The sequence below is a fragment of the Variovorax sp. CCNWLW186 genome (genome assembly GCF_037203865.1).
In the GTDB taxonomy this organism is placed as follows: domain Bacteria; phylum Pseudomonadota; class Gammaproteobacteria; order Burkholderiales; family Burkholderiaceae_C; genus Variovorax.
The window spans coordinates 1-54,484 of record NZ_JBBCBO010000007.1 but is presented as its reverse complement, the minus strand read 5'-3'; the positions used below and the strand labels follow the sequence as shown (position 1 = coordinate 54,484).

Here is a 54,484-nt window from a genome sequence, read left to right as displayed (position 1 = left end):
TCGGCGAAGACGTGCTCGTCACGCGCAAGGGCGCGGTGAGCGCGAAGGCGGGCGAGCTCGGGATCATTCCAGGCAGCATGGGGGCCAAGAGCTACATCGTGCGCGGAAAGGGCAACCCCGAGAGCTTCATGAGCTGCAGCCACGGCGCCGGTCGAAAGATGAGCCGCACCAAGGCGAAGAAGCTCTTCACCATTGCCGACCAGATCGCCGCGACGGAGGGCGTTGAATGCCGCAAGGACGCCGACGTGATCGACGAGATCCCGATGGCCTACAAGGACATCGACGCGGTGATGGAAGCGCAGAAGGACCTGGTGGAGGTGGTCTACACGCTCAAGCAGGTGGTTTGCGTGAAGGGTTAGAAGCCCGCGCTGGTCCGAGGACGAGGGGCGCGGGCGTGTGCAACGGCAATCGAGTAAACAACAATGAAAAGCAACAAGCAACGCCGCGCCGAAATCAAGGCGCACCGCCTCGAACGCGCAGCCGCGCTGAAGGCGCAGCTGCGCACGCAGGACGCCCGTCAGCTCTCGGCGGGCGGACTCGTGCCTGGCATGGTCATGGCCGACAAGTCGCGGCTTGCGCACTACAACACCACCTTCGGCGAGGTGCCGGATTTCTACCTCGACCAGGCTTTCACTTGTCGCGATTGCCACGCCCAGGAGGTGTGGACGGCGAAGCAGCAGAAGTGGTGGCATGAGGTTGCGCAAGGCTCGGTGTACAGCCACGCCGTGCGATGCCGTGCATGCCGGCAGGCCCGCCGGGCGCTGCGCGATGCGGCGCTTCGGAACGAAGGTGCCAACCTGCTGGGCGAGGAGGTAGGCCGGCTGCGTGCGCTCGCCATGCAAGAGCCCGGCGCCGACGCGCTCGCGCAGGCGGAGGCTGCATTGCAAAGCAAGTGGCGCAGCCTGCGCGTGGTCGCCATCGAAGTCATGGGCCAGTGGGGCGGGCCCGAGCAGATCGAGCGGCTGCAGGCATTTGCAGCGAACCGGACAAGCAGCTACGGAACGTGGGAACGCGAAGCAGCGGATGCCGCAACGAAGGCACTGGCGCGCCGGGCCGAGGAGGAGAGCGGGGAATGTTGAAGCTCACCTTCCTGGGCACGTCCTCAGGAGTCCCCACGCGCCAGCGCAACGTCTCCGGCCTTGCGGTGCAGACCGTGCTCGGCGCCGACTGGTTCCTTGTCGATTGCGGCGAAGGCACGCAGCACCGGCTGCAGCAGACGCGGCTGTCCTTGCATGACATGGCGGCGGTCTGCATCACGCACGTGCACGGCGACCATTGCTACGGCTTGCCGGGCCTGCTCGCCAGCGCGGGCATGGGCAAGCGCACCAAGCCGCTGAAGCTGATCGCGCCGCTGCCGGTGTGGCGGTGGTTCGAAGCCACGCGCCGGCTGACGGACCTGCATCTGCCGTACGAAGTGGAGCATGTCGATCTGGAAACCGACGCGCTGGTGTACGAAGCCCCGGGCTTGCACATCGAACGCCACGTACTCCGGCATCGGGTACCCAGCCACGCCTACCGCGTGCAGGTCGAAACCCGGCGCGTGCGGCTGAAGGCCGATGCGCTGCGTGCCGCCGGCCTGCCGCCCGGCCCCGCATGGCGCGCGCTGCAGAACGGCGAAGACGTACCTTTCAACGGCGCGGTGCTGCGCAGTGCCGACTTTGCCGAGACGCAAATCGACACGGCAAGCGCCGTGCTGGGAGGCGACAACGCCGAGCCCGCGCTGCTGCGCGCGGCCTGCGAAGGTGCGCAACTGCTGGTGCACGAGGCCACCTACACGCAGGAAGCGCTCGACAAGGTCGGGCCCGGCCCCATGCACAGCTCCGCGCGCCTGCTGGCGGAGTTTGCGCAGTCCGCCAAAGTGCCCAACCTGGTGCTGACGCACGTGAGTCCGCGCCACCAGAACGAAGAGGGAATGGCGGCGCTGATGGCGGAAACCCAGGCCCACTACAGCGGCCACGCGTTCCTGGCCAACGACCTGGACGTTTTTGAACTCGACAGCGCCGGCAACGTGGCTGTCACCCGTGGCCGATCGGATGAATGAAAAAATCCGCCGGCAAGAAGAAGTTTTATTCATGAGCAACAAAGAACAAGAATTCCTGCGCTCGGCGCACCCCATCGATCCCGCCATGCGCGTGCAGATCATGGATGCCCTGCGCGACATCGAAACGCGCCACGACGTCACGGTGCTGTTCGCCTGCGAATCCGGCAGCCGCGGCTGGGGCTTTGCCTCGCCCGACAGCGACTACGACGTGCGCTTCATCTACGTGAGCCGTCTGCCGTGGTACCTCACGGTCACCCCGCGGCGTGACGTGATCGAGCTGCCGATCAGTGGCGACCTGGACGTGAACGGCTGGGACCTGCGCAAGGCGCTGGGCCTCATGCGCGAGTCGAACCCCACGCTGCTCGAATGGCTGCGCTCGCCGGTCGTGTACCGCGAAGACGAGGCGGCCATGCCGCGTTTTCGTGCGCTCTCCGAAGCGGTGTTCTCCAACGCGCGCGGCTGGCATCACTACGCGTCGATGGCAAAGAAGAACTTCCGCGAGCACCTGCAGGCCGACGAGGTGCGCTACAAGAAATACCTGTACGTGCTGCGCCCGCTGCTGGCCGCGCGGTGGATCCGCACGCAGCCCGGGGTGCCGCCGATGCGCTTTGCCGACCTGGCGCAGAAAACGCTCGACCCCGTGCGCGACGCCGCGTTGATCGAAGAAATCAACGCGCTGCTCGAAGTGAAGATGCGCGCCGGCGAAGCCGCGACCAGCCCGCGCTGGCCGGGCATTCATGCGTTCATCGAAAGCGAACTGGCGGCCAACGCGGCCGAACCCGTCACGCCGCTGCCGCAGGCCGATGGCACCGGGCTCGATGCGTTTCTTTGCGAGACGGTGCTGCGCTTCGACGCGGCCGCGTCCGCACTGAAGAAAGGAGGTCGCGCATGATTGAACTCGACGGCTCTCAAGGCGAGGGCGGAGGCCAGATCCTGCGCACCAGCCTCGCGCTGTCGGTGGTAACGGGCCAGCCCGTCGCCATCGAGAAGATTCGCGCGGGCCGCGCCAAGCCGGGCCTGATGCGCCAGCATCTCGCGTGCGTCAACGCCGCGGCGGAAATCAGTGGCGCGCAGGTCGAAGGGGCCGAGCTCGGATCGCAATCGCTGCGGTTCGTGCCCGGCCCGGTGCGCGCGGGCGACTACAGCTTCACGATTGCGAGCGCGGGCAGCTGCATGCTGGTGCTTCAAACGGTACTGCCACCGCTGCTGCTGGCCGGCACGCCGAGCCGAGTGCAGCTGCGCGGCGGCACGCACAACCCAATGGCGCCGCCGTTCCACTTTCTGGAGCGCGCCTTTGCGCCGCTGGTGCGCCGCCTGGGCGCGGACCTGCAACTGGTGTTGCGCCGCTGCGGCTTCTATCCCGCCGGCGGCGGCGAGGTGGATGCGACCATCGTCCCGTCGGCTGACGGGCTGAAGCCCTTCGACCTCGTCGAACGCGGCGCGCTGCTGTCGGGCCACGCCGAGTGCCTGGCGCCGGGGCTCGCACGGCACATTGCCGCGCGCGAGCTGGAAACGCTGGGCAGGGCGATGGGCTGGTCGGGCGAGCAACTGCGCGTCGGCACGGCGCGGCAGAACGAAGGGCCGGGCAACGCGCTGCTCGCCACGCTGGCCTACGAGCACGCGACCGAGGTTTTCACGGCCTTCGGCGAAAAGACGCTCAGCGCAGAGCAGGTGGCGCATGCGCTGGTGAGGGAGCTGCGCGACTTCCAGAAGAGCCAGGCGGCCGTGGGGCCGCACCTGGCCGACCAACTGGCGCTGCTGCTGGGCCTGGCGGCATGGCAAAGCGGCGGTGCGGCCGCCTTCACCTGCAGCGAGGTAACGGAGCACACGCGAACCAACTGCGCGGTGATCGAGCGCTTTCTGCCGGTGCGCTATGCCATCGAAGAAGCCGCTGGCGCGGCCACCGTGAAGGTGGCGCGGGCCTGAGCGGTTGCCTTACAGGCCGGCTTGCTGCGTGAACGAAACGGCGGGCTTGCTGTAGGCCGATGGCACCTGGTCGCGATAGAAGGCGCGGCGGTCCAGGCTTTGCAGCGGATCGTGCGCGGCGGCCACGGCCTGGGCGCGCACCGCATTGCGGTCGAGCGAGGATTGGACGGCCACCACGCCTTCGGCGGCGCTGTCCGAATACGTGTTGCTGCCGCGTGCGGCGGCCACGGCTTCGGCCTGCACGTCCGCACGGTTGGCGTACGACGTGAGGGCCTGCACGCCTTCGTAGGTTTCGGCATGTGCACCCGCGGCGCCCAGCATGGCGAGTGCGGCGGCGGAAACGGCGATGAGTTGCTTCGTGTTCATGGTGAGAGTCCCCTTGACTGAAAGTGGTGTGGTCGGCGGACATTCGTCGTTGCCACAGATGCAGTGTGAAACCGCGCCGCAGCCTGCGCTGTGCGTTTGCGCACCGCTTTTGGCAACTGCTACAGGGGCGCTGCCAAGGGGGCGTGCTGCGAACAGATCACCGCAAGTGGTTCGGAGCGCCCGCGCACCACCAGCGTATCGACCTGCTCCGCGGCATGCGCCAGGCCGGCCTGCTGCGCCGCGAACAGCGAAACCACGAGCCGCGATGCGGCGGCCTTGGAATGGTCCTGCAGCCGGCTTGCCGTGTTGACCACTTCGCCGATGGCGGTGAAAGTGGTCGTGTCCAGGTAGCCCACCTCACCCACGGCCGCACGGCCGGCGTGCAGGCCCATGCCAAAGTCCAGCCGCTGGCCGAATTGCGCCTCGAAGCCTTCGCTCCAGGCGTCCATGCGCTCGCCGATGAGCTCGGTCGCGCGCAGTGCCTGGCGGCATGCGGTGGGCAGGTCGGTCTCGAGCCCGAAGATCGCCATTACGCTGTCGCCGATAAACTGGTTGGGCACGCCGCCGCTTTCGCGCACGGCCGCACCCACCGTCGCAAAGTAGCGGTCGAGCACATAGGCCAGGTCGAACGGCCATTGCCGCTCCGACAGGCCCGACCAGCGCCGCAGGTCCACGAACAGAATGGCCACGTCGTGCTCGCGGCCGAAGCTGCTGACCGGCGCGGGCCGGCCGCCGTTGGGCGGCGGCGCAAACAGCGGAGTGACCTCGATGTCGCCGCGGGGCCGCAGCTGGCAGGCCAGCCGCACGTCGCCGGGCGCACGCACGCGCTCCAGCGTTCGCTGCTCGTCACGGCCCGGCTCGCCGATGTGTTCGGCAGGGCCGAGCACGCGCACGCGGCAGGTCGAGCAGCGCGCCCGCCCGCCGCACACCGAAAGATGGGCGATGCCGTGCGAGCGGCTCGCTTCCAGCACGCTCCAGCCGCGCGGCACTTGTACCGTGCGGCCCGGATAGCGCAGCGAAACCGAAAGCCCGCGCGGCCGGCGCGCCAGCCAGTGGCGTGCTCCAAAGGCCGCCAGCAGGGCGGCCAGGCCAAGTGCGTAGAAGACCTCGATGCCGGTTTCCACGGCGTCGAGCGTGCGGCCCTGCGCCGCGTTCGGCACCACCGCGGGCGGCACGCCGGTCCACTGGAACTCGCGTCCCATGGAGACGAAACCCATCGCCGCGGCAAGGGGCAGCACGACTGCCAAGGCAAGCAGCAGATGGGAGAAGCGGCGGTAGCCCGGCCGTGCCCGCAGCGCAAAGTGCATGCCGATGCAGCCGTGGATCCAGGCCGCGAACATCATGGTGAACTGCGCCGTGGCGCCCGGCAGGTTCCACCGGCCCCAAACCACGCGCGCATAGGAACCTTCGATGCCGTAAGCCTGGTAGGCGCCGCGCATGGCCGTCACGTGGGCGATCAGCAGCAGCGGCAGCGCGAAGCCCAGCAATATGCGCAGGCCTTCGAGCGGCGGCATGCGCAGCGTGCGGCGCTCCCACAGCGCGGCCACGGCAAGCGCCAGGTGAACGGTGGCGGCACCGTACAGCAGCAGCGTGCCCGGCAGGCTGTGCCAGAAGTGCTGCACGCCGCGCAGCACCGTCTCGGCCGCGGCAAAGGAGACGATGCCCAGCGAATGGTTGAGCAAATGCGCCGTCACATAGGCCATCAGCACCAGCCCGCTCGCCCAGCGGAGATTGCGCCGGGTCGGCAGTCTCGGCAAAAAAAGGGCTTGGGGGGAACGTCTGTCCATGAACGGGTTCGAAGGGGCACCCGAGCATAATGCGCGCGCCCCTCTCACCCGGCATGGCCCCAACCACTCCTTCGACCACTCTCCGTTCCAGCCTTGCGCTGCGCCGCATCGCGCTGCTCGAGGGGCTTTCCGACCAGCGCCTGGACCTGCTCGCGCAGCAGTGCCTGTGGCACAGCGTGGAGGCCGGCAAGCCGCTGCTGCTGCGCGCCGAGCAGCAAGGCGATGTGTTCCTGCTGGTCTCGGGGCGGGTGCGGGTGACCACCTATTCGGCCAACGGCCGACAGGTCACCTTCAGGGATTCGGAAGCGGGCGAGCACTTCGGCGACATTGCCGCCCTTGACGGCGGGCCGCGCTCCGCCGACGTGGTCACCCTCGAACCCAGCGTCCTCGCCAGCCTCGACCGGCTTTCCTTCATGGCGCTGCTGCGCGACGAGCCGGTGGTGGCCGAGCGCGTGATGCAGCGGCTCGCTTCACTGGTGCGGCAGCTGTCGGAACGCGTGATCGACCTGAGCACGCTGGGTGTGCAGAACCGCCTGCATGCCGAGCTGCTGCGGCTCGCGCGAATCGCGGGCGTGGAACGCAACCAGTCGAGGCTCGACCCGGCGCCCAAGCACGCGGCCCTGGCCAGCCAGATCAGCACCAACCGCGAGCAGGTGACGCGCGAACTCAATGTGCTGGTGCGCAGCGGCGTGCTGCGCAAGGACGGCAAGGCCCTGCTGGTGGCCGACGCCGCGCGGCTCGAGCGCATGGTGTCGCAAGTGCGCGGCGACGCGGGTTGAGCCAGCGGCCTGGCCGGATCAGTTCCAGCGGCCGCGCAAACCGCCCAGGCTGAAGCGGCCCGCACCCAGCAGCACCACGGCCAGCGCGCCGAACAGGTACAGGCCCTGCAGTTCCAGCGCCCAGCCGCCCTGCTTGGTCAGGGCGAACAGGTCGGCCATGTGCACCAGGCCAAAGGCCGCGAGCATGTTGATGACGACCACGCCGGCGGCGGCGCGGGTCCAGAAGCCGGCAATCATGAGCAGCGGCGCCACGATCTCGCCCACGTACACCAGGTAGGCCAGCCCGCCCGGCAGGCCGGCCTTCACCAGCATGGCGCTGACGAAGCCCACGCCGGCCGAAATCTTGAAAATACCGTGCAGCAGCACCAGCACGCCGATGGCCACGCGCAGCAGCAGCTTGCCGGAATCGTCCAGCGTGGCGGGCGAGGGAGAAGCGAACGAAGATGCGATCGGCGCACGCGCGGAGTCGGCGGCTACGGCCTGGGTGTTCATGGCAGATCCTTGAGGAAAGTTGAAAGCCCGCCTCGGAGTGCGGCGGTTGCGGTTCCAGTGTGCGCAGCCGCGGCCGGCGCGGCTGTGCGTTTACGCACACGTTTGCACAGGTGCCCGAAGAATCCTGCAGGCCCGGCGCCGTCCTGCTACGCTTGCACCGCCCGCCACACGGCGGGCTTTTTTCTGCGCCGCCACACGGCGGGCTTTTTCTGCGCAGCCTTCCATGCTCTTTCCTGTCATCACCGATCCGCACTTCTATGCGGTTGCCGTTCCGGCCGTGCTGTTGCTCGGCATCAGCAAGAGCGGGTTCGGCGCCGGCTTCGGTTCGCTCGCGGTGCCGCTGATGGCGCTCGCGGTCACGGTGCCGCAGGCCGCGGCCATCCTGATGCCGCTGCTGCTGTTGATGGACTTGCTCGGGATTGCCGCCTTCCGGCGCGACTTCGACCGGGCGCTGCTCAAGTTCCTGGTTCCGTTCGGGCTGCTCGGCACGGTCATCGGCACGCTCTTGTTCCGAACGCTTTCGGCGCCCACCGTGGCGGGCATCGTGGGGGTGTTCACGCTGCTGTTTCTTGCGCAGCGGCTGGTGTTTCCGCCCAAGCCGGACGACCCGCTGCCTTCGCGCGCCGTGGGCGCGGCGCTCACCGCGGTCTCGGGTTTCACGAGCTTCATTGCCCACGCCGGCGGGCCGCCCATCAACGCCTATGTAATCCCGCTGCGGCTCAAGCCGGTGGTGTTCACGGCGACGATGGCCTACTTCTTCTTCGTGGTGAACCTGAGCAAGTGGATTCCGTACGCATGGCTCGGCCTCATCGACCTGCGCACCCTGGCCACGTCGGCGGTGCTGATGCCTCTTGCGCCGCTCGGCGTGTGGGTCGGCATTCGCATTGCGCGGCGCATCAGCGCCACATGGTTCTACCGCTTCCTGTACCTCGGCATGCTGCTGACCGGGCTCAAGCTCGTCTACGACGGGTTTCTTGCCTGAGCCCGGCGCGCCTGGTCAGAACACCACGATCGACTTGAACCCGCCGAAGATCATCCGTTTCGCATCGAAGGGCATGGTCTTCGGGTCCATCGCGGCAATGCGCGGGTCGGCCATGACCTTGGCGTTGACCGTGTCGCGGTGCTTGCGCGACTTGTAGACGATCCACGAGAAGGCCACCGTTTCGTCCGCCTTCTGCTTCACGCTCTGCGGAAACGAAGTGAACTTGCCGGGCTTCACATCGTCGGCAATGCACTCCACGTATTCGAGCGCGCCGTATTCCATCCAGATCTTGCCGGCCTTGCGCGCCAGCTTGCGATACGCCTCGACGTTGTTCGAGGGAACGGGAACCAGAAAGCCATCGACATAGCGAGCCATTGGAAGTCTCCTTGAAAGAAACGGAAAGTAGAAAAGAAAAGCGGGCCGCCGAACGGGCGAGCCCTCAAGATGCCGCTGCACGGTTTGCCGTGCTTGCGGATGCCGCGGCCTCTTCGTTGTTGTTTCTGTTGTTGCTGTTGTTCTTGTCGTTCTGAGTGGAGCCCGGAGATGCGGTGCGAAGCAGCAATGCCCCGAGCAATCCCGCCACCGCCGCAAACACGGCGCCGACAAGAAACGCAAGGTTGTAGCCGCCGGTGAGGGCAAGAGGCAACTGCGCCCCGGCTGCCTGCATGGAGCCGGTGCGCGCCGCTGCGGCACTGGCCAGAACGGCAAGGCCGAGTGCGCCGCCCATCATGAAGGCGGTGTTGACCACGCCCGAGGCAAGTCCCGAATCGGCCGGGTCGACCTCGCTCATGGCCGCGAGCAACACCGGGTTGAACGCCATGCCCGCGCCCAGGCCGAGCAGCATCATCCCGGGCAGCACGTCCACGACGAAGCTGCCGTTGACCGGCGCACGCGCGAAGAGCGCAAGGCCGATGGCCGCGAGCCAGAGTCCGGCCGCAAGCGGCTTGCGGATGCCGAAGCGCATCACCAGCCTGGCGGAGAGGCCGAGCGAGAACACCGCCATGATGATGTTGGCCGGCAGGAAGGCGAGGCCGATCTGCATCGGCGTGTAGTTCAGCACCAGCTGCATGTAGAGCGCGGAAATGAAGAACCACGCGAACATTGCCGCCGCCCACAGCACGCCCACCACGTTGGCGACCGACACGCTGCGCAGGCGAAAGAGGCCCAGCGGCATCAGCGGATGCTGCACGCGCGCCTCGATGGTGATGAAGATCGCGAGCAGCACCACCGCAGCGCCGAGCAGGCCCAGCGTTTGCGTGGAGCCCCAGCCGGCTTCGTTGCCGTTGACCACGCCGTAGACCGCGAGCATGAGCGACAGCGTGACGGTGACGGCGCCGGCCACGTCGAGCTTTTCGCCGTGCGCCTGGCCGCGCGCGTTGGGCAGCAGCGCCACGCACAGCGCATACACCGCCACGCCGATCGGCAGGTTCACCAGAAAGATCCAGTGCCAGCTCAGCGAACTCGTGAGCAGCCCGCCCAGCAGCACGCCGATGCTGCCGCCGCCCGCGCAAACGAAGCCGTACACGCCCATCGCCTTCGCGCGGTCGGCCGGTTCGGTGAACAGGTTCATGATGAGCGAAAGCGAGACGGCCGAGACCACCGCGCCGCCCAGCCCCTGCACCGCGCGCGCCGCAATCAGCACGCCTTGCGAATTGGCAATGCCGCAGGCCAGCGACGCAAGCGTGAAGAGCACAAGGCCGATGAGGAAGAGCCTGCGGTGCCCATACAGGTCGCCGAGCCGCCCGCCCAGCAGCAGGAAGCCGCCGAAGGTCAGCATGTAGGCGTTCACCACCCAGACCAGCGAGGTCTCGGTAAAGCCCAGGTCGGTGCGGATCGAAGGCAGCGCCACGTTCACGATCGTGGTGTCGAGCACGATCATCAGCACGCCAAGGCACAGCACCATCAATGCGAGCCAGCGCTTGCGGTTGTTGTCGAGTGTGTCGGTCATGAAGAGTGATTCCCTGCAGCAGATTGCGAGTGACGCGGACTCAGATCAGCGGCTTGCCGCCGTTGATGAGCCACGGCGTGCCGAAGCGGTCGGTCACCATGCCGAAGCCTTCGACCCAGAAGGTTTTCTCGAAAGGCATGGAGACGGTGCCACCTTCGGCGAAGGCGTCGAACACGCGGCGCGCTTCGGCAACGGTCTCGAGCGTCAGCGCAACGCCGAAGCCCTTCATGCCTTCGTAGGTCTGTCCGGGCATGGTGTCGGAGGCCATGAGCATGCCATCGCCGTAGGCAAGGGAGGCATGCATGATGCGCTTCTTGACGTCGTCCGGCATCTGCCCGGTATCGGGCGCTTCGCCGATGGTCATCATCATCTGCATGGTGCCGCCGAGCGTCTTCTCGTAGAAGCGCATGGCTTCGGCTGCATTGCCGTCGAACGTGAGGTAAGCGTGGATGGGAGACATGGTGTTTCCTTTCGGCGGTTACTTTTGTGAGTCCACCACCAGCATCCAGCCGATGCCGAAGCGGTCGGTGAGCATGCCGAAGCTGGAGCTGAAAAACGTCGGCGTCAGTGGCTGCATCACCTGGCCGCCATCGGCCAGCGCGTCGAACCATTGGCGCGCCTCGGCGTCTGTGCTGGCGCTGAGGGCGAGCATGATGCCCTTGAATTCCGCCTGACCGGAACACCGTCCGTCGGAAGCCATCAGCTCGGTTTCGCCGATGCGCAAGACGGAATGCATCACCTTGTCGGCGGCGGGCATGCCGCCGGCGCAACCTGCTTCGGCTTCGCCCGCCGGCATTTCGGGCGCATCGCTGTAGCGCATGAGCTGCACGACTTCGGCGCCGAGCGCCTTCTTGTAGAACGCGATGGCTTCGTCGCAGCGGCCTTCGAACGACAGATAAGACTGGACTTTCATGGCAGATCCTTTGGACTGAGGAGGAAAGGGTGCGCAGAAGACCTGCGCGAATACGGAATACCTAGTTTGTGTACACCGTCCACAAAGAATAGCAGACATAATGGACACTGTCCACATGGAGATTCCGATGAGCCCCCCCGTCGTTCCGCCCGCCCCCGTTCCGCCTGCCGCCCGAAGTACCTACCGGCATGGCGACTTGCGACGGGCGCTGCTCGAAGCGGGCGTGGAGCTGGCGCGCGACGGCGGCCCCGATGCGGTGGCGCTGCGCGAGGTGACGCGGCGCGCGGGCGTGGTGCCCAACGCGGCGTACCGGCATTTCGCGAGCCGGCGCGAGTTGCTGCTGGCGGTGCGGGCGGCCGCGCTCTCTGCGGCTGCCGTCTCCATGGAAAAGGAACTGGCGGTGCTGCCTCGCGAGCAGCCGCCCCTGGACTTCGCGCGGGCGCAGGTGCGGGCCATCGGCACGGCCTACCTGCGTTTCGCGCAGGCCGAGCCGGGGCTTTTTCGCACGGCTTTCGTGGTCTCGTCCGAAGATGCCGAAGGCGAGGTGGGCCCGGCGAGCGTGGGCGCCAGCGGGATGGGGCCCTTTCAGTTGCTGGGCGCGGCAATCGACCGGCTCGTGGAGGCGGGCGCGCTCGAGGCTTCGCGCCGGCCTGATGCCGAGTACCTGGCCTGGTCGGCCGTGCACGGGCTGGCACTGCTGATCATCGACGGGCCGCTGAAAGGCATTGGCGCCGAAGCGGCCCACGCGCTCGGGCAGCGCCTGATCGACATGGTGGAGCGCGGCCTCTAGCTGGAACCTCCCGGAGGCAGAGGGCTACAGGTAGATCTTCTGCAGCAGCCGGATCAGCGTTTCGCGCTCGCGCGCTGTGAGCCGTGCGCTGGCATCGGCCTCGAGCTGCATCACCGTCTGCTCGGCCTCGCGGATCAGCTTGTCGCCCGCTTCGGTGAGATGCAGGCCGACGGCGCGGCCGTCGTGCGGATGCGGCTTGCGCTCGATGAGTCCGCGGCTGTCCAGCGTGGCCACCAGGCTCACCAGGTTGGGCGGCAGTATGTCGAGCGTGTTGCACAGCTGGCGCGACGTGGCGCCCGGGTTGTGCGCCAGCAGCGAGAGCACCGAAAAGTCGATCTGCTTGAGCCCGTAAGGCGCCATGCGTTCGGCGAATACGCCGCTGATGATCAGCCAGGCGCGGCGCGCGTTGTAGCCGACCAGGGCTTCGAGCATGCGGGCGTCGAGCCGGTCGGACTTGCCGTTGCCGGGCGCAGCCGGCTCTGCCTTGGCGGAACTGTTCTTGGATGGACGAGGCATGGCCCGAGCGTAACCCGCGGCCGGCCCAGCCGGGGTTCCGTCAGCTTTAAGTACCGGAGGTTTTGGCAGCGTCGTGCGACATGGCAACGCCTTCGCAGGCGCGCTTGACGATGCCCAGCCGCATTTCGAACTCGGGCAGCACCCAGCGCCGGAATGCCGCGGCGGGGCCGGCCCTGGCGGCGCGTTCCGCATCGGGTGCCTCGGCCGCATCGATGCGCGCCCAGGCCCAGGCCATCAAGGTGAGCATCACCACGCGCAGGTAGTCGTCGGCCACTTCATAGGGCAGCACGGGGTTGGCATGCGCGGCCATGGCAATGGTGGTGCCCAGGTAGCGCAGCTGCGCGAGCCGCCGCTGCACGTCGGCATCGGCCTCGCGCGAAGCATCGAGCGTGTCGCGCAGTTCGAGCAGCACGGCCGACATGGCGGCGCCGGCGTCGGGCAGCACCTTGCGCACCAGCAGGTCGATCGCCTGGATCTCGTTGGTGCCCTCGTAGATCATGGTCACGCGCGCGTCGCGCACGATCTGCTCGATGCCCCATTCGCGCACGTAGCCATGGCCCCCAAACACCTGCAGGCATTCGCTCGCGCCATGGAATGCCTGCTGCGTGCAGGCGGCCTTCAGAACCGGTGTGACCAGCGAACACCAGCGCTGCGCGCGATCGCGCGCCTTGGCGTCGGCGTCGTGCGTGGCCACGTCGAGCATCAGCGCGGTGCGGTAGGCGAGCGTGCGCCCGGCCTCGACCCAGGCGCGCTGCGTGTCCAGAATGCGGCGGACCGCCGGGTGTTCGGCAATCAGGTCGGCGGCTTCGGTGCCGCGGCTTGCGGGCACCGCGCCGGGGGCGCGCATCTGGCGGCGCTCCGCGGCGTAGGCGTCGGCCTTCTGCCAGGCGGCGTCGAGCAGGCCGACGCCCTGCAGCGCCACATGCAGGCGCGCCGCATTCATCATCACGAACATCGCGGCCAGGCCGCGGCCCGCCTCGCCGACCAGCCAGCCCGTGGCTTCGTCGAAACGCATGACGCAGGTCGGGCTGCCGTGCAGACCCATTTTTTCTTCGATGCGTTCGCAGTGCACCGCGTTGCGCGCGCCGTCTTCCAACTGCTTGGGCACCAACACCAGCGACAGGCCCTTGGGCCCGGCGGGCGCATCGGGCAATCGGCAGAGCACCAGGTGCACGATGTTCGGCGTGAGGTCGTGCTCGCCGCCTGAAATGAAGATCTTGCCGCCGCTCACGCGAAAGCTGCCGTCGGCCTGCGGCACGGCGCGCGTGCGCACTTGTCCCAGGTCGCTGCCCGCGTGGGCTTCGGTCAGGCACATGGTGGCGAGCCATTCGCCGGTTGCGATCTTCGAAAGGTAGCGGGCCTTCAGTTCGTCGCTGCCGTGGTGCTTGAGGCAGGCATAGGCGCCGTGCAGCAGGCCGGGCGCCATGGTGAACCCGTGGTTTGCTGCGCTCAGCCATTCGTAGAGAACGGCTTCGAGCACGGTCGGCAAGCCCTGGCCGCCGTCTTCGGGTGCCGCCGAAAGGCTGGGCCAGCCGCCGTCGACCAGTGCCTGGTAGGCCTGGCGAAAGCCGGGCGGCGTGGTGACTTCGCCGGCGGCGAAGCGGCAGCCGATCTCGTCTCCACCCCGGTTCGATAGCGCGACCGCCTCGGCCACGAAGCGTGCCGCTTCCTCCAGCACCTGCGCCTGCAGCGCCTCGTCGGCTTCGGCAAAGGGCGCGAGCGCGCCGAGCCGCACAGGCGCGTCGAGCACCGCGTTCAGGATGAATCGGCTGTCTTCGGGGCGGGGGCGGTAATCCATCGAGATATCGGTATCAGGATTCGGCGGTGAAGCCGATCTTCTTGACCAGCGGGCCCCAGCGTTCGTATTCGGACTGGAGCGATTTCTTCATGTCCTCGGGCGAGGAGCCATGGGCGATCAGGCCGACCGACAGCAGGCCCTCGGCCACGGTCTTGTCCTTGAGGGCAGCCTGGATCGCGGTGCTGGCCGCAGCGACGACGCTGGCCGGCGTCTTTGCGGGCGCGAAAAAACCGAACCATTCATCGGCCACGATCTCCGGAAAGCCCTGCTCGATGAAGGTGGGCACGTCGGGCAGGTAGGCCACGCGCTGCGCACCCGAGGTGGCGAGCACGCGCAGCTTGCCGGCCTTGGCGAAGGGCAGGTAGTCGCCCACCGGCGTCATGCTCGATGCGATCTGCCCGCCCACCACGTCGTTGATGGCGGGCAGTGAGCCGCGGTAGGGAATGTGGCGCAGGTCGGTGCCGCTGTTCAGGCCGAGCAGCGCGCCGAGAAAGTGAGGCGTGGAGCCCGCACCCGGCGAGCCGTAGCTGGCCTGGCCGGGATTGGCCTTGGCCCAGGCGATGTAGTCCTTCAGCGTCTTCACAGTGGCCGGCACCATCGGTCCGACCGCCAGGCCGTGCGTCATGACGGCGCCGATGGAAACGGGCGCGAAATCGGCAAGGCCGTAGCTCAGCTTGGTATAGATGTGCGGGTAGGTCGACAGCGCGGAGGCCTGCGCGAGGCACAGCACCGAGCCGTCGGCTACCGAAGTCTTGAGCGTTTCGAGCGCAATGCGACCGCCGGCGCCGGGCTTGTTCTCGACCACAGCGTTGGTCTTCGAGAACGGCGTATCGCCGAGCTTCTCGGCCACGCGCCGGGCCACGCTGTCGCCCGCGCTGCCGGCCGGAAAGCCGTAGTAGATCTTTGCCTGCTGCACGGCTTGGGCGAGTGCGGCAAGCGGATGCAGGGCGCCGAATGCGGCTGCGCCGCCGAGTGCTGTCACGAACTGACGTCGATTGGTCATGGTCTTGTCTCCTGTATTTTTTTCGAGGGGCTGGAATCAGCGCGGCGCCATGCGCAAGGCGCCGTCGAGGCGAATCACTTCGCCGTTCAAATGCCCGTTGGTCACGATGTGGCAGGCCAGTTCGGCAAATTCCGAAGGCTTGCCCAGGCGCGGCGGAAACGGAATCGACGCGGCCAGCGATTGCTGCACGGCCTCGGGCAGCTCCATCAGGAGCGGCGTGGCAAAGAGGCCCGGCGCCACGGTGCACACGCGAATGGCGTGCTGCGCCAGGTCGCGCGCCATCGGCAGCGTCATGCCGACCAGGCCTCCCTTCGATGCGCTGTAGGCCTGCTGGCCCACCTGGCCGTCGAAGGCCGCCACCGACGCGGTAAAGAGCATCACACCCTTTTCGCCGTTGTCGAGCGCATCGAGCTTGGCGCAGCGCGCTGCGAACAGGCGCGCCATGTTGTAGCCGCCGATCAAGTTGATATTGACCACGCGCACGAAGTCTTCGAGCGGCGCCGGGTTGCCGTCCTTGCCGACGATGCGCTTCGCGCTGCCGATGCCGGCCACGTTCATGAGAATGCGCGCGGGGCCGTGCGCCGCCGCGGCCTTGTCGAGCGCGGCATTGACGCTCTCGGTGTCGGTGATGTCGCAGACACACGCCACGCCACCGATCTCCGAAGCCACCTTTTCGGCGAGCTCCGCATTGCGGTCGAGCACGGCCACCTTGGCGCCCAGCCGCGAGAGTTCGCGCGCGGTGGCTTCACCGAGGCCCGATGCGCCGCCGGTGACGAGTGCTGCTTGTCCTTCGATCTTCATAGTGTGTGTCTCCTGGACGTGGGTCAGCGGGGCTTCAGGGTGAAGGGCAGGGTGTCGGCATGCAGCGCCTCGACCAGGTGGGCGCGGTGCTTGAGTACGGCACGCTGGTTGATGGAGCCCTTGTCGGTCACTTCGCCCTTGTCGATGGAAGGCGGCTCGGCCATCAGGTGCAGCCGCGCGACGCGGTTGGCGCTGCCGGTGCCCATGGCGGCCAGTTCGTTGGCCACCTGCTGGAAGTGCGCCTGCACCGGCGCGCTTTCGAGCACCTGCTGCATCGTCGCGTCTGCCGGCACGCCGGCGAGTTCGCGCACCTTCTGCGTGGGGAAAATCAGCGCGCCCACTTCCTTGAGGTTGATGCCGGTCAGCACCGCGTCTTGTACGTAAGGCGCGCCGGCCGCGATGATCTTTGCGCGCAGCGGGCCTACGCTCACGAAGGTGCCGGTGGCCAGCTTGAAGTCCTCGGCAATTCGGCCGTCGAAGCGCAGGCCGCGGTGGATGTTGTTCTCGTCGATCCACTTCACCGCGTCGCCGGTGCAGAAGAAGCCCTCTTCGTCCAGCGCCTCGGCTGTGGCTTCGGGCGCACGCCAGTAGCCGGGCGTGATGTTGGGGCCGCGGTAGCGCACCTCGGTCTTGCCATCGACCTGGATCAGCTTGAGTTCGATGCCCGCCGCGGGCAGGCCGATGTCGCCCGACTTGACCTCGGGGCCGGTGACATACAGCGCGAACGGGCCCGACTCGGTCATGCCCAGGCCCGTGCCCATGACGATGCGCTCGCCCACTTCGGCTTCTTGCGTGCGGTGCAGGCTGTCCCAGATGGGCTGCGCGAGCGCCGCGCCGGAATAGAAGAACATCTTCACGCGCGACAGCAGGTTGCGGCGCAGCACCGCATCGGTTTCCATCGCGTGCGCAATGGCCTCGAAGCCGGTCGGCACGTTGAAGTAGATGGTGGGCGCGATCTCGCGCAGGTTGCGCAGCGTCTCGGCCATGCCGCCGGGAGTGGGCTTGCCGTCGTCGATGTAGAGCGTGCCGCCGTTGTCCAGCACGATGCCCACGTTGTGGTTGCCGCCGAAGGTGTGGTTCCACGGCAGCCAGTCGACCAGCACCGGCGGCTCCTCGCCGAGCGCGGGAATCGATTGCCGCAGCTGCTGCTGGTTGGCGCACCACATGCGATGCGTGTTGATCACCGCCTTGGGCATCTTGGTCGAGCCCGAGGTGAACAGAAACTTGGTGATGGTGTCCGGGCCGGTGGCACGCATCGCGGTGTCGATGGCCGGCGTTGCGGGCGTGGCGGCGAGCGCGTCCAGGCTGGTGGTGGTGCGGCCTTCGAGCCGGCCTTCGGCGAGGACGACTTCGGTGTCGGCCGGTACGACGGCCTGGATGGCGCGGGCATAGCGCGCGGCGTCGGCGGCGAACACGAGGCCGGGCGTGAGCGTCTCCAGCACGTGGCGCAGCTTCTCGAAGTCCTGGCTCACCAGCGAGTAGGGCGGGGACACAGGGCAATACGGCACGCCGGCATAGAGGCAGCCCAGGGCCAGCAGCGCGTGTTCGATGCTGTTCTCGCTGAGGATCGCGACCGGGCGGTCCGGGCCCAGGCCGCGATCGAGCAGGGCCTGGCCGATGCTGCGTGCCTTCTGCAGCGCCTCGGCGTAGCTCACACGCTGCCAGTCGCCGGTGCTGCCGTCGGCCAGCCGTTCGCGGCGGGCGATGAAGGTGCGCTCGGGCGCCGCTTCGGCCCAGTGCGCCAGGCGGTCGGTCATGCGGTCGCGATAAGGGCCGAGCTCTGTTTCGGCGCGCAGGTACTGCGTGCCCGGCGCGCCCTCGCGCAGCACTGCGCGCGTGACGCCGAACGCCAGCGGACGGTATCGGATCGTGGTCATCCCTTGCTCACCTTGGCGCCGCGGCCTTCGAGGAAATCGCGCACGCGTTCCTTGGCCTCCGGTGCGTTCTGCACGATGCCGGACATCAGTGCCTCGGTAAAGAAGCCGTGGTCGGCCGACTGCTCGGCGATGCGCGGCAGCGCATGCATGAGCGCGTAGTTGGTGAGCGGCGCGTTGGTGGCAATGCGCTTGGCGAGTTCGAAGGCCTTGTCGAAGGCTGCGCCTTCGTCGACCAGGTATTGCGCAAAGTTGGCGCGCTCGCCGTCTTCCGCGTTGTAGACGCGGCCGGTCATCATCATGTCGGTCATGCGGGCCACGCCGATCAGCTTGGGGATGCGCACCGAGCCGCCGCCGCCCACGAAGATGCCGCGCGAACCTTCGGGCAGCGCGTAGAAGGTGGAGCGGTCGGCCACGCGGATGTGGCAGGCGCTGGCCAGCTCCAGGCCGCCGCCCACCACCGCGCCGTGCAGCGCGGCAACCACCGGCACTGGGCCGTGCTGGATGAGGTCGAGCGCGGCATGCCACAGGCGCGAATGCTGCATGCCCTGACCCGCATCGCGCTCTTTCAGTTCGCTCAGGTCGAGGCCGGCGCAGAAGTGCGGGCCTTCGCCGTCGAGCACTGCCGCGCGCACCGTGGAGGGCAGGGTCTCGAAGGTATTGCGCAACGCGAGGATCAACCCGTCCGAAAGGGCATTGCGTTTGGCGCCGCGCGTCAGGCGAACGATGGCGACTTCGTCGCGAATGTCGAGTTGGAGGTCGGGATTGGTCATGATTGCATTCGTGTGTGAGTTGGATTATGGTTATGATAAATAATCAATTCAAGGCACTTGAGCGCCCCAAATCCTAGGGACTTACCCGTACTGGAGACAACGAGATGGACCACAAGAACCTCATCGCGATCGACATCCACACCCACGCCGAAGTGAGCTGCTGGAACCCGTTCGACAACTACGGCGAGGAATACGACCGCGCAGCGGACAAATACTTCGGCTCGAGCGGCCGGCCGACCATTGCCGAGAGCGTGGCGTACTACCGTGAAAGAAAGATCGGCCTGGTGATGTTCATGGTCGACGCCGAGTCGAACATGGGCCGCCGGCGCATTCCGAACGAGGAAATTGCCGAGGCCGCGCAGAAGAACAGCGACATCATGATTGCCTTTGCCAGCATCGATCCGCACAAGGGAAAGATGGGTGCGCGCGAGGCGCGGCGGCTCATCGAGGAGCACGGTGTGAAGGGCTTCAAGTTCCACCCCACGGTGCAGGGCTACCACCCCTACGACAAGATGGCCTGGCCGATCTACGAGGTGATTGCCGAGTACAACCTGCCGGCCATCTTCCACACGGGACACAGCGGTATCGGCTCGGGCATGCGCTGCGGCGGCGGCCTCAGGCTGGAGTACAGCAACCCGATGCACCTGGACGACGTGGCCATCGACTTTCCGGACATGCAGATCGTGATGGCGCACCCCAGCTTTCCGTGGCAGGACGAAGCGCTGAGCGTGGCCACGCACAAGCCCAACGTGTGGATCGACCTGTCGGGCTGGAGCCCCAAGTATTTTCCCAAGCAGCTGGTGCAGTACGCCAACACGCTGCTGAAGGACCGCATCCTGTTCGGCAGCGACTACCCGCTGATCACGCCCGACCGCTGGATGAAGGACTTCGAGGCGGCCGGCTTCAAGCCCGAGGTGATGCCGGGCATCTTGAAGGGCAACGCGGTGCGGCTGCTCAAGCTGGAAGGCTGACCTCAGGGTCAGCCGAAGGGCGGGCTCAGCCGTCCGCCTCTTCCTTCTCGTCGAACCGGTCCCAGTCGCGGCCCGAGCGGCGCTGCCGCTCCTCGCGCTCGCGTGCCATCTGCTCCTCGAACTGCTGGCGGCCTGCCTTGTTGGCCGCAATGAGCTTGGCGCGGTCCTTGTAGTGCGGGTAGATCTCGTCGCTCAGCAGGATGTTCCGGCGGCGGAACCGCATGGCCGTTTCGCGCGCCTCGTGCGCGGGCCAGCCCAGTGCCTCGAGCGTGGTGCGGGCGCTGCGCAGCGACGATTCGAACACCTCGCGTTCCACATCGGTCACGCCGCGGTCGCGCAGCTGGAAAAGGTGCGTCACGTTGCGGGCCCGCGCAATGATGCGTGCCTGCGGAAAGTGCTCTCTCACCAGGTCGACGATATTGAGCGACTGCTCGATGTCGTCCACCGCCACCACAATGGCCTTGGCCGTGCCGGCGCCCGCGGTGCGCAGCAGATCGAGCCGCGTCGCATCGCCATAGAACACGCGAAAGCCGAACTGCCGCAGGCCTTCGACGGTGTCGGCGTCATGGTCGAGCACCGTCACGCGCAGGCCTTGCGACATCAGCATGCGGCCGACGATCTGGCCGTAGCGGCCGAAGCCGCAGATCAGCACCTTGGCGTCCTGCTGCTCCGAAATTTCTTCGAGCTGCGCGCCGTTGTTGCGGCTGTAGCGCGGCAGCACGAACTTGTCGAGCAGCACCAGCAAGAGCGGCGACAGCAGCATCGACAGCGCCACGGCACCGATCAGGAGCGAGGTGATCTCGGGCGGCAGCACGTCCGGCCCCGCGGCCTGGAACACCACAAAGGCGAACTCGCCGCCCTGCGCCAGCAGCAGCGTGAACACGGGGCGCTCCTGGTAGGCCAGGCCCATGGCCTTGGCCAGCGCATAGATCACCACCAGCTTGATGGCCATGAAGCCGACCACCAGCGCGGCCATGAGCCAGGGGCTTGCGATCAGCACGCCGAAGTTGATCGACATGCCCACGGCGATGAAGAACAGGCCCAGCAGAAGGCCCTTGAAGGGCTCGATGTCGGTTTCGAGCTCGCGCCGGTATTCGCTTTCCGCCAGCAGCACGCCGGCAAGAAAGGCGCCCAGCGCCATCGAAAGGCCCACGAACTGCATCAGCGCCGCGATGGCCACCACCAGCAGCAGCGCCGCGGCGGTGAAGATCTCGGGCGTGTCGCTGCGCGCGATCCAGCGCAGCAGCGGGCGCAAGGCAAGACGGCCGCCGAGGATGATGCCGGCGATCACGCCGACGATCTTCAGACCCTCGAGCGTGCGGTCGAGCCCGCTGAGCGACTGTTCGGCCGCCGTGGCGCCCGCCAGCAGGGGCAGCAGCGCGAGGATGGGAATGGCCGCCACGTCCTGGAACAGCAGGATCGAAAAGCCGGCCTGGCCGCTCGGCGTCTTGAGCAGGTTGCGTTCGCCGAACACCTGCAGCGCAATGGCCGTGGACGAGAGCGCCAAGCCGAGCGCCGCCACCAGCGCCACGCGCCATTCGGCACCGGCCGCCCAACCCGCGGCAAACAGCACCGCCGCGCAGCTCAGCACCTGCGCGGCGCCCCATCCGAAGATGGGGCGGCGCAGGTTCCACAGGCGCTTGGGTTCAAGCTCCAGGCCCACGAGAAACAGCATCAGCACCACGCCGAATTCGGCGAAATGCAGCACGTCTTCCACGCTGGAGACGAGCCCCAGCCCCCAGGGGCCGATGGCGATGCCGGCCACGAGGTAGCCGATGATCGAGCCGAGGCCCAGGGCCTTGGAAAGCGGCACCACCAGCACGGCGGCGCTCAGGTAAATAAGGCTGCTGGTCAGCCAGGCGGGTGCGTGTTCCATGCTCAGGCCGAGCCTTTCTCGCCGCTGTTTTCTTCTTCGTTGGCGGCGGACATGAAAGCCAGGCCGTGGGTCATTGCGGATTGGAAGGCGCCGGAGGCCGCCGCGCCCGGTTCGTCATGCTCGGCGGGGCGATCGGTCTCGGGCACGGGGCAGGCCACGCACACATCCAGCTCTTCCAGTTCGGGCCAGTCGGGGTAGCTGCCGAGCCGCTGGGCGAACACGTCGACATGGGCTGCCACCTCGGCCTCGCTGGCGCTGCGCGCGCCGTGAAAGACCAGCGGCGGCAAGAAGCGCATGCCGCACAGCGCCGCGGTCTGCTCATAGGGCGGCAAGAAGGCGTCGAAGAAATAGCGGTGATAGCTCTGCGGGTGGTAGCTCTGCTCGGGGCTGCCCGTGGTGACGGCCAGCCACAAGTCCTTGCCTTGCAAGGCGGTGCCGCCAGGGCCGTAGGCCCAGCCGTAGCCGAGCACGTCGTCGAGCCAGAGTTTTTGCAGCGCGGGCATCGAATACCACTGGATCGGGTGCAGCAGCACCACCAGGCTGGCCCTGGCAAGCCGCGCCTGCTCGGTCTCGATGTCGATGGAGAAGTCGGGGTAGCTGCCGTAGAGGTCGTTCACCTCCACGCCGGGCACCGAACGCGCGGCAGCCAGGAGCCGCCGGTTGACGCGGGAATCGCGCCAGTGCGGATGGGCCGCAAGCACATAGATGCCGCCGGATTCGGCGCCGGCGGCGGCCGCGGATGTTGTTGTCGTCATGCCGCGAACATAGCTCAAGATCGGCTCCTGCCGGCCGGGCGCGCCTCGTGTCGCTACGATGCGGGCTGTTCCAGCTCTGGAGGAGATGCTCATGCCGGTGGTTCTGGTCGCCAACCCCAAGGGTGGCGTAGGCAAGTCGACGCTCGCGACGAACATCGCAGGCTATTTTGCGAGCCGCGGCCATGCCGTGATGCTCGGCGACGTGGACCGCCAGCAATCGTCGCGCCTCTGGCTCGGCCTGCGGCCGCCGCAGGCGCGGCCCATCGCCACCTGGGAGGCCACGGGCGACAGCGCCGTGGTGCGGCCGCCGCGCGGAACCACGCATGCCGTGCTCGACACGCCGGCGGGCCTGCACGGATGGCGCTTCAAGGAAGTGCTTGCCCTGGCCGACCGCGTGATCGTGCCGCTGCAGCCGAGCATCTTCGACATCTACGCCACGCGCGATTTCCTCGACCGGCTGATGGAGCAGCGCCGCGCCGAAAAAACGAAGATCAGCCTCGTGGGCATGCGCGTGAACGCCCGCACCCTGGCCGCCGACCGGCTGAACGAGTTCATCGCAAGCCTGGGCGTGCCGGTGCTGGGCGAGCTGCGCGACACGCAGAACTACGTTCAGCTTGCGGCGCGCGGGCTCACGCTGTTCGACATTGCGCCCGGGCGTGTGCAGCGCGACCTGGAGCAGTGGCAGCCGATCTGCGAGTGGCTGGAGGGCTGAGGCTTTCGGCTGTCGCGGTGCCGACACCTGCCCCTGCACCCTTGGCGCCAGAATGCCGCGCATGACCAAAAAGACATTCCAGACCCTTCAGGATCTTGCCGCCTGCGTTGGCCAGGAAGTCGCCGTGAGCGACTGGATCACCATCACGCAGGAGCAGGTGAACCAGTTCGCCGAAGCCACGGGCGACCACCAGTGGATTCATGTCGATATCGAGCGGGCCAAGGCGGGCCCCTTCGGTGGGCCGATTGCCCATGGCTTCCTGACGCTGTCGCTGCTGCCGCGCTTCTACGAGACGGCGCTGGACGTGGTCGAGTCGCGCATGGGCGTGAACTACGGGCTGAACCGGGTGCGCTTCATGTCGCCGGTGCCGGTCGGCAAGCGACTGCGGGCGCGCATGAAGCTGCTGACCGCCGAGCTGATTGCGGACGACGGCATCCAGATGACCTGGGAAACCACGATCGAGCTCGAAGGCGCGGCCAAGCCGGCCTGCGTGGCGGAGTCGGTGGTGCGCCGCTACCGCTGAGTTCGCCTCGGCCGGCGGCAGGAACACCCGCTCAGCTGAATCCGTTCTGCCGCCAGGCCTCGAACACGGTCACTGCCACCGCGTTCGAAAGATTGAGGCTGCGCTGCCCCTCGCGCATCGGCAGGCGCAGGCGCTGGGGCTCGGCAAAACCCTCTCGCACCGCCGGCGGCAGCCCGCTCGTCTCTGATCCGAACACCAGCCAGTCGCCGGGTTGGAAGCGAACGTCGTGCACGGCGCGGGTGCCGCGGGTGGTGAGCGCAAACATGCGCTCGGCCGCGGGCTTTTCGGTGTCGAGCAGGGCCTGCCAGCTGGCATGGCGCTTGACCTCGGCGTACTCGTGGTAGTCGAGCCCGGCGCGGCGCAGCAGCCGGTCGTCCATCGAAAAGCCGAGCGGCTCGACCAGATGCAGCGCGCAGCCTGTGTTGGCCGCCAGGCGGATCACGTTGCCTGTATTCGGCGGGATTTCGGGTTGGACCAGGACGATATGGAACATGCGCCGATTGTCGCGGCGGCGCGCCTGCTCAGTGCGGCGCAGCGGTCCGCGCCAGCACCACGGCCGTGATGTGCGCTGCGCCGGCCAGCCGCAGCGCCGCGGCCGCCGAAAAGAGCGAGGCACCCGTCGTCATCACATCGTCGACCAGCACCACGCGCCGGCCCTGCAGCTGGCTCGCGCGCAGGGGCTCCACCGCGAAGGCGCCGCGCAGGTTGCGAAGGCGCTCGGCGCGCGCAAGGCCGATCTGCGCCGGCGTGTCGCGGGTGCGCAGCAGCAGCGTGGCGTCGGTCTTGGCGGGCGCCAGCCGGCGCGCCAGTTCGAGCGCCTGGTTGAAGCCGCGCTCGCGCAGCCGGGCGAGGGCCATGGGCATCGGCAGCACGGTGTCGCAGTTTTCCAGCGCCGGTTCCACCCAGGGCACGCTGCGCATCAGCGTCGACAAGGGCCCGGCCCAGCCCGCCTCGCCGCGGAACTTGAACTGGGCGATGCATTCGGGCCACGGCCACGCATAGTCGCAGGCCGCAAGGCAGGCATCGAGCGGTGGCGGATCGCCCATGCATTCGCCGCACCGGACCACGCCCTGCGGCACGGCCAGCGCGCAGCTGCCGCATCGGTCGGCCGGCGGCGCAAAGCGCGCCACGCAGGCATCGCAAACGCGCCGGGAAGGCCAGGCGCGGCACACCTCGCACTGGCTGGGCAGCCGTGCAAGCAGAGAGGTCAAAGGCCGACGGGCCCAACGGCTGAACATGGGCTCAATATACTCACGGCCCCATGGCCACCGACCCCGCAAGAAGACCGCCGACCATCGATCCCACGGCGGCCGCACGCTGGAGGCGGCTCGCGCCTGCCGACGGTTCGCCGTGGCTGCACGAGGAAATCGGGCGCCGCATGGAAGACCGGCTGCAATGGATCAAGGCGCAGCCGCGCACCTGGGCCGACTGGTCGCCCCTTCGCGGCGGCCTTGAGGCGCACGAACTCGTCGCCCGGCGCTACCGCGAAGCCGCATGCTTCGTGATCGAAACCGAACCGGCCCTTGCCGCCGCAACCAGCCAGGTGCTGGCAGCGCCCTGGTGGAGCGCGCGCCGCTGGCAGGGCGGCAAGGCGCGCTTCGATGCGCCGCCCGAGGACGGCGTCGACCTGCTCTGGGCCAACATGTCGCTGCACATGGCCGCCGACCCCGAAGCGCTCATCGCACAGTGGCACCGGCTGGTGGCGACCGACGGCTTCCTGATGTTCTCGTGCCTTGGCCCCGACACGGTCCGCGAGCTGCGGGCCCTGCATGCGCGGCTTGGCTGGCCGGCGGCGGGCCACGAATACACCGACATGCACGACTGGGGCGACATGCTGGTGCATGCCGGCTTTGCCGAGCCGGTGATGGACATGGAACGCATCGTGCTTACCTGGGCCACGCCCGAGGCGGCGCTTGCCGAGCTGCGCACGCTCGGGCGCAACCTGCACCCGGCGCGCTTTCCGGCGCTGCGCGGCAAGGCATGGCACCGGTCGCTGAAACAGGCGCTGCCCGAACTGGCGCCGGCGGAAGAGGGCGGCGGGCGCATTGCGCTGACCTTCGAAGTCATCTATGGCCACGCCTTCAAGCCGGCGCCGCGCGTGGCGCTTTCGGCCGAGAGCGCGGTGTCGCTGCGCGAGATGCGCTCGATGCTGCAGCGCGGCCGGCCGGGGGGCTGAGCCGCAGGGCCGTTCCCAAGGCGAAGACCGTAGCGCGCAGCGCGCGGGCTATCGATGAGCGGCGGGCCCGTCAAGCTGCGCATCTTGCGGGCGGGCACCTGTGTCTACCCGCTACAATCCGCCGTTGCGTGAAACTCGCGGGTGTTGTTCCGCGAACGAGGTCTGTCCGATCCTGTGGAGACAAGGGGTTGGCCGGCGTCGACGCACCGATTTGCTGAACTCGCCCGTGTCGAATTCCGTGTTTCGTTTTGCCACCGTTTCAGGCCAGAACATCCACTGGTTCCTGAAGCGCAATTGCTCGGTGACGCCGAGCCAGCTGGGCTGGCTCTACGCCTCGCTGTGCGTGGTGTCGCTCGGTATCGGTACGGTGTTCTGGCTGCTCGGTGCGCCGCTGGTGCTGCCTTTTGCCTGGCTGGAACTGGCGGCGGTGGGATTTGTATTCATGCTGTACGCGCGGCACGCGACCGATGGAGAAAAGATCGCGTTGCAGGGCGGACGGCTGGTGGTGGAGCTCGAGAACGGTGGAGACTACGAGCGCACGGAATTTCTGCCGCACCAGGTGCGGATCGAACCGCAGGCCGGCGATCGCTCGCTGATCGAGGTCTCGGGTCAGGGTCGATCGGTCAGGGTGGGGCGCTATGTACGCCCGGAGTTGCGAGCCGCACTGGCGCGCGAGATTCGCATGGCGTTGCGTGGCGCCTGAACGGCTCGCGCGGCACTGCACGGTTGGGTTTGTTGAAAAAATTGAGAAACGTGAACACGATGAAGAGCATTTGGCGCAACAAGTACAGGCCGGCGAATCTGTTGCTGGCGGCCGGCGCGGCTTTCAGCGGCGCGGCGCACGCAGTCAACGATCTGCCCGGCGGCCCTTCGGTGCGCCAGCTGAATCTTCCGCTTGGCGTTACCAAGATTGCGCAGGAACAGCACTTCCTGCACACGGTGATGATGATCCTGTGCACGGTCATCTTCGTCGCCGTGTTCGCGGTCATGTTCTATTCGATCTGGAAGCACCGCAAGTCGGTCGGCCACAAGGCGGCCAACTTCCATGAATCGGTGGTGGTCGAGGTCATCTGGACCATCGTGCCGTTCATCATCGTGATCGTGATGGCGCTGCCCGCCACCAAGGTGCTGGTGGCCCAGAAGGACACCACCAACGCCGACCTCACTATCAAGACCACCGGCTACCAGTGGAAGTGGGGCTATGACTACCTCACGGGCGAAGGCGAGGGCCTGGCCTTCATCTCCACGCTCGACAGCTCGCACCGCGCCATGTCGGATGCCGGCGCCAAGGGCGAAATGCCCGCCGACTACCTCTTCAAGGTCGACAACCCGATGGTCGTGCCGGTGCAGAAGAAGGTCCGCATCATCACCACCGCCAACGACGTGATCCACGCATTTGCCGTGCCCCAGCTCGGCATCAAGCAGGACGCGATTCCCGGCTTCGTGCGCGACACCTGGTTCCGCGCCGAAACCGTGGGCGACTACTACGGCCAGTGCCAGGAACTCTGCGGCAAGGAACACGCCTACATGCCCATCCACGTGAAGGTGGTTTCGGCCGCCGACTACACGGCGTGGGTCGACACCAAGCGCAAGGAAGCCGCCGCCAAGCTCGACGATCCGAGCAAGGTCTGGACGCTGCCCGACCTGATGGCTCGCGGCGAGAAGGTCTACGCCGCCAACTGCGCGGCCTGCCACCAGGCCAACGGCAAGGGCGCGGGCCCGATCAAGGCGCTCGACGCCAGCCCCAAGGTGGTCGACGCCGACCACAAGGTGCAGCTGCTGGTGCTGCTCAACGGCCAGAACAACGGCGCGATGCCGTCCTGGAAGCAACTGAGCGACACCGACCTGGCCGCCGTTGCCACCTATACCAAGAACAGCTGGTCGAACAAGACGGGCCAGCTGGTGCAGCCGGCCGAAGTTCTGGCCCTGCGCGGCAAGTGATCGCGAAGATCGAGCCCAAGCGCCCCGCGACGAAGAAATTGCAAGGAACAATGAAATGAGTGCAGTCCTCGACCCCCACGGTCACGCCCACGACGGCCACGCACACGATCACGACGAGCACCACGCAGCGCCCACCGGCTGGCGCCGCTGGGTGTTCGCCACCAACCACAAGGACATCGGCACGCTCTACCTGCTGTTCAGCTTCACGATGCTGATGGTGGGCGGTGTGCTCGCACTCCTGATCCGCGCCGAGCTGTTCCAGCCCGGCCTGCAACTGGTGAACCCCGAGCTGTTCAACCAGTTCACCACCATGCACGGGCTGATCATGGTGTTCGGCGCCATCATGCCGGCCTTCGTGGGCTTTGCGAACTGGATGATCCCGCTGCAGATCGGCGCATCCGACATGGCTTTCGCGCGCATGAACAACTTCAGCTTCTGGCTGCTGATTCCCGCGGCGCTGATGCTCGTGGGTTCGTTCTTCATGCCCGGCGGCGCACCCGCTGCCGGCTGGACGCTCTACGCCCCGCTCACGCTGCAGATGGGCCCCTCGATGGACGCCGGCATCTTCGCGATGCACATCATGGGCGCCTCGTCGATCATGGGCTCGATCAACATCATCGTCACCATCCTGAACATGCGCGCGCCCGGCATGACGCTGATGAAGATGCCGATGTTCTGCTGGACCTGGCTCATCACCGCCTACCTGCTGATTGCCGTGATGCCCGTGCTCGCAGGCGCCATCACCATGACGCTGACCGACCGCCACTTCGGCACCAGCTTCTTCAACCCCGCCGGCGGCGGCGACCCGGTGATGTACCAGCACATCTTCTGGTTCTTCGGCCACCCCGAGGTCTACATCATGATCTTGCCGGCCTTCGGCATCATCAGCCAGATCGTGCCGGCGTTCTCGCGCAAGAAGCTGTTCGGCTACGCCTCCATGGTGTACGCCACCTCGTCGATCGCGATCCTGTCGTTCATCGTCTGGGCGCACCACATGTTCACGACCGGCATGCCGGTCACGGGCCAGCTGTTCTTCATGTACGCGACCATGCTGATCGCGGTGCCGACGGCCGTGAAGATCTTCAACTGGATCGCCACCATGTGGCAGGGCTCGATGACCTTCGAGACCCCGATGCTGTTTGCCGTGGGCTTCATCTTCGTGTTCACGATGGGCGGCTTCACGGGCCTTATCCTGGCCATTGCCCCCATCGACATCCAGCTGCAGGACACCTACTACGTGGTGGCCCACTTCCACTACGTGCTGGTAGCCGGCTCGCTGTATGCGATGTTCGCGGGCTACTACTACTGGGCGCCCAAGTGGACGGGCGTGATGTACAGCGAAACGCGCGGCAAGATCCACTTCTGGTGGTCGCTGATCTCGTTCAACATCACCTTCTTCCCGATGCACTTCCTGGGCCTGGCCGGCATGCCGCGCCGCTATGCCGACTACCCGATGCAGTTTGCCGACTTCAACGCGGTGGCGTCCATTGGCGCCTTCGGCTTCGGTCTTGCACAGGTTTACTTCTTCTTCTTCATCGTGCTGCCGACCATGCTCGGCAAGGGTGAGAAGGCGCCGCAAAAGCCATGGGAAGCCGCGGAAGGCCTCGAGTGGGAAGTGCCCTCGCCGGCGCCTTTCCACACCTTCGAGAACCCGCCCAAGCTCGACCCAACCGCCACCAAGGTGATCGGCTGAACGCTGCACGGCCGCCGGCCCGCATGACGACAATGACCACGCCCGAACAAAGAAGGAACAATCGACGCATGGGGCTCACGCTGGCCTCCATCGCCGTGATGTTCTTTCTCGGATTCCTGGTCCGCATGATCTGGTTCAGCGGACGCTGAAGCGAACGGAGCTGCACGCATGAGCCTCGGTCAACGCATCAAGCGCGCCAATGTCCGCATGGTCGGCAAGCTGGCCGTGGTGGCCTGCGGCATGTTCGCGTTCGGCTATGCGCTGGTGCCGCTCTACCGTGCCATCTGCGAAATGACCGGCATCAACATCCTCGCGCTCAACGAGCTCGAAGTGCCGGGCGGCGCCAGCGGCGGCAAGAACGTGCGCGTTCCCGACAACTCCCAGGTCGACACCAGTCGCACCATCACGGTCGAGTTCGACTCCAACGTTCGCGGCGGCCTCTGGGACTTCAAGCCCGCCGCGCGGACGATGCAGGTGCACCCCGGCCAGCTCAACACGGTGGTATACGAGTTCCAGAACGTGCAGAACCGCCGCATGGCGGCGCAGGCCATCCCGAGCTATGCGCCGCAGCAGGCCGCGCCGTACTTCAACAAGCTCGAGTGTTTCTGCTTCAACCAGTACACCCTCGACCCCGGCGAGAAGAAGGAATGGCCGGTCGCGTTCGTGATCGATCCGAAGATCTCCAAGGACGTGAAGACGATCACGCTGTCGTACACCTTCTTCGAAGTCGGCGGCAAGACGCCGGCGGCGCCGGTCGCAGCTGTTTCCAATGCCGCCCATGAGCCCCGCTCGTGACCGCCGACCCGAATTCGCCGCCGCGCAAGGCCACGCTGTGGGACACGGTGAAGGCCGTCTGCTGGTCGTTCTTCGGCGTGCGGAAGAAAAGCGCCTACCAGGACGACCTGGCCAAGCTGAACCCGCTGCACATCATCGCGGTGGCATTTGCCGCGGTCATTGTTTTCATCGTCGGCCTGGTGCTGCTTGTGCGCTACGTGGTTGCGCCCTGACCGCACGCCGCAGGGCCCACGACATCCAGACCCCATCGAATCGAATCGAGAGAAGAAAGAAAGCCAGGAGCTGATATGAGTTCAACCACCCACGGCACCACGCCCTACTACTTTGTGCCCGGGCCATCGGCCTACCCGGTCATGGCCTCGATCGGCCTGTTCTTCGTGATTCTTGGCGCCGGCCAGTGGATCAACGGCCACCAGTGGGGCGCGTGGTCGCTGCTGCTCGGCATGGTCGTGTGGCTTGCCACGTTGTTCGTGTGGTTCCGCGCCGCCATCGGCGAGAGCGAAAGCGGCCAGTACGGCCACAAGATCGATCTCTCGTACCGCTGGAGCATGAGCTGGTTCATCTTCTCCGAAGTGATGTTCTTCGGCGCCTTCTTCACCGCGCTGTGGTGGGCCCGCACCCATGCGCTGCCGGCGCTCGGCAGCCTCGACAACGCGCTGCTCTGGCCCGACTTCAAGGCCGTGTGGCCCAGCATTGCCGCTGGTGCCACCGGTTCGCCGGCCGACATCGTCGAGCCCTTCCAGACCGTCGGCCCGTTCTGGCTGCCCACGATCAACACCGCGCTCCTGCTGAGCTCGGGGGTCACGCTCACCATTGCGCACCATGCGCTGCGCGCCGACCATCGCGCCCAGTGCATCCGCTTCATGTGGCTCACCGTGCTGCTCGGCGTGGTCTTCCTGGGTGTTCAGGGCTACGAATACTTCCACCTGTACACCGACCTGAACCTCAAGCTCAGCTCGGGTGCCTACGGCTCGACCTTCTTCATGCTGACCGGCTTCCACGGCCTGCACGTGTTCATCGGCATGCTGATGCTGCTGTTCATCACGCTGCGCCTGCAAAAGGGCCACTTCACGCCGGAGCGTCACTTCGGCTTCGAAGGCGCGGCCTGGTACTGGCACTTCGTCGACGTGGTGTGGCTTGGCCTTTACGTGCTGGTCTACTGGCTTTGAGCGAAACCCGCGGCATACAAACAAAAAGGCGCCGAAAGGCGCCTTTTTCATGGTTCTCGTGGAACGAGCACCATCTACTTGCCGAGCGGGAGCCCGGTGGGCTGGATGTACCCGAGTTTCCAGGCGAGCAGCATGCAGAGGAACAAAACCACGGAGATGCCGATCCGAAAGGTGAGCGCGCGCGCCATGCCGCCGCTTTTGGCGCGCCCGTTGCGCCCGTCTTTCAGCATGTAGAAGAGCGCAAAGGCAAGGCTCGCGAAGATGCCCACGAAAGCCAGGGCGACGAAGTATTTCATGACCCCGATTATCGGCCGCGCGCCCCATCCCTTCCAGTGACGCCGGAACCGCTGCAACCCGCCGCCAAGGCGCCGAGGCGAGGCCGTTTCCTGCTGGTCACGCTGGCTGCCGTGCTGACCTTGGCCGCGACGGTGTCGCTGGGCCGCTGGCAGCTTTCGCGCGCAGCGCAGAAGGAGGCGCTGCAGGCCGAGATCGAAGCCCAGAAGCAGAAGCCGCCGCTCAGCCAGGCCGAATTTCTCGCACTGGAAGCGCCGGCCGGCGCGCTTCATAGGCCCGTGCGGCTGCGCGGCCTCTGGCTGACGCCGCAGACGGTCTACCTGGACAACCGGCAGATGCACGGCGTGCCCGGTTTCTATGTGCTGACCCCGTTCGCCCTCGAAGGCAGCGACCAGGCCGTGATGGTGCAGCGCGGCTGGGTGCAGCGCAATTTCAATGACCGCACGCAACTGGGCGCGGTCGAGACGCCGGTGGGCATTGTCGAAGTCACCGGCCTGATCGAGCCTCCGCCCGGCCACTTGTTCGAACTCGGCAAGCCGACGGCCGCCGCCTCGGCACCGGAGGGCGAGGGGTCTTCGCCCATCCGGCAGAATCTCGACCTGGAAGCGTTCCGCGCCGAAACCAAGCTGCCGCTGCGCACCGACGTGTCGCTGCAGCAGGTCGGCCCCGCTTCCGAGGGGTTGCAGCGCGACTGGCCGGCCCCCGCACTGGGTCTGGAGAAGCACTACGGCTATGCATTCCAGTGGTTCGGGCTCTCAGCCCTCGTGGTCATCCTCTATGTCTGGTTCCAATTCATTGCCCCCTTCCGCCGCTCCAGGCGCCGCACACACGATGCAAGCAGCCTCTGACGAACCCCTGGGCCTGACGGTGCACTCGATGCCGTCGCCCAACCAGGCACTCGACGGCGCCGAGGGCCGCCGCACGGTCGTCGGGCGCTGGAAAATGATTGCCGTGATGCTGATGTGCGCCGCGCCCGTCATCGCGTCCTACTTCACCTACTACGTGATCCGGCCCGAAGGCCGCAGCGTCTATGGCGAGCTCATCGATCCGCAGCGCGTGCTGCCGGCGCTCACCGCCACCGACCGCAACGGCGCGCCGGTCGACGTTGCCACGCTCAAGGGGCAGTGGCTGCTGGTTGCGGTGGCCGACGCGGCCTGCAATGCGCTGTGCGAGCAACAGCTCTACCTGCAGCGCCAGTTGCGCGAAAGCCTGGGCCGCGAAAAAGACCGGCTCGACCGCGTCTGGCTCGTGAGCGACGCGGCCCCCGTGCCCGCGCGCCTGGAGAACGGCCTGCGCGGCGCCACCGTGCTGCGCGTGCCTGCCGAGCAGCTTGCCCAGTGGTTTGCGCCGGTTCAAGGCCATTCCCTGGCCGAGCACCTGTACGTGGTCGATCCCATGGGCAACTGGATGATGCGTTTTCCGGCCGGCATGGATGCCAAGGGTGCCAGCCGCGCCAAGCGCGACCTCGACCGCCTGCTGCGCGCTTCCGCCTCCTGGGACGAGCCCGGCCGCTGACACCGCATGCACACCGGCTCGCTCTACGACCTCACACCGATCGCCTGGCTGATGGCGGCCGGCGTGCTGATCGCGCTCGGCCCGCTGGTGTGGGTGTGGCGCCGCAATGCCGGCGCCGGTCCGGCGCGCCGGCTGCACGCACTCACCGTGCTCACGCTGTTTCTCACCTTCGACCTCACGCTCTTCGGCGCCTTCACCCGGCTCACCGATTCGGGCCTGGGCTGCCCTGACTGGCCCGGCTGCTACGGCAACGCGAGCCCCGTCGGCGCGCGCCACGAAATTGCAATGGCGCAGTCGGCCCAGCCGACCGGCCCGGTGACGCACAGCAAGGCATGGGTCGAAATGGTCCACCGCTACCTCGCCACCGGGGTGGGCGTGCTCATCCTCGTGCTCGCAGGCGCCACCTGGGTCGTGAGGCGGCGCCAGCGCCGCCTGCCCGTGCCGGCGGAGGGCGAACACGCCACCCTCAGCGCATGGTGGCCGGCGGTAACGCTGGTCTGGGTCTGCCTGCAGGGCGCATTCGGCGCCCTCACCGTGACCTGGAAGCTCTTTCCCGCGATCGTCACGCTTCACCTGCTGGGCGCCGTGGTGCTGCTGGTGCTGCTGTGCATCCAGGCCGTGCGCTACCGGCAGGCTGCCGCGGACCGGCTGCCCACTGCCGTTTCGCCCGCATTGCGCAACGGGTTGCTTGCCACTTCTGCATTGCTCCTGCTGCAGATTGCACTCGGCGGCTGGGTCAGCACCAACTACGCCGTGCTGGCCTGCACCCAGTTTCCGACCTGCCAAGGCAGCTGGTGGCCGCCGATGAACTTTGCGCAGGGCTTCGAAATCTGGCGCCACCTCGGCGTGACCGGCAGCGGCGCGCCGCTCGATTTCTCGGCGCTCACCGCCATTCACTATGCGCACCGGCTCATGGCCTACGCGGTGTTTGCCGCGCTGGGTGTGCTCGCATGGCGCTTGCGCCGCATCGAGCCGCTGCGGCCGCAAGCCGGATGGCTCGCGGGCCTGGCCCTGCTGCAGCTTGCCACCGGCCTGGGCAACGTGCTGCTCGGGTGGCCGCTCGCCGCCGCCGTGCTGCACACGGGCGGCGCCGCTGCGCTGGCGGTGGTGCTGACCTGGGCAATCTGCGAAAGCCGCCGCGGGACCGCGGCCGCCGCCGTACACAACAAGGACAAGGCGCCCGGCGCCCTGCAAGACAACCAGAGGGGGGCTACCGCGTGAGCACGCCGATTTCCGTGGAACAGGCGAGCACCGCCAATGTGCTGCGCCAGTTCTATGCGCTGACCAAGCCGCGCGTGGTGCAGCTGATCGTTTTCTGTGCCCTCATCGGCATGGTGCTGGCCGTACCCGGTGCCCCGACATGGCCCGACGTGCAGCGCGCACTGCTGGCTTGCGCCGGCATCTGGCTCGTCGCGGGTGCGGCGGCGGCGTTCAACTGCCTGGTCGAGAAGGGCATCGACGCCAAGATGAAGCGCACCGCTTGGCGGCCCACCGCGCGCGGGCAGCTCAGCGACCTGCAGGCCCTGGTGTTCTCCGCGCTGCTGTGCGTGGCCGGCTCGGCGCTGCTGTGGTTCAAGGTCAACCCGCTCACCATGTGGCTGACCTTTGCGACCTTCGTCGGCTACGCCGTCATCTACACCGTGATCCTCAAGCCGCTGACGCCGCAGAACATCGTGATCGGCGGCGCCTCGGGCGCGATGCCACCGGTGCTGGGTTGGGCCGCCATGACCGGAGAGGTCGGCCCCGAGGCGCTCATCCTGTTCCTCATCATCTTCCTGTGGACGCCGCCTCATTTCTGGGCGCTGGCGCTCTACCGTGTCGAGGACTACCGCAAGGCCGGGCTGCCGATGCTGCCCGTGACGCACGGCAACGAGTTCACGCGGCTGCAGGTGCTGCTGTACACCTTCATATTGTTCGCGGCCTGCCTCATGCCTTTCATCTACGGCATGAGCGGCTGGCTCTACCTGGCCGTGGCGGTGGGCGTGAGCATCGGCTTCACAGGCTATGCCTTTGCGCTCTGGCGCAACTACTCCGACACGCTGGCGCGCAAGACCTTCCGGTTTTCGCTCATTCACCTGAGCGTGCTGTTCGCGGCATTGCTCGTCGACCACTATCTCCGCTGATCGAAATGTCCGTATCCATGAACAAGCGAAATGCTCTCAAGTTGATCGTCGGCAGTGCAGGGTGGGCGGGTGCTGCCGCCACTCTCGGCCTGGGGCTTTCGGCCTGCAGCGAACCCAAGCCGAGCTTCAACGCGGTGGACATCACCGGCGCTGATTACGCCAAGGACTTTTCGCTGAAAGACGCCGACGGCAAGGTCCGCACCATGGCCGACTTCAAGGGCAAGGTGGTGGTGCTGTTCTTCGGCTACGCGCAGTGCCCCGATGTGTGCCCCACCACCATGACCGAAATGGCCCAGGTCAAGCAGCAGCTCGGTAGCGACGGCGACAAGCTGCAGGTGGTGTTCGTCACGGTCGATCCGGCGCGCGACACGCCCGAAGTGCTCAAGGCCTACATGGGGGCGTTCGACCCGGCCTTCGTCGCGCTGATTCCCACGCCCGAGCAGCTCGCCGCGGTCGCCAAGGACTTCAAGGTCTACTACAAGAAGGTCGAGGGCAAGACCCCGACCAGCTACTCGATGGACCATTCGGCGGCCAGCTTCGTCTACGACACCGAAGGCCGCGTGCGCCTCTACGCACGCTACGGCACCGGCGTGGCGCCGATGGTGTCCGACGTGAAGGCGCTGCTCAAGGCCTGAACGGGCATTGAACCAGCCGATGGACGCTGCCGTTGTTGCCTTCGCCCCGGTCGATCACCTGAAGACGCGCAAGGGCGCGTTCCGCATCGCGCTCATTCCGCCCGAAGTGCTGCGCGCACTGAACGACGGGTTGCTCGAGACCGTCAATCTCAACGAATTCCTGGCGCTGGGGCTGCCGCAGTTGGCGCGCAGCGTGGCGGGCCATATCGGCCTGGATCCGGCAAGCGAGCGGCTGGTCGACACGCTCGCGATGCTCGGCGCCTTCAAACCGATGCAGCGGCACGGCCACATTGCGCGTGCGCTCTACGACCTGGCGGCGCTGAATGCCGAGCGCGATGCTGTCGCGCACCGGCTGGCCACGCACGCCAGCGACGTGGCGCGCTGCTGGGCCGCACAGTGGGTGGCGCTTTCCGGGTTGCCGCTGGCGGCGCAGCTGCAGGCGGTGCGCCGCTTTGCCGCCGACTCGCACTTCGGCGTGCGCGAAATCGCCTGGATGGCGGTGCGCGAAGCCGTCATCGGCTCGCTCGACGAATCGCTGGTGCTGCTGCAGCCCTGGGCAGCCGATGCCGACCCGAACATCCGCCGCTTTGCCAGCGAGCTCACGCGCCCGCGCGGCGTGTGGTGCGCGCAGATCGAGGCGCTCAAGGCCGAGCCCTGGCGCGCGCTACCGCTCATCGAGCCGCTGCGCGCCGACCCCAGCCGCTATGTGCAGAACTCGGTGGCCAACTGGCTCAACGACGCGAGCAAGACCCAGCCGGAGTGGGTCGACCGGCTCTGCACGCGCTGGACCGACGAGTCGGACACGCCGGCAACCCGGTACATCGCCAAGCGGGCGCTGCGAACGCTTTCTAAGCAGGCGTGAATGAATGAAAAAGCCCGGCATGGCCGCGCTTTTTTAGTCGAAGAGCCGAGCGAGGCTTACGCGTAGTCGGCCAGCGCCTTCTTCATCTTCTTCATGGCCGCGACTTCGATCTGGCGAATGCGCTCGGCGCTCACGCCGTACACCGCTGCCAGGTCGTGCAGCGTCATGCCGCCCGAACCGTCGTCGTTGACCTTGAGCCAGCGCTCTTCCACGATGCGGCGGCTGCGTTCGTCCAGCGCCTCGAGCGCCGTGGCGATGCCGTCGCTCGAGAGCCGGTCGCGCTGCTGCGATTCGAGCAGGGCGGTCGGTTCCTGCGTGGCGTCGGCCAGGTAGGCGATCGGGCCGAAGGCTTCATCGCCGTCGTCCGACGGACCCGGATCGAGCAGTACGTCGCCGCCCGACAGGCGGGTTTCCATTTCGAGCACTTCTTCGGGCTTGACGTTGAGCCGGGTCGCCATTTGCGACACCTCGTCGGGGCTCAGCGTGTCGCGGTGCGTGCCGTTGTCGGCCGCGGCCGAGTCGGCCTTGAAGCCCTGCTTCATCGAGCGCAGGTTGAAGAACAGCTTGCGCTGGGCCTTGGTCGTCGCGACCTTGACCATGCGCCAGTTCTTCAGGATGTACTCGTGAATCTCGGCCTTGATCCAATGCATGGCGTAGCTCACCAGCCGCACGCCCTGGTCGGGGTCGAAGCGCTTCACGGCCTTCATGAGGCCGACGTTGCCCTCCTGGATCAGGTCGCCGTGAGGCAGCCCGTAACCCAGGTATTGGCGCGAAATGGACACCACGAGGCGCAGGTGCGAGAGGATCAGCGCACCGGCCGCTTCGAGGTCGTTGTGGTCGCGCAAACGGCGTGCGAAGCCCTGCTCTTCTTCGAGCGTGAGCATCGGCAGGCGGTTGGCGGCCGAAATATAAGCATCCAGGTTGCCCAGCGGCGGCACCATCGACCATGGATTGGCGACGGCGAGCTGGTTGGCAGAGGCTCCAGACAGCGTGGTCATCAGGGGAAACTCCTTTGTATTGGGCATATTAGCACTCGATTAGAGGGAGTGCTAAGCCAAGGGTTCCCCCTAAGTTTCTATCGGGTCGATAGCCAAAGCTGTCGGTGTCGATTCTCACTGACTCTCGAACTCTTCTCACTGACTTCTGAATTGAGATCGCCGTTCAGTGGGCGTGAGAGCCGCCGATGGGGGGAGCGCATAGGACGGTTTTCTGGGCACGCAAGTTCCCGGCTATCACGATCTGTGAATTTATCCAGTGTTTTGCGCGAAAAGAGGAATCGGCTTGCCAGCGCCTGCTTGCCGAATGGTCAACGTGCACACACCCGCCTGCAGAACCTTGGCGGTGCTAGCCCTCAGCTCTCATTCGTGCGTGGAGGGCGGCCGTCCGTCTGCCTGCAGCCGAAGGCGGCGCAAAGCTCGCGTCGAACTCAACGCAGCTCCTCCGGAGGTCGAGGAGGGGGGCGTCGCACCGCTAACAGTTGATGCTGGAAGATCCGAATGACGCAGCGGCTCACCGCTCAAAGCAAAGCCTATCTGCATCGGCCGATACATCTTCATCCTTCATACCTGCACGGACCAAATGCACAGGAGAGGCAAGAGTTAACCCCGATTGACCGCTTGGAAAAATGTAAATAGCGTGATTAAACGGTAATTTCTTGCAACACGCCAGTCTGCTTGCCTTCCTTCTAATCTTGCTTGTTAAATCGAAAAATCTATGGAAAACGCGGCCCACAATCCAGATCAACATATGTTTGGGTTTAGGCAGCTCGCCACAAATGGCCGAAAGAAGATTGGGATATTGTTGGGTGCGGGCGCTCCGGTGAGTATTAATGTTGGTACTCATGGCAACTGGCAGCCGCTTATACCTAATATTGCGGGTCTCGAAAAGCTCGTTCTAGACGGGTTGAAAAAAGAACAGTCAGCGGTTTATTTGGAAATAAAAAAAACACTTCCGAACCCCAATCTCGAAAAGGTGCTTTCTAGGATTCGTATGCTGGCGGAAGTGACCGGTGACGGGAGTCTGTTTGATTTTACGAGCAAGAATTTTACAGAGCTTTCCGAGGCCGTATGCAACGTCATACGAGAGGTGGTATCGAAGGAACTTCCGGCCGCCGCGAATCCTTATTCGGAACTTGTGTCATGGATCAACGGGGTAACCAGAAGATTTGGCGTCGAAATATTTACGACCAATTATGATCTTCTGATGGAAAGCGCGTTGGAACGTGCGAAGACGCCATATTTTGATGGATTTAGCGGATCGAAAAATGCTTTCTTCGATCCATCAAGTATCTCTAAAAATGATCTGCCGGCAAGATGGGTGCGTTTATGGAAACTACACGGATCAATTGGTTGGGAGGCCACTGGTGAAGGTGAAGTCGTGCGAGTTCCTAATTCTAAAAATGCCAATATGGTGTATCCATCTCATATTAAGTATGACCAAACTCAAGCGGCGCCATTTTCGTCGCTGTTCGAGCGCCTGAAGAGTTTTGTGCTGGAGCCAGATGTATTTATTATGAGCACTGGATTTTCCTTTGCAGATGCCCATATCTCATCGAAATTACTTGAGTGTCTGCTGGCGAATCCAACTGCGGCACTATTTGCATTTCAATTCGGAACACTGGAAACGGAATCATATGCTAAGGGGTTAGCGCTGAAATGCCCCGGAATCAGCGTGTTTTGTAGTGACGGTGCAATAATCAACGGAGTGGAGGCGAAATGGAAAATCGGCAATCCGCCCACGAAACATTGGCATGAAATAAGAGCTGAGTATTTCAGAGACGGAAATTTTTTGCTCGGCGATTTCAAAAGGCTTGCTCGATTTCTCGCAACGGCGGGAAGCGATATCGCTCAAGAAGAAATTTCTAGTAGCGCAACCGAGGCGACGGTATGACGCAACCGACCTTTTTGGGAGTCGTAAGCGCTGTTTCGAGCTCTTCAGTAGTTGTCGAGCTTGCGGCCTCAGTTGAGTCTGGAATTGTGGTTCTCGAGGGCAGAAATTACAGAATCGGGCAAGTGGGAAGTTTTGTAAAAATCCCATTGGGCTATAACCAATTGTATGGAGTAATCGCAGAATCTAGTGAATCATCGAAAATCGACGATGACGCGAAAATGTCCGCTGAGCGTAAATGGATTAAAGTTGAATTGGTGGGCGAAGCGGTCGGGATGTCTTTTGATCGTGGGATCAGCGAGTATCCCAGTATCGGAGATCAGGTGCATTTCGTCGTCGACAGCGATTTAAAGCGGATTTTCAAAAGAACTTCGCAGAGTCACTTTCAAATAGGCAGACTATCCAGTTCAGAAGGTATCGAAGTTAGCTTGGACCTCGACAAGCTCATTGCAAGACACTCTGCCGTTCTTGGGTCAACAGGATCTGGAAAATCTACGAGTACTGCCAGTTTATTGCGCTCTATGGTCTTAAGGGGAGATCATGCAGCACTTCCATCCTCGCGCATATTGTTGATAGATATTCATGGCGAATATGGTTCTGCATTGGGAGATATTTCAAAAACGTTTTCTGTGCTGCCCTCTGGGGAAAATCAGCTCTACATACCATATTGGTGCTTGTCCCCCGAAAAGTTGATTGAATTTCTGTGTAGCAATCCAAACGAGTCGCAAAGGTCGCTCTATATGGATAAGAGCGTCGAGGAGAAAAAACTCGGCATTGCTGCCAACAAGATAACGGGAATTGATCCGCTTAAAGTGACTAGCAATACGCCACTTCCGTACCGGATTAAAAAAATATGGTATGAACTCTGTTACGAAGATGGGGTTAATTTTCTAGATGCGGCCATGACTACTCCTGCTTTCGTGACAGGTGGACAAGGAGATTTTCAGAGTCTCGTCGCTCCAAAGTTTTTGCCTCCCGGGCCCGGTACATCTTTGCCAAAAAAGGGTGGAACTGGAGCAATGAAGCGGCAGCTCGATATGATGAAGTCGCGGTTGTTGGATTCCCAATATTCGTTTTTGCTCGAGCCAGGTGCTTGGAGTCCTAATGCCGACGGGGTAATTGAAAAAGATCTGGATTGCCTGCTGCAGGAATGGTTTGGCCATGACAAGCCTATAACCATATTCGATCTGTCGGGAATGCCATCTGCTCGCCTCAGTCTTTTGCTTGGATCAGTGTTGGACATTATCTTCGAGGCTGCCATTTGGGGTAGAGGTCTTAAAGAAGGGATGCGTCAACGCCCTTTGCTTGTGGTTCTTGAAGAGGCTCATCGGTATTTGAGCAAAGGTGAATCTGGACTTTCGAAGGAAATGGTTCAGAGAATCGCAAAAGAGGGCCGTAAGTTCGGAGTAGGCGCGATGATCGTGAGTCAGCGGCCGTCAGAGATAGATGAGACGATTCTCTCGCAATGCGGCACTGTGATAGCGCTTCGAATAAACAATTCGACCGACCGAGGGATCGTTAAGGCTGCGATGTCGGAAGGACTTGCAGGAATAATTGATTCGCTACCCATTCTTAGAACGGGTGAAGCTATTATCGTGGGTGAAGCCGCTCAGCTGCCCACGAGATGCAGATTCAATATGCTACCCGATGGCAAATATCCCAATAGCGCCGACCCAGAAATTGGGGTGCAGTGGAGCAAGCCTCGGTCGGAGGAGTCGTACGATAAGTTGGTCGCTGCTTGGCGGAATCAAGAAAGTAAAATCGGAGAAAATAATGGAACGTCAGCCAATTAGTTCAACGAATTTGTCTTCAGTTGGTCACGATGAATCTACTTCAGTTCTTGAGGTGGAGTTTGTGAATGGTTCTGTCTACGAATATTACGATGTACCGCGAGAGGTCTATGAGGAATTGATTCGCGCTGGCTCTGCAGGTAGTTTCTTTGCGCAGAGAATAAGAAAAACATATTCATTTGCTCAAATTTAATGCCTCTCCATATTGTGCATTTCATCGGCATAAGGATGAGTTTCTCCCAACGCAGGTAGGTTTCAGTTTTTTAGATCAAAACTGCCGTTGGCTCTACTGGATAGCGTGCCAAGATCATTGATCGACGGCAGCCGCATTGTTAGGGCGGCTGGTAGCCAATCGCATCTTCTTTTCTCGTCCGGCGTTAGGGCGAATCCTGACACTGGAACGGTGGCGGCCATAAACAGCCACCGAAGCTTGATACAACGCCTGCCTCCCACGACGCTGCGAATCCGAATGTCCAGCCCGGACTCATCGATTGGGCGTGACTCATTCGGGCCAAGTTCCCTGACCAAGCGGCTTAGGAGATTAGCTCTCGCTGCAATGTCGTCGCCGATGCTGAGCCGAGTGGCGCCCTGCTGTGTCATTGGCATAACCCAGCTTTCGAAGAACGCCATGGTCGGTCGCAGCAATTCGCGGTCCTCGAGACGGAGGCTGCACTGCCAAAGTGCCGAGACGAGCCGCGCCCCTGCTTCATTCGCCAGAGTGCTATGGCCAAACCGATGCGCTTGCTGAACGATGAATGTCAACAAGGCAAGTGTGTGGAGACCAGGGTGATGTCGGAGGCGCTCGTAATCCGACGGTCGGAGCTTCGGAATGCCGTAACTGAACTTTCGACCAGCGGCGAGGACGGGTGCGCCTTTGACCACTGCCTGAACATCGGGATCCAGGCACTCCATCCATCGCCGACAAGTCTGTGGCGTCGGATAAGGGTTTTGAATGGTTTCCCAGAGGATGTGTGTGAACTCGGCCTTTGATCCTGCTCCACTGGCGTTAGGAAGGCGCAGCGCTTCCACTTTGTCGATCAACGACATCCTGGGTGCTCGATCGCCTTTGTCGTAGCCCCACCATTTGCTTGGTCGCCAGAGCTCTCCTGTGTGCTTGCTGTGCCAACGCAAATTCGGCTCAACAAGGCGAGCGAGATCATCAACGCTGGTCGGCCGCAATCTCTGTCTGACGCCAGCCATCCAGTAGCGAACGCGCAGTGCAACGGCCTGGGCGAGGCGTCCGCGGTCGACGGACGTCACTTGGAGCACCTTAGGTAGGTGACGTAGGACCTGTCCTCATGAAGTCTTATGCCGCCTGTGCCGCTCGCTAAAGCGGAGGCTAAATTTTCCCAACCTCCTTCCACTAGAAAAAGATCGTTACGAATCAAGGACATACGTGTGTAGGCATCAAGCCAAGCAAAGACGAAGCGCGCTGAAAGTAACAGCATTGTTCAGCAGCCGAGCCCAACGTAGCATGCACGACACAACGCACGACCGAGCGCGACGATGGCCGAAGTACAGATTGACGAGGATTTGGCGAGAACGCTGGAAGAAAGTCTGACCCAGCGCTACGGACTGATGCTGCCGTCGGCCGCGCTCGCCGGCGCACTTGGCTATCCGACGATGCGGGCCTACCACCAGGCCGTGGCGCGTCGCACGATTCCAGTGCCGACGTTCCAGATCGAACATCGACGGGGGCGCTTCGCCCTCGCAAGAGACGTCGCCCGCTGGCTTGCGGGACAGTACACCGGCGCGGCTGGCCCCAACGTGCAGCCCGGCTCAGCGGAGTGCCTCCGGCCGAACCCGCCCACGAAGGAGGAACCGCCCATGTAGAAAAGACAACGCCAGTCAACCTTTCGGATGACCGGCGTGCCCCGCTGAAGAAACTTCAACGGCGTGGAAACCGCAGTTTCTTCTCGCAGAGCACCCCTGTCAAGACTCCCACCAGGCATTTTCATGCCGGGTCGGGGTGATTTTTGCCCGGAGAAACATCATGAACACTGCGTCCGACTTGCCGGCACGCAAGGTGGTCTCACGCTCGCCCGTACGGACGGTGCGTGTGCTCAACCTGCCCGGCATCTTCCCTTCGCCCGTCGAGTGCGAGTCATCCCTGGAGCGCGATTTCGTATTTCGCGCAGCCCTTTGTCCAGGAGTGGCTCATCTCAGACATCAACCTTTTCAGCTCAAGCTCAGATCGGGAAAGCGCTACACGCCTGATTTTCTGGTGCGACACCTCGACGGCAGCCATACCGTCATCGAGGTCAAGCTCGGCCAGAAGATCGAACGGTACCGAGCGACCTTTGACGACGCCGCCGAGCAGCTGCGCGAGCGATCTTTTCGATTTGCCGTCGTCGACGAAAGCGGCATTCGAGAAAGAAAGGCTCACGAACGTGCAGCGCGCGTGCTGCGCTATCGAAAGGCCGCGGTCGAGCCAGCACTGCGGCAGCGGGTACTGAGTTCCATTGCGCCTTGCCAAGAGGGGGTCTCGATCGATGCACTGAAGGAGCGCGCTGGGGCATCGCGGGAAGACCTTTTTCACCTCATTGCCGCTCGCCATCTGCGCTCTTCGCGCCTGCTGCCATTGGACGGCAGTGCCCTTCTTTTTTCCTTTCAATCTGCGGAGATTTGCCATGAACATCGTATTGAAAACTGGATTGGTGCTGCGGAGTGGCCAGCGCACGCTTGAACTCACCCGCCTCCTTGCCGAAGACCGTGTTCAGTTCGAAGACACGCTGACGCGAAGGGCGATAACGCTGCGCACGGCCGAACTGATGAAGCGCCTCTGGACGGGGCGCTACAAGGTGGTGCTAGGAGCCATGGAAGGAAGGCAGACGACCCGCGCCGGCGATGACCCACATGATCTCGCACCGGCAAGCCCGGTTCCAATGGTGGATCTGACGCAGATACCGCCCTCCTGGCGTGCGCAGATCGAGTACCGCATGCGCTATCTCAAGGGATTGCAAGCTGCGCATGTCAGCAGGGGTGATCGTGTCCGGGTGGCAAGGGTAATCAAAACCGTTGCGCGGGCTACAGCCGACGCGTCAGCGCCAACCCCGTCGACAGTGATGGACTGGGCACGACGGTTCCACAAAGCGGAATGCAATCCGCTCTCGCTGGTGGACAACATCAAGACAGCACCACGCAGCCGTCGGATGCTGAAAAAGATCGACGAGATCATCACAAGCACGTTGCGCACCCAATACTTCACATTGGCCCGCAATTCGCTCCGGCATGCCCACGACTGCATTCAGCGTGAACTGAAGCTGGCTGTGCGCAATGGAGAGTTGAACCAAGATCAAGCCAAGGTCGGGTACGCCACCGTATGTCGCCGTGCTAAGGAGGTCGACGCCTATCACCGGATCGCGTCGCGCGAAGGTGATGCACGAGCGCGCATGGTATGCCGCAGCACGATGGATGGCGCCTCTGCGGCCTATCCCTTGCAGCGTGTCGAAGTTGATCACACGCCGCTGGACTGGGTCGTTGTCTCAGATGAAACAGGGCTACCTCTGGGGCGTCCGTTGCTGACGGTGGCGATGGATGCGTACTCTGGCTACATCCTGGGCATGTATCTGAGTTTCTATGGTCCCGGCGTGACCAGCGTCGCAGGGGTCCTGCGCAATTCAGTGATGCCGAAATCCGATCTGGTGGCGGAACTCGGCCTGAAGAACCCCTGGCTCTCGCACGGCCTCGCTGACGAATGGGTCCTGGACAACGGGTTGGAATTCCATTCGCGCGCATTCAAAGGCATGTCTTGGGAACTGGGAATCGACATGACTTACTGTCGGGTCCGTACTCCGTGGCTGAAGCCGCACGTGGAGCGCTTCTTCGCTGGGCTCAGTCACCTGACTCTGGCGAAGGGCCGTGTTCGGAAGGGCGTTGCCAACTCGAGGAAGACCGACCCCTACAAAGATGCATCCATCACCTTTGGCGACCTGGTCGAAGGATTGATGATGTTCATCGTCGACGTTTACCCATTCCAGATCAACCAACGCAAGCTCGCTAGACCATTCGACCTGTTCCAAGACGGCCTGGACCGTTGCCCGCCGGCCATTTACCCAGGAAGTTGGGAAAACATGCGGCTGATTTCCGGATTGTCGAAAACATTGACCGTCCATCAGGGTGGGGTGGAGTTGGTGGGATTGCCGTACGGTAGCGCCGAACTCCTGCCGCTGATCAAGCAGCATGGAGGTCGCTTCAAGGCGCTATGCAAATGGGACCCCAATGACATGGGATACCTCTTTGTGCAGAACCCGACTCGCCTGACAGAGTGGGTCCAATGTCCTTGCCGCTGGGGAGAGTACGCAAACGGGCTGTCTTGGAATCAGCATCTGCACATACGAAAGTTTGCGCGCGAAGATCTCGCTGCCAAGGGTGCGCAGGAAAAACTCAGGTCTGCACGCATGGACCTGCACGATCACTGGATGAATGCGAGCCGGCCGAAGGACCGCAAGAACTCGCTGAAGGCTGCGCATTTCGCCGGGTTGACATCCAGCCGAATCATCAGTTCGGACGTGCCGGAACGCCAGACGCCGTCGCCCGCGCAGCTGATTGTGGAACCGCCGACCCCGTTGATCGAGGCCGACATTCCGGAGTTCGAGGCCTTCTACCTGGGGCCGCGATGAACGAGCGCAGCAGCAACGAAGGCGATGTGGATTGGCCCGACGAGGAGGAGCGGCAGACCATCGCGAGGCGGCTCTTCACCTACACCCCGCACGCCTTGGCCGCCGCAATACCGGTCGATCGCATCATGGTCAGCCACCCTGGGTTCAAGGAAATCTTGACGAGTTGCGACCGCGTGTTCCAACTCAGTCGAGAGTTCTCCACGCAGCAGGGTGTCGTTGTGAGTGGCCCCACAGGTTCGGGGAAGACGGCTTTGATCCGGTATTTCCGGAACTCGTTGCCCAAATCCAATCTGTTCGAATCAGGATACGGCGCATTGGCGGTTCGACTTTCCAAGCGGCCAACTGTTGGGCAACTCATCGGGGGGCTGTTGCGTCAGATTCGGTACCCCTTTCCCAATGTCAGCACGCATACGCTGGCGGTCAAACGCAATGTGCTGATCGACGCCCTCAAGCAAAAGGGAACACGCCTCCTGTTTGTCGACGAGGCCCACCACCTGTTGCCGCAGACCCGAATGCGCGTCCGCGCAGAGGAAGGCAGCAACGTCACCGACTGCCTGAGGGAACTGATGGACGAAGTGCCCCTGGGACTTGCTCTGTTCGGTGGGGAGGAGCTTGCGGATCTGACTGGTGTAGATCTACATCTCGCCAGTCGGATCAGCGCACGGCATCTGCTTCACTCGTTCGAGGCCGGGTCCATGTGGCACGGCTTCGTCAGAGCCTTCGCCAGGCAGAGCAAAGGCTTCAACCTCGATTTCATTGCAGAGAAAGGCGAGGCGACGCGAGCGCAGAAAACCACGGGCGGCAATTTGCGGGCGTTCAAACGGCTCGTCACGGAGGCTGTACTCATCGCGGCTGACGAGGGTGCCACTCAGATCCAAGCCGAGCACTTGCGGACGGCATTTGAGCGTGTCTATGGCAAACACGCCAGCCTGGGCAATCCTTATGCTGAATGAGCTGCTGCCCCTGCCAGTGGCCGTATCGCCCCACGAGGACGAATCCGGTCTCGGCTTTCTGCTGCGGTGCTCGCATGCCAATGGCGTTGCGCTCCCGGAGCTTGCCAACCTGGCAGGCGCGCGATCGATCCGCTGGATGACCACCCGCGACATGGAGGCGCTCGCCTTCCTGACCGGTGTATCACCCGAGTGGCTGATCACGCGCCTGAAAAGCCGCCGGCATGTGGATCGCCGAAGACGATACTCCTATCTCGGCTGGGACTGGGGATCCGTCGCTTCGTTGCGGATCAAGCATGCCCAGGTGTGCCCGGAGTGCCTGTTAGAGCACGGGTGCTGCAAGACGGAGTGGGAGGTCACGGCCGTGCCCGCCTGCCCTATCCACCAGACGATGCTGATGGACCGCTGCCCGCACTGTGGCACGGCGTTGTCATGGCTTCGCCCCGCGGTCGATATCTGCCGTTGTGGCCGATACCTTCGCCGCTCCGCTGCAGCGACCAGGCCCACCGCCCGGATCCTGGGATGGTGCCGAGCAATGAAGGGCCGTTTGGAACGGGATAGCGGGGCCGTCCTCGCGGCCATGCGCACCTGCGCACTGCCAAGCTGGCTTATCCACGTGAGCCCGGACGGCGCGTCTCGTCTCATTCATGCGCTCGGCGTGTTGAGCAGGGCCGAAGAGAGAATCTCCTCGGCGCGGGCGATAGAAATACCGAGTGTGGACGGGGTGGCCGCGCTCCTCGAGCGAGGCTTAGCACGAGCGGACGCGATCTTGGTTCAGGCCGCCGAGAAGAACCAGGCAATGCGGCCACTGGTCTATGAGCCCGGCCTGCAGCGGTTGACCAAACAAGGTATCGAGGCAGCCGACCAAAGAGCCGCTCTCCAATTGATAGAGTTGCTCGGTAGCGAGCCACCGCGGCCGCTTCGAGCCGGCCGCGGGCGCGCAGGACGGTCACCCAGAGGACAACTGGAGCTCTTCGACCATGCCGAAGGCTGAAGAAGAACTGCACGGCCTGATCGGGCTGTCTAAGCCGCTTCCACTGGAATCCCCAGCCTCCTGGATGACCCGTGCGGCCCTGTCGCAAGGAGAGACCGTTGCTGCACTGCTGGCCCACTTGAACCTCTCCAGGATGCGCGACCTCGATTTGGCGATCACGTCGGAGGCCGGACGAAAAGCGATAGTGCGTTGTGGCGTATCAGCGCATTTTTCGCTGGCAACCAGGATCTTTGGTCGTCTCAGGGGTCTGGGAAAGACCGGAGCCAGCTTGTTGCTTTCGACTCGAGAGGGACGGCCACGCTCTCGGTTCTGCCCACAATGTCTTTCGGCCCAGCGAGAGAGTTACTTCGAAATCCACTGCCGATTCGCCCCATGGCGCTTCTGCCCGCTTCACCATTGCTTGTTGGAAGACGCTTGCCCACACTGCGCACATCCCGTTGTTCTTCCATTCGACATGGTCTGCGCAGGGAGCGGGAAATCAGGGATCGGGTATCTGAGTCAATGTCAATCGTGCGCAAAGTCGTTAACGGCCGCACAAGCGGTTGCACTTGATAGCTTGCGCCTGTCGGAATGGGATCACATCCTTCTGAAGAATGGGCGCGCGACGCTTGCGGCCTTACGCGACGGTGTTATGCGTGTAGACGATCATGTGGCGGCGCCGCTGTCTAACTTGAAAAGGCTCGCCAAGATGGGGGTGCTGCCGATGCACGCTGACCAACTGACCGCGGATGCGGCCAGAAAGACCTTGGCTGTCCCGATCGGTTTGGGAGGGGCGCCTTAGGCCTGGGCCAAAGTTAGTGCATGTCTCCCAAGCTGGTTCAAAATCTCGCAGTAGGTCTTCCAGCGTTTGAGGCCCTGCACGCTGGCTTGGGAAACCCGAGGAAGGAAAGGCAATCATCATGGCCCAGTCAGTGCTTCAGTTGACGCAAACGCCCGCGTTCAAACGGCGCCTGGAGGCGCGGTTTGCAAAGATCGCTGCCGAGCGCGACAGGCTTGGGCTTCCGAAGGCGGTGATCGTCGACGAGGTGGTGTACAGGCAGTTCCCCGATGAGAGCGTGGAGCGTGTGGACGTACAGAAAGCGCCTCATGAGGCAAAAGATCGGGATCCCGGTTGAGTTCTGACGAAACGAACAGCAGCTCGGGACAGGCAAGTTTTAGGACCGGCCGTTGGTTACGCCGATCCTGCTAACTGTGGTCGATCTTGATTTCGAACTGAATCCGTAAGCCCATCAGAACTGAACCCTTTGCTGTTTACCGATCCCTTCGGCCTCGCCGCACTCGGCGGGCACCGTTGGGTCATCGGCCCCATCCGGATCACGCCAGGCTTATCGGAAGCAGCGCGAGAGGTCTTCGAAGGCTCGACAACCGGCTCCATACCAAGGGGACACAATTTCGGTGGCGGGCACAGTGAAGGCGTCAAGGAACAGTGGGACAGGCACCTCAGCGAAAATAAGATGGATCCTGCAAAGATGACAAAGAAGCAAGCCGAGGACTTTGTCTCGGAAGTGAAGCGCTGCCCCGACCCCAGAGTCCGGCGATACAACCTTCGCTGTGGGACGAGTTCATGAAAGAAGGTTTGCGCCGAATGCCTACCGCAGGGGAATCGAATGAATGAAGATGTGCGTAGCGGTGAGTGGCAGGCTCTTTACGATGCGCTTCACAGCGCGCTCGACCCGCCTGGGACTGAGGATGCCTATGGCAAGGGCGACTACTGGCTGATAGATGATGATTACGGCGACATCACGCAGAAGTTGTGCGTATGGCGACCTTCATTCCTGCAGCCCAGCATCATCCATCTCTTCCAAAAAACGCTGGGTACGTATAGCCATTGGCGATTGATGGTGCAGCTGGAGGTGGAAGTAGATGGCGTACTTGATACTTCGAATGGCTTTACCGTTTACAGCGACAAAGTGGAGCCGCATTGGGTCAGCGATGCGGATGTCTTTGTCGATCTACGAAAGCGTCTTCACCTCTAACTGCTCGCGACTACGGTTCCCAGTTTTGCTCTAGGCAGATGAAGCTGATCCCTTCGCGGGTCAGAAAAGCGCTGAATGATTGAATGTGGTCAGCACCGAGGATAAATAGGATGCGGGTGGCGCCGAGCTCTTGAAGACGCGCGAGCCAAAACGCCTCTCGGATCGGCCAATAGTTTTTTTGGGCAGCATCCAATTGCCTAGTTGCCGCGCTGTTGATTATTTTTCCAAGCCCGAATTGCTGTTCGAGTTCCTCGCGTGAAGGGATACCAAGAATCGCTCGTTCAGAAGGCTCGGGATCGCAGAAACGATGACGGATCCCGAGGCTCGTCGCGACCCTCCTAGCGGTTGACTCTGAGCAATTCCAACGGAGGATGGCGGCTTCATTGAGTTCCTCGGCTATCGCGTCATATCCACCGGATTGAAGCTCCCGCTCGAGGTACTGATGAAGTGCAGTTGAATCGCCGGCTGATTGGCCAACGATCTGGTGGCTGTGATTCATTCCCAAAATTGTGAGATGCACTTTGGGTTCCCTTGTTGGAGGAGGCGCTAGGCAGTACTTGAGGCGAAGCAGGCAATTGCGCAGGATCGATGCGTTGTTAGATCGTTGCGTTGGTTCTTGTAGTCCTTGCTTGACCTGCACCACTTCGACTTTGCACGGTCGCTTTGCAGATTTCGCTCGCATTCTGAGATTCGCGCAGCGGTAGTAACACGCCATTGTCCAAACGCGCAAGCTCACTTCACACGGATGACACGAGGATCGTCGAGCTTCGCAAGGAGTCGCTCCACGACAACACCGTGGTTTCTTCGACGTGTACTTTGATTTTCATTCTGAGGATAAGAGCGACCTCAACGGTTGCCCGACCCCGGGTGCTCGGCTATCTTGCAAACAGTTTGTAGCCTGTGGAGAGTCGCTGTGAGGCAGCGCTGAATAGGCTGGCAATGAGAAAAAAACAGGTAGCACGACGAGAGAGGTACTCGTGCTGAACCAAGGCCGAAAACGAGGGACTAGATGGGATCGATTGTCTTCGCCCTGCGGCGGCTGATGCTGCGCGCATTTTTTCTTCAGGCAATCGTTGAACGAGAGCACGGTCTTTGCACACCAGTCCAAATTCGTAAGAAGGCTGCACTGGCTGTTCTTGCGCTTCTTGTTTGTCTTTGTTGGTTTGCTCCTCCAGTGCATGGTCAAACTATTTCTGACTCTGTCACCAGAACTTACCAAACCTCTCACTGCGGTTTGAACGATGGGGATCTCTACCCCGCCGCGACAAGAACACAGCCGGAGCTTTTCAGCACTGCGGCGGCCGCGTGCGACCGCTCATTCCAACTGCTTGCCAACTACTATTCCACTTACCCTTACGAAGAGCCTAAAGGGGTATTCCCGAGTGAAACCTACGGCGGGTTCTTCTGCCGCACGCCGCTGTACTCGAAAGCAGATGGCTCTCTGACTCATCCCTCGGCGGGTTGCGCCGGAACCATTCTGTACTCTTGCTCCGCGCCGAATTCACAACTGGTTTCCAAGGATCTGGATGGCAGCGGCGAGCGAACCATGGTTTGCGAGTGCATGAACGGGTTCACCTCCGTCAGTGGGATGTGCGTAGCACCAGAGCCCGCTGCGAAGATGTGTACGCCAACGGCCGGCGAAGCAGTCGGCAACCCAATACTGCCGCTGACTGGAGAAAAGATCCAGACGGAAATCGATCTCGCAATCGGAGGGGCGCAGCCATTTTCGTTCATTCGTATGTATCGCAGCAGTTCCGGAGCCGCTGCACGTGATGCGTCAATCTCTTTAGGTTTGGCCTGGACTCACAACCACAGTACCAACCTCAAGATTGCATCTGATTCGGTGATCGTTATGGCCCCCGATGGCAGCGTGAGGCCCTTCATGCGGATTTCTGACTCTTCGGGCTGGGTTGCCATCGATGGTCCGGACACACTGTCACAGGTAGCCAGCGGAGAATGGACATATCGACGTGCGACGGACGACACGACGCTAAAGTTTGATAGCGACGGCAGATTGCTTTCGTCGTCGCGACTCAACGGGTGGGTCGTCTCATATGCGTATAACGCGGCCGGCCAACTCACTGCTATTTACACCGGTCTGGGGAACGCGTTGGGCCTTGTGTATAGCGGCGCTGGCAGACTAGCCAGCGTCAGTACCTCTGATGGTCGCGTAGTCAGCTATACGTACGACTGGAAGGGACGGCTTTTTACAGTCACACACCCCGACGGCACGAGCCGTCGGTATCTCTACGAAGATGCCCGCTTGCCATATGCCCTCACCGGGATTCTTGACGAATCGGGCACCAAATATGCGGAGTTCGCATATGACAGCAAGGGCCGAGCCATAAGGACCGAATACGCTCAGGGAGCGAATCGGCATGTTGTGAGTTCCTATGAAGGCAGTGCCACCGTGGTGGACCCCTTGGGCACGAGGCGCAGCTATAACTACGGAGCCAGGAAGGGCAAGCTTGCAGTTACGTACGGCTCGCTGCCCTCCGGCGAAGGCAAGAGCGACGCCGCCTCGCGCGTGCAGGATGTCAACGGTCTGATCACCAGCGAGACCGACTTCAAGGGTGTGATCACCACCACGACTTGGGACGTCGCCCGCCGGCTGCCTACCTCGGTCACACGCGCCTCCGGCACCCCCGAAGCCCAGACAGCGACAACGCAATGGCACCCGACGTTCTCGCTGCCTGCGCTGGTGACCGAAGCTGGCCGCACCATCGCCTACACCTACGACGCCCTCGGCAACGTCCTGACGCGCACCGTCACCGACACGGCGACCAACAAGGCCCAGCTGTGGCAATGGACCTACAACGCCCAGCAGCTGGTGGCCACCGCCACCGAGCCCAACGGCGCCGTCACCAGCTACACCTACGACCCGCGCGGCAACGTCCTCACCAGCACCAACGCCCTGGGCCACGTCAGCAGCTATACATACGACAACGCGAATCGTGTGGAGAGCATGACGGCCCCCAACGGCCTCGTCACCACCTACACCTACGACCCGCGCGACCGCCTCCTGGCCCAGACCGTCGGCGGCCAGACCACCACGCTCACCTACAAGCCCTACGGCACGGTCGAGACGATGTCCTTGCCCACCGGCCTGGTTCTCACCTACAGCTACGACGCCGCCCACCGCCTCATCGGCTGGAGCAACAACCGCGGCGAGAGCGGCACCTACACCCTGGACGGCATGGGCAACCGCACCGCCGAGCAGATCAAGGACAGCGCCGGCAACCTGGCCTGGAACACCGCGCGTACCATCAACGCCATCAACCGCCTCAGCGCCCAGACCGAAGGCCCCAACCAGGCCAGCGCCTTCGGCTACGACGCCAACGGCGAGCTGACCACCAAGTCCAACGGCCTGAACCAGAGCACCCAGTACGGCCTGGACGGTCTGCGCCGAGTCAAGGCCGTGACCGACGCGGTTGATGCCACCGCCACACTCAAGTACAACGCCCTCGACGCCGTCGCCGAAGCCAAGGACTTCAAGGGCGTGGCCACCAGCTACACGCGCGATGCCCAAGGCAACGCGACGGCCGAGAGCAGCGCCGACACCGGCCCCGCCAGCACCCAGTACGACGCCCTGGGCCTGCCCACCCAGATCACCGACGCCCTCGGCCAGGCCACCACCATCACCCGCGACGCCCTGGGCCGCCCCACCAACCTGGTCTTCGCCGACGGCAAGACCACCACCCTGCGCTACGACCTCTCGGCGAACAGCAAGGGCTATCTCTCGGAGATCGTCGACCGCAGCGGCACCACCGAGTACACCCGCGACGGCTTCGGCCGGGTCACGTTGAAGAAGCAGACCTTGGCCAACGGCAGCGTGCAGCAGGTCAGCTACAGCTACAACCCGAACGGCACGTTGGCGAGCATCGGCTATCCCAACAACGGCGGATTGCTCACCCACAGCTACGACGCCACCGGCCGCCTCACGGGCCTGAGCCTGAACGGCAATCCGCTGGTCACCGGCATCGCCTGGAACCCGCTGGGCCAGCCCACCGCCTGGACCTGGGCCTTCGCCAGCCCGAGCCTGGCCGCCAGCCGCAGCTATGACACCGCCGGCCGCATGACCGCCACTGAGTTCAGCCGCTACGTCTACGACGCCGCCGGGCGCATCACCAGCCTAACGCAGACCCTCTACGGCCCGGGCGATGCCGACCCCACCCACAGCACCATCGGCGCGAGCGACATCACCTGGGCCGTGGGCTACGACGCCGTGGGCCACATCACCGGCTTCAACGCCACCGGCGACACCGCCCGCTTCGGCTACGACGCCAACGGCAACCGGAGCAGCAGCACCAGAGCCCTCAACGGCCAGACCACCAGCCGCACCTACACCGTAGGCGCCACGAGCAACCAGCTCACCGGCTTCACCCAGAGCATCAACGGCGCCAGCAGCACCAGCGTCACCTACGGCTACAACGCCAA

At 64.1% G+C, this 54,484-nt stretch carries 57 protein-coding genes and 2 pseudogenes (1 of these 59 cut by a window edge); 38 read left to right on the top strand and 21 right to left on the bottom strand.

The genetic code is table 11. The features are described from left to right. From V9K97_RS10745 to rtcA, 5 genes are all read left to right on the top strand, one after another. Positions 1–359, top strand: the final stretch of a protein-coding gene (locus tag V9K97_RS10745; protein WP_337317945.1) for an RtcB family protein. It extends 865 nt beyond the left edge of the window; 359 of the gene's 1,224 nt are visible here — the last part of the coding sequence; the start codon falls outside the window, past its left edge; its stop codon occupies positions 357–359. A 63-nt stretch (positions 360–422) separates the two neighbouring features. Beyond that, complete coding sequence (locus V9K97_RS10740) at positions 423–1,079, top strand: zinc-ribbon domain containing protein (RefSeq protein ID WP_337317944.1); 657 nt, start codon at positions 423–425, stop codon at positions 1,077–1,079. Then, complete coding sequence (locus tag V9K97_RS10735; protein WP_337317942.1) at positions 1,073–2,041, top strand: ribonuclease Z; 969 nt, start codon at positions 1,073–1,075, stop codon at positions 2,039–2,041. Before V9K97_RS10740 ends, V9K97_RS10735 begins: the two co-directional genes overlap by 7 nt. Positions 2,042–2,072: 31 nt before the next feature. Further along, entirely contained in the window at positions 2,073–2,933 is an 861-nt protein-coding gene (locus V9K97_RS10730; RefSeq protein WP_337317941.1) for a nucleotidyltransferase domain-containing protein, read from the top strand. After that, positions 2,930–3,967, top strand: coding sequence for an RNA 3'-terminal phosphate cyclase (rtcA, locus tag V9K97_RS10725; protein ID WP_337317939.1), 1,038 nt, complete (start codon positions 2,930–2,932; stop codon positions 3,965–3,967). The genes V9K97_RS10730 and rtcA overlap by 4 nt, the downstream gene beginning before the upstream one ends. Before the next feature lie 9 nt (positions 3,968–3,976). On the opposite strand, the gene V9K97_RS10720 is transcribed toward rtcA, so the two are convergent. Both V9K97_RS10720 and V9K97_RS10715 read right to left on the bottom strand, forming a co-directional pair. Continuing rightward, positions 3,977–4,333 carry an alpha/beta hydrolase gene (locus V9K97_RS10720; protein ID WP_337317938.1) on the bottom strand — a complete coding sequence of 119 codons (357 nt, stop codon included), beginning with the start codon at positions 4,331–4,333 and terminating at the stop codon, positions 3,977–3,979. A gap of 119 nt (positions 4,334–4,452) precedes the next feature. Further along, on the bottom strand, positions 4,453–6,120 hold the full coding sequence (locus V9K97_RS10715) for an adenylate/guanylate cyclase domain-containing protein (RefSeq protein ID WP_337317937.1): 1,668 nt from the start codon (positions 6,118–6,120) through the stop codon (positions 4,453–4,455). Between the two features lie 29 nt (positions 6,121–6,149). Between V9K97_RS10715 and V9K97_RS10710 the strand changes: the two genes are divergently transcribed. Continuing rightward, positions 6,150–6,899, top strand: coding sequence for a Crp/Fnr family transcriptional regulator (locus V9K97_RS10710; protein WP_337317935.1), 750 nt, complete (start codon positions 6,150–6,152; stop codon positions 6,897–6,899). 18 nt (positions 6,900–6,917) lie between these two features. Here V9K97_RS10710 and V9K97_RS10705 read toward each other — a convergent pair whose 3' ends face one another. Further along, positions 6,918–7,391 carry a DoxX family protein gene (locus V9K97_RS10705; protein WP_258502289.1) on the bottom strand — a complete coding sequence of 158 codons (474 nt, stop codon included), beginning with the start codon at positions 7,389–7,391 and terminating at the stop codon, positions 6,918–6,920. A 223-nt stretch (positions 7,392–7,614) separates the two neighbouring features. On the opposite strand from V9K97_RS10705, the gene V9K97_RS10700 reads away from it, so the two are divergent. Then, on the top strand, positions 7,615–8,373 hold the full coding sequence (locus V9K97_RS10700; protein WP_258502288.1) for a sulfite exporter TauE/SafE family protein: 759 nt from the start codon (positions 7,615–7,617) through the stop codon (positions 8,371–8,373). A 15-nt stretch (positions 8,374–8,388) separates the two neighbouring features. Here the strand turns inward: V9K97_RS10700 and V9K97_RS10695 are convergent, their stop codons facing one another. The 4 genes from V9K97_RS10695 to V9K97_RS10680 all read right to left on the bottom strand — a co-directional run bounded on the left by V9K97_RS10695 (position 8,389) and on the right by V9K97_RS10680 (position 11,234). Beyond that, positions 8,389–8,748, bottom strand: coding sequence for a DUF1428 domain-containing protein (locus tag V9K97_RS10695; RefSeq protein WP_337317933.1), 360 nt, complete (start codon positions 8,746–8,748; stop codon positions 8,389–8,391). Positions 8,749–8,812: 64 nt separating this feature from the next. After that, a complete protein-coding gene (locus tag V9K97_RS10690) occupies positions 8,813–10,321 on the bottom strand; it encodes a DHA2 family efflux MFS transporter permease subunit (RefSeq protein ID WP_337317931.1) in 1,509 nt (502 codons plus the stop codon). A gap of 40 nt (positions 10,322–10,361) precedes the next feature. After that, positions 10,362–10,781: a VOC family protein gene (locus tag V9K97_RS10685; RefSeq protein WP_337296896.1), complete on the bottom strand. Its 420-nt coding sequence runs from the start codon at positions 10,779–10,781 to the stop codon at positions 10,362–10,364. A gap of 18 nt (positions 10,782–10,799) precedes the next feature. Beyond that, on the bottom strand, positions 10,800–11,234 hold the full coding sequence (locus tag V9K97_RS10680; RefSeq protein WP_126747087.1) for a VOC family protein: 435 nt from the start codon (positions 11,232–11,234) through the stop codon (positions 10,800–10,802). A gap of 127 nt (positions 11,235–11,361) precedes the next feature. Here V9K97_RS10680 and V9K97_RS10675 point away from each other — a divergent pair, with 127 nt between their 5' ends. Next, positions 11,362–12,024 carry a TetR/AcrR family transcriptional regulator gene (locus tag V9K97_RS10675; protein WP_258502285.1) on the top strand — a complete coding sequence of 221 codons (663 nt, stop codon included), beginning with the start codon at positions 11,362–11,364 and terminating at the stop codon, positions 12,022–12,024. A gap of 24 nt (positions 12,025–12,048) precedes the next feature. Here V9K97_RS10675 and V9K97_RS10670 read toward each other — a convergent pair whose 3' ends face one another. Genes V9K97_RS10670 through V9K97_RS10645 form a run of 6 tightly spaced genes read right to left on the bottom strand, consistent with a single transcriptional unit; the run spans position 12,049 to position 18,789 of the window. Beyond that, positions 12,049–12,540 carry a MarR family winged helix-turn-helix transcriptional regulator gene (locus tag V9K97_RS10670; RefSeq protein ID WP_258502284.1) on the bottom strand — a complete coding sequence of 164 codons (492 nt, stop codon included), beginning with the start codon at positions 12,538–12,540 and terminating at the stop codon, positions 12,049–12,051. Between the two features lie 46 nt (positions 12,541–12,586). Continuing rightward, positions 12,587–14,338: an acyl-CoA dehydrogenase family protein gene (locus V9K97_RS10665; protein ID WP_337317929.1), complete on the bottom strand. Its 1,752-nt coding sequence runs from the start codon at positions 14,336–14,338 to the stop codon at positions 12,587–12,589. A gap of 13 nt (positions 14,339–14,351) precedes the next feature. Beyond that, on the bottom strand, positions 14,352–15,341 hold the full coding sequence (locus V9K97_RS10660; RefSeq protein WP_337296894.1) for a Bug family tripartite tricarboxylate transporter substrate binding protein: 990 nt from the start codon (positions 15,339–15,341) through the stop codon (positions 14,352–14,354). Between the two features lie 36 nt (positions 15,342–15,377). Then, positions 15,378–16,142, bottom strand: coding sequence for an SDR family NAD(P)-dependent oxidoreductase (locus V9K97_RS10655; RefSeq protein WP_126747082.1), 765 nt, complete (start codon positions 16,140–16,142; stop codon positions 15,378–15,380). Between the two features lie 23 nt (positions 16,143–16,165). Further along, complete coding sequence (locus V9K97_RS10650) at positions 16,166–18,019, bottom strand: feruloyl-CoA synthase (RefSeq protein ID WP_337296893.1); 1,854 nt, start codon at positions 18,017–18,019, stop codon at positions 16,166–16,168. Beyond that, the gene (locus tag V9K97_RS10645; RefSeq protein ID WP_157615762.1) at positions 18,016–18,789 is read right to left on the bottom strand and encodes a crotonase/enoyl-CoA hydratase family protein; all 774 of its coding nucleotides are present in this window, start codon (positions 18,787–18,789) and stop codon (positions 18,016–18,018) included. The genes V9K97_RS10650 and V9K97_RS10645 overlap by 4 nt, the downstream gene beginning before the upstream one ends. Before the next feature lie 104 nt (positions 18,790–18,893). Between V9K97_RS10645 and V9K97_RS10640 the strand changes: the two genes are divergently transcribed. After that, positions 18,894–19,760, top strand: coding sequence for an amidohydrolase family protein (locus V9K97_RS10640; RefSeq protein ID WP_337296892.1), 867 nt, complete (start codon positions 18,894–18,896; stop codon positions 19,758–19,760). A 25-nt stretch (positions 19,761–19,785) separates the two neighbouring features. Here the strand turns inward: V9K97_RS10640 and kefC are convergent, their stop codons facing one another. Both kefC and kefF read right to left on the bottom strand, forming a co-directional pair. Further along, on the bottom strand, positions 19,786–21,636 hold the full coding sequence (kefC, locus tag V9K97_RS10635; RefSeq protein WP_337296891.1) for a glutathione-regulated potassium-efflux system protein KefC: 1,851 nt from the start codon (positions 21,634–21,636) through the stop codon (positions 19,786–19,788). Positions 21,637–21,638: 2 nt separating this feature from the next. Beyond that, positions 21,639–22,391, bottom strand: a complete 753-nt coding sequence (gene kefF, locus V9K97_RS10630; protein ID WP_337297040.1) for a glutathione-regulated potassium-efflux system oxidoreductase KefF — start codon at positions 22,389–22,391, stop codon at positions 21,639–21,641. Positions 22,392–22,482: 91 nt separating this feature from the next. Between kefF and V9K97_RS10625 the strand changes: the two genes are divergently transcribed. Both V9K97_RS10625 and V9K97_RS10620 read left to right on the top strand, forming a co-directional pair. Next, complete coding sequence (locus V9K97_RS10625) at positions 22,483–23,103, top strand: ParA family protein (RefSeq protein WP_126747076.1); 621 nt, start codon at positions 22,483–22,485, stop codon at positions 23,101–23,103. Positions 23,104–23,155: 52 nt separating this feature from the next. Then, a complete protein-coding gene (locus V9K97_RS10620; protein ID WP_337296890.1) occupies positions 23,156–23,626 on the top strand; it encodes a MaoC family dehydratase in 471 nt (156 codons plus the stop codon). Positions 23,627–23,657: 31 nt separating this feature from the next. Here the strand turns inward: V9K97_RS10620 and trmL are convergent, their stop codons facing one another. Next, entirely contained in the window at positions 23,658–24,119 is a 462-nt protein-coding gene (trmL, locus tag V9K97_RS10615; RefSeq protein ID WP_258502275.1) for a tRNA (uridine(34)/cytosine(34)/5-carboxymethylaminomethyluridine(34)-2'-O)-methyltransferase TrmL, read from the bottom strand. Positions 24,120–24,147: 28 nt separating this feature from the next. Continuing rightward, the gene (locus V9K97_RS10610; protein WP_337317927.1) at positions 24,148–24,864 is read right to left on the bottom strand and encodes a ComF family protein; all 717 of its coding nucleotides are present in this window, start codon (positions 24,862–24,864) and stop codon (positions 24,148–24,150) included. A gap of 23 nt (positions 24,865–24,887) precedes the next feature. Here V9K97_RS10610 and V9K97_RS10605 point away from each other — a divergent pair, with 23 nt between their 5' ends. The 8 genes from V9K97_RS10605 to V9K97_RS10570 all read left to right on the top strand — a co-directional run bounded on the left by V9K97_RS10605 (position 24,888) and on the right by V9K97_RS10570 (position 31,400). Further along, positions 24,888–25,802, top strand: coding sequence for a biotin synthase (locus tag V9K97_RS10605; protein WP_337296888.1), 915 nt, complete (start codon positions 24,888–24,890; stop codon positions 25,800–25,802). A 226-nt stretch (positions 25,803–26,028) separates the two neighbouring features. After that, a complete protein-coding gene (locus tag V9K97_RS10600) occupies positions 26,029–26,505 on the top strand; it encodes a DUF2244 domain-containing protein (protein WP_126747164.1) in 477 nt (158 codons plus the stop codon). 59 nt (positions 26,506–26,564) lie between these two features. Continuing rightward, positions 26,565–27,743: a cytochrome c oxidase subunit II gene (coxB, locus tag V9K97_RS10595; protein ID WP_258502271.1), complete on the top strand. Its 1,179-nt coding sequence runs from the start codon at positions 26,565–26,567 to the stop codon at positions 27,741–27,743. A 55-nt stretch (positions 27,744–27,798) separates the two neighbouring features. After that, positions 27,799–29,436 carry a cytochrome c oxidase subunit I gene (gene ctaD / locus V9K97_RS10590; RefSeq protein WP_337296887.1) on the top strand — a complete coding sequence of 546 codons (1,638 nt, stop codon included), beginning with the start codon at positions 27,799–27,801 and terminating at the stop codon, positions 29,434–29,436. Between the two features lie 23 nt (positions 29,437–29,459). Continuing rightward, positions 29,460–29,585, top strand: a complete 126-nt coding sequence (locus tag V9K97_RS10585; RefSeq protein WP_443303079.1) for a cytochrome oxidase small assembly protein — start codon at positions 29,460–29,462, stop codon at positions 29,583–29,585. A 19-nt stretch (positions 29,586–29,604) separates the two neighbouring features. After that, positions 29,605–30,231 carry a cytochrome c oxidase assembly protein gene (locus tag V9K97_RS10580; RefSeq protein WP_258502270.1) on the top strand — a complete coding sequence of 209 codons (627 nt, stop codon included), beginning with the start codon at positions 29,605–29,607 and terminating at the stop codon, positions 30,229–30,231. Continuing rightward, positions 30,228–30,443 carry a DUF2970 domain-containing protein gene (locus V9K97_RS10575; protein ID WP_126747069.1) on the top strand — a complete coding sequence of 72 codons (216 nt, stop codon included), beginning with the start codon at positions 30,228–30,230 and terminating at the stop codon, positions 30,441–30,443. Before V9K97_RS10580 ends, V9K97_RS10575 begins: the two co-directional genes overlap by 4 nt. Positions 30,444–30,518: 75 nt before the next feature. Next, positions 30,519–31,400: a cytochrome c oxidase subunit 3 gene (locus tag V9K97_RS10570; RefSeq protein WP_126747068.1), complete on the top strand. Its 882-nt coding sequence runs from the start codon at positions 30,519–30,521 to the stop codon at positions 31,398–31,400. 74 nt (positions 31,401–31,474) lie between these two features. On the opposite strand, the gene V9K97_RS10565 is transcribed toward V9K97_RS10570, so the two are convergent. After that, positions 31,475–31,696 (bottom strand): twin transmembrane helix small protein, encoded by a 222-nt coding sequence (locus V9K97_RS10565; protein WP_258502269.1) that lies wholly within the window; start codon positions 31,694–31,696, stop codon positions 31,475–31,477. Positions 31,697–31,732: 36 nt separating this feature from the next. Between V9K97_RS10565 and V9K97_RS10560 the strand changes: the two genes are divergently transcribed. The 6 genes from V9K97_RS10560 to V9K97_RS10535 are packed head-to-tail and all read left to right on the top strand — an operon-like array spanning position 31,733 to position 36,829. Further along, positions 31,733–32,542, top strand: a complete 810-nt coding sequence (locus tag V9K97_RS10560) for an SURF1 family protein (RefSeq protein WP_337317925.1) — start codon at positions 31,733–31,735, stop codon at positions 32,540–32,542. Further along, a complete protein-coding gene (locus V9K97_RS10555) occupies positions 32,526–33,209 on the top strand; it encodes an SCO family protein (protein WP_126747065.1) in 684 nt (227 codons plus the stop codon). The genes V9K97_RS10560 and V9K97_RS10555 overlap by 17 nt, the downstream gene beginning before the upstream one ends. 6 nt (positions 33,210–33,215) lie before the next feature. Next, positions 33,216–34,430 (top strand): COX15/CtaA family protein, encoded by a 1,215-nt coding sequence (locus V9K97_RS10550; RefSeq protein ID WP_337317922.1) that lies wholly within the window; start codon positions 33,216–33,218, stop codon positions 34,428–34,430. After that, positions 34,427–35,332: a heme o synthase gene (gene cyoE, locus V9K97_RS10545; protein WP_258502264.1), complete on the top strand. Its 906-nt coding sequence runs from the start codon at positions 34,427–34,429 to the stop codon at positions 35,330–35,332. The genes V9K97_RS10550 and cyoE overlap by 4 nt, the downstream gene beginning before the upstream one ends. Positions 35,333–35,349: 17 nt before the next feature. After that, entirely contained in the window at positions 35,350–35,967 is a 618-nt protein-coding gene (locus tag V9K97_RS10540; protein ID WP_337317918.1) for an SCO family protein, read from the top strand. 19 nt (positions 35,968–35,986) lie between these two features. Next, positions 35,987–36,829, top strand: a complete 843-nt coding sequence (locus V9K97_RS10535; protein WP_337317916.1) for a DNA alkylation repair protein — start codon at positions 35,987–35,989, stop codon at positions 36,827–36,829. Positions 36,830–36,885: 56 nt separating this feature from the next. Here the strand turns inward: V9K97_RS10535 and rpoH are convergent, their stop codons facing one another. Next, positions 36,886–37,827 carry an RNA polymerase sigma factor RpoH gene (gene rpoH / locus V9K97_RS10530; protein WP_018906715.1) on the bottom strand — a complete coding sequence of 314 codons (942 nt, stop codon included), beginning with the start codon at positions 37,825–37,827 and terminating at the stop codon, positions 36,886–36,888. Positions 37,828–38,542: 715 nt separating this feature from the next. Here rpoH and V9K97_RS10525 point away from each other — a divergent pair. The 3 genes from V9K97_RS10525 to V9K97_RS27285 are packed head-to-tail and all read left to right on the top strand — an operon-like array spanning position 38,543 to position 41,698. Beyond that, positions 38,543–39,718 carry an SIR2 family protein gene (locus tag V9K97_RS10525; protein ID WP_337317914.1) on the top strand — a complete coding sequence of 392 codons (1,176 nt, stop codon included), beginning with the start codon at positions 38,543–38,545 and terminating at the stop codon, positions 39,716–39,718. After that, the gene (locus V9K97_RS10520) at positions 39,715–41,508 is read left to right on the top strand and encodes an ATP-binding protein (protein ID WP_337317912.1); all 1,794 of its coding nucleotides are present in this window, start codon (positions 39,715–39,717) and stop codon (positions 41,506–41,508) included. Before V9K97_RS10525 ends, V9K97_RS10520 begins: the two co-directional genes overlap by 4 nt. Continuing rightward, positions 41,489–41,698 carry a KTSC domain-containing protein gene (locus tag V9K97_RS27285; RefSeq protein WP_443303072.1) on the top strand — a complete coding sequence of 70 codons (210 nt, stop codon included), beginning with the start codon at positions 41,489–41,491 and terminating at the stop codon, positions 41,696–41,698. The genes V9K97_RS10520 and V9K97_RS27285 overlap by 20 nt, the downstream gene beginning before the upstream one ends. Before the next feature lie 62 nt (positions 41,699–41,760). Here the strand turns inward: V9K97_RS27285 and V9K97_RS10515 are convergent, their stop codons facing one another. Continuing rightward, a complete protein-coding gene (locus V9K97_RS10515; protein WP_337317910.1) occupies positions 41,761–42,765 on the bottom strand; it encodes a hypothetical protein in 1,005 nt (334 codons plus the stop codon). Positions 42,766–43,011: 246 nt separating this feature from the next. On the opposite strand from V9K97_RS10515, the gene V9K97_RS10510 reads away from it, so the two are divergent. From V9K97_RS10510 to V9K97_RS10475, 8 genes are all read left to right on the top strand, one after another. Beyond that, complete coding sequence (locus V9K97_RS10510; RefSeq protein WP_337317908.1) at positions 43,012–43,338, top strand: hypothetical protein; 327 nt, start codon at positions 43,012–43,014, stop codon at positions 43,336–43,338. Between the two features lie 160 nt (positions 43,339–43,498). Next, on the top strand, positions 43,499–44,191 hold the full coding sequence (locus tag V9K97_RS10505) for a hypothetical protein (RefSeq protein WP_337317906.1): 693 nt from the start codon (positions 43,499–43,501) through the stop codon (positions 44,189–44,191). Then, the gene (locus V9K97_RS10500; RefSeq protein WP_337317904.1) at positions 44,136–46,127 is read left to right on the top strand and encodes a transposase; all 1,992 of its coding nucleotides are present in this window, start codon (positions 44,136–44,138) and stop codon (positions 46,125–46,127) included. Before V9K97_RS10505 ends, V9K97_RS10500 begins: the two co-directional genes overlap by 56 nt. Then, a complete protein-coding gene (locus V9K97_RS10495) occupies positions 46,124–47,080 on the top strand; it encodes a TniB family NTP-binding protein (RefSeq protein ID WP_337317903.1) in 957 nt (318 codons plus the stop codon). The genes V9K97_RS10500 and V9K97_RS10495 overlap by 4 nt, the downstream gene beginning before the upstream one ends. After that, positions 47,070–48,071: a TniQ family protein gene (locus tag V9K97_RS10490; RefSeq protein ID WP_337317901.1), complete on the top strand. Its 1,002-nt coding sequence runs from the start codon at positions 47,070–47,072 to the stop codon at positions 48,069–48,071. Before V9K97_RS10495 ends, V9K97_RS10490 begins: the two co-directional genes overlap by 11 nt. Further along, complete coding sequence (locus V9K97_RS10485) at positions 48,058–48,852, top strand: TniQ family protein (RefSeq protein WP_337317900.1); 795 nt, start codon at positions 48,058–48,060, stop codon at positions 48,850–48,852. Before V9K97_RS10490 ends, V9K97_RS10485 begins: the two co-directional genes overlap by 14 nt. Positions 48,853–48,970: 118 nt before the next feature. Beyond that, a complete protein-coding gene (locus tag V9K97_RS10480; RefSeq protein WP_337317898.1) occupies positions 48,971–49,186 on the top strand; it encodes a hypothetical protein in 216 nt (71 codons plus the stop codon). Between the two features lie 492 nt (positions 49,187–49,678). Further along, positions 49,679–50,047 carry a hypothetical protein gene (locus tag V9K97_RS10475; protein WP_337317897.1) on the top strand — a complete coding sequence of 123 codons (369 nt, stop codon included), beginning with the start codon at positions 49,679–49,681 and terminating at the stop codon, positions 50,045–50,047. A 10-nt stretch (positions 50,048–50,057) separates the two neighbouring features. On the opposite strand, the gene V9K97_RS10470 is transcribed toward V9K97_RS10475, so the two are convergent. Beyond that, complete coding sequence (locus V9K97_RS10470; protein WP_337317895.1) at positions 50,058–50,546, bottom strand: hypothetical protein; 489 nt, start codon at positions 50,544–50,546, stop codon at positions 50,058–50,060. Between the two features lie 510 nt (positions 50,547–51,056). Here V9K97_RS10470 and V9K97_RS27280 point away from each other — a divergent pair. Then, positions 51,057–51,917 (top strand): annotated as a pseudogene (locus V9K97_RS27280) (DUF6531 domain-containing protein); the annotation flags it as partial. 513 nt (positions 51,918–52,430) lie between these two features. Beyond that, positions 52,431–54,484, top strand: a pseudogene (locus V9K97_RS10465) (hypothetical protein); the annotation flags it as partial.

What these genes read in the sequence shown, in the direction of transcription:
- V9K97_RS10740 (WP_337317944.1), top strand. Translation starts at nt 423, where the DNA reads ATGAAAAGCAACAAGCAACGCCGCGCCGAAATCAAGGCGCACCGCCTC.
- V9K97_RS10735 (WP_337317942.1), top strand. Translation starts at nt 1,073, where the DNA reads ATGTTGAAGCTCACCTTCCTGGGCACGTCCTCAGGAGTCCCCACGCGC.
- V9K97_RS10730 (WP_337317941.1), top strand. Translation starts at nt 2,073, where the DNA reads ATGAGCAACAAAGAACAAGAATTCCTGCGCTCGGCGCACCCCATCGAT.
- rtcA (WP_337317939.1), top strand. Translation starts at nt 2,930, where the DNA reads ATGATTGAACTCGACGGCTCTCAAGGCGAGGGCGGAGGCCAGATCCTG.
- V9K97_RS10720 (WP_337317938.1), bottom strand. Translation starts at nt 4,333, where the DNA reads ATGAACACGAAGCAACTCATCGCCGTTTCCGCCGCCGCACTCGCCATG.
- V9K97_RS10715 (WP_337317937.1), bottom strand. Translation starts at nt 6,120, where the DNA reads ATGGACAGACGTTCCCCCCAAGCCCTTTTTTTGCCGAGACTGCCGACC.
- V9K97_RS10710 (WP_337317935.1), top strand. Translation starts at nt 6,150, where the DNA reads ATGCGCGCGCCCCTCTCACCCGGCATGGCCCCAACCACTCCTTCGACC.
- V9K97_RS10705 (WP_258502289.1), bottom strand. Translation starts at nt 7,391, where the DNA reads ATGAACACCCAGGCCGTAGCCGCCGACTCCGCGCGTGCGCCGATCGCA.
- V9K97_RS10700 (WP_258502288.1), top strand. Translation starts at nt 7,615, where the DNA reads ATGCTCTTTCCTGTCATCACCGATCCGCACTTCTATGCGGTTGCCGTT.
- V9K97_RS10695 (WP_337317933.1), bottom strand. Translation starts at nt 8,748, where the DNA reads ATGGCTCGCTATGTCGATGGCTTTCTGGTTCCCGTTCCCTCGAACAAC.
- V9K97_RS10690 (WP_337317931.1), bottom strand. Translation starts at nt 10,321, where the DNA reads ATGACCGACACACTCGACAACAACCGCAAGCGCTGGCTCGCATTGATG.
- V9K97_RS10685 (WP_337296896.1), bottom strand. Translation starts at nt 10,781, where the DNA reads ATGTCTCCCATCCACGCTTACCTCACGTTCGACGGCAATGCAGCCGAA.
- V9K97_RS10680 (WP_126747087.1), bottom strand. Translation starts at nt 11,234, where the DNA reads ATGAAAGTCCAGTCTTATCTGTCGTTCGAAGGCCGCTGCGACGAAGCC.
- V9K97_RS10675 (WP_258502285.1), top strand. Translation starts at nt 11,362, where the DNA reads ATGAGCCCCCCCGTCGTTCCGCCCGCCCCCGTTCCGCCTGCCGCCCGA.
- V9K97_RS10670 (WP_258502284.1), bottom strand. Translation starts at nt 12,540, where the DNA reads ATGCCTCGTCCATCCAAGAACAGTTCCGCCAAGGCAGAGCCGGCTGCG.
- V9K97_RS10665 (WP_337317929.1), bottom strand. Translation starts at nt 14,338, where the DNA reads ATGGATTACCGCCCCCGCCCCGAAGACAGCCGATTCATCCTGAACGCG.
- V9K97_RS10660 (WP_337296894.1), bottom strand. Translation starts at nt 15,341, where the DNA reads ATGACCAATCGACGTCAGTTCGTGACAGCACTCGGCGGCGCAGCCGCA.
- V9K97_RS10655 (WP_126747082.1), bottom strand. Translation starts at nt 16,142, where the DNA reads ATGAAGATCGAAGGACAAGCAGCACTCGTCACCGGCGGCGCATCGGGC.
- V9K97_RS10650 (WP_337296893.1), bottom strand. Translation starts at nt 18,019, where the DNA reads ATGACCACGATCCGATACCGTCCGCTGGCGTTCGGCGTCACGCGCGCA.
- V9K97_RS10645 (WP_157615762.1), bottom strand. Translation starts at nt 18,789, where the DNA reads ATGACCAATCCCGACCTCCAACTCGACATTCGCGACGAAGTCGCCATC.
- V9K97_RS10640 (WP_337296892.1), top strand. Translation starts at nt 18,894, where the DNA reads ATGGACCACAAGAACCTCATCGCGATCGACATCCACACCCACGCCGAA.
- kefC (WP_337296891.1), bottom strand. Translation starts at nt 21,636, where the DNA reads ATGGAACACGCACCCGCCTGGCTGACCAGCAGCCTTATTTACCTGAGC.
- kefF (WP_337297040.1), bottom strand. Translation starts at nt 22,391, where the DNA reads ATGACGACAACAACATCCGCGGCCGCCGCCGGCGCCGAATCCGGCGGC.
- V9K97_RS10625 (WP_126747076.1), top strand. Translation starts at nt 22,483, where the DNA reads ATGCCGGTGGTTCTGGTCGCCAACCCCAAGGGTGGCGTAGGCAAGTCG.
- V9K97_RS10620 (WP_337296890.1), top strand. Translation starts at nt 23,156, where the DNA reads ATGCCGCGCATGACCAAAAAGACATTCCAGACCCTTCAGGATCTTGCC.
- trmL (WP_258502275.1), bottom strand. Translation starts at nt 24,119, where the DNA reads ATGTTCCATATCGTCCTGGTCCAACCCGAAATCCCGCCGAATACAGGC.
- V9K97_RS10610 (WP_337317927.1), bottom strand. Translation starts at nt 24,864, where the DNA reads ATGTTCAGCCGTTGGGCCCGTCGGCCTTTGACCTCTCTGCTTGCACGG.
- V9K97_RS10605 (WP_337296888.1), top strand. Translation starts at nt 24,888, where the DNA reads ATGGCCACCGACCCCGCAAGAAGACCGCCGACCATCGATCCCACGGCG.
- coxB (WP_258502271.1), top strand. Translation starts at nt 26,565, where the DNA reads ATGAAGAGCATTTGGCGCAACAAGTACAGGCCGGCGAATCTGTTGCTG.
- ctaD (WP_337296887.1), top strand. Translation starts at nt 27,799, where the DNA reads ATGAGTGCAGTCCTCGACCCCCACGGTCACGCCCACGACGGCCACGCA.
- V9K97_RS10585 (WP_443303079.1), top strand. Translation starts at nt 29,460, where the DNA reads ATGACGACAATGACCACGCCCGAACAAAGAAGGAACAATCGACGCATG.
- V9K97_RS10580 (WP_258502270.1), top strand. Translation starts at nt 29,605, where the DNA reads ATGAGCCTCGGTCAACGCATCAAGCGCGCCAATGTCCGCATGGTCGGC.
- V9K97_RS10570 (WP_126747068.1), top strand. Translation starts at nt 30,519, where the DNA reads ATGAGTTCAACCACCCACGGCACCACGCCCTACTACTTTGTGCCCGGG.
- V9K97_RS10565 (WP_258502269.1), bottom strand. Translation starts at nt 31,696, where the DNA reads ATGAAATACTTCGTCGCCCTGGCTTTCGTGGGCATCTTCGCGAGCCTT.
- V9K97_RS10555 (WP_126747065.1), top strand. Translation starts at nt 32,526, where the DNA reads ATGCAAGCAGCCTCTGACGAACCCCTGGGCCTGACGGTGCACTCGATG.
- V9K97_RS10550 (WP_337317922.1), top strand. Translation starts at nt 33,216, where the DNA reads ATGCACACCGGCTCGCTCTACGACCTCACACCGATCGCCTGGCTGATG.
- V9K97_RS10540 (WP_337317918.1), top strand. Translation starts at nt 35,350, where the DNA reads ATGAACAAGCGAAATGCTCTCAAGTTGATCGTCGGCAGTGCAGGGTGG.
- V9K97_RS10535 (WP_337317916.1), top strand. Translation starts at nt 35,987, where the DNA reads ATGGACGCTGCCGTTGTTGCCTTCGCCCCGGTCGATCACCTGAAGACG.
- rpoH (WP_018906715.1), bottom strand. Translation starts at nt 37,827, where the DNA reads ATGACCACGCTGTCTGGAGCCTCTGCCAACCAGCTCGCCGTCGCCAAT.
- V9K97_RS10525 (WP_337317914.1), top strand. Translation starts at nt 38,543, where the DNA reads ATGGAAAACGCGGCCCACAATCCAGATCAACATATGTTTGGGTTTAGG.
- V9K97_RS10520 (WP_337317912.1), top strand. Translation starts at nt 39,715, where the DNA reads ATGACGCAACCGACCTTTTTGGGAGTCGTAAGCGCTGTTTCGAGCTCT.
- V9K97_RS27285 (WP_443303072.1), top strand. Translation starts at nt 41,489, where the DNA reads ATGGAACGTCAGCCAATTAGTTCAACGAATTTGTCTTCAGTTGGTCAC.
- V9K97_RS10510 (WP_337317908.1), top strand. Translation starts at nt 43,012, where the DNA reads ATGGCCGAAGTACAGATTGACGAGGATTTGGCGAGAACGCTGGAAGAA.
- V9K97_RS10505 (WP_337317906.1), top strand. Translation starts at nt 43,499, where the DNA reads ATGAACACTGCGTCCGACTTGCCGGCACGCAAGGTGGTCTCACGCTCG.
- V9K97_RS10500 (WP_337317904.1), top strand. Translation starts at nt 44,136, where the DNA reads ATGAACATCGTATTGAAAACTGGATTGGTGCTGCGGAGTGGCCAGCGC.
- V9K97_RS10495 (WP_337317903.1), top strand. Translation starts at nt 46,124, where the DNA reads ATGAACGAGCGCAGCAGCAACGAAGGCGATGTGGATTGGCCCGACGAG.
- V9K97_RS10490 (WP_337317901.1), top strand. Translation starts at nt 47,070, where the DNA reads ATGCTGAATGAGCTGCTGCCCCTGCCAGTGGCCGTATCGCCCCACGAG.
- V9K97_RS10485 (WP_337317900.1), top strand. Translation starts at nt 48,058, where the DNA reads ATGCCGAAGGCTGAAGAAGAACTGCACGGCCTGATCGGGCTGTCTAAG.
- V9K97_RS10480 (WP_337317898.1), top strand. Translation starts at nt 48,971, where the DNA reads ATGGCCCAGTCAGTGCTTCAGTTGACGCAAACGCCCGCGTTCAAACGG.
- V9K97_RS10475 (WP_337317897.1), top strand. Translation starts at nt 49,679, where the DNA reads ATGAATGAAGATGTGCGTAGCGGTGAGTGGCAGGCTCTTTACGATGCG.
- V9K97_RS10470 (WP_337317895.1), bottom strand. Translation starts at nt 50,546, where the DNA reads ATGAATCACAGCCACCAGATCGTTGGCCAATCAGCCGGCGATTCAACT.